General features: G+C 55.8%; 55 protein-coding genes (2 of these 55 only partly in view). 29 read left to right on the top strand and 26 right to left on the bottom strand.

From position 1 onward, the window contains the following. The 4 genes from LG198_RS08735 to LG198_RS08720 all read right to left on the bottom strand — a co-directional run. A protein-coding gene (locus LG198_RS08735; RefSeq protein ID WP_230342788.1) for a class I SAM-dependent DNA methyltransferase crosses the window boundary here: on the bottom strand, positions 1-1564 show its 5' portion. It extends 164 nt beyond the left edge of the window; only the first 1564 of its 1728 coding nucleotides appear in the window; it begins with the start codon at positions 1562-1564; its stop codon lies beyond the left edge, outside the window. A gap of 26 nt (positions 1565-1590) precedes the next feature. After that, complete coding sequence (locus LG198_RS08730; RefSeq protein ID WP_230343029.1) at positions 1591-2571, bottom strand: restriction endonuclease; 981 nt, start codon at positions 2569-2571, stop codon at positions 1591-1593. Between the two features lie 188 nt (positions 2572-2759). After that, on the bottom strand, positions 2760-3494 hold the full coding sequence (locus LG198_RS08725) for a dienelactone hydrolase family protein (protein WP_230342787.1): 735 nt from the start codon (positions 3492-3494) through the stop codon (positions 2760-2762). A gap of 119 nt (positions 3495-3613) precedes the next feature. Beyond that, a complete protein-coding gene (locus tag LG198_RS08720) occupies positions 3614-4021 on the bottom strand; it encodes a PsiF family protein (protein ID WP_230342786.1) in 408 nt (135 codons plus the stop codon). 333 nt (positions 4022-4354) lie between these two features. On the opposite strand from LG198_RS08720, the gene LG198_RS08715 reads away from it, so the two are divergent. Further along, entirely contained in the window at positions 4355-4594 is a 240-nt protein-coding gene (locus tag LG198_RS08715; RefSeq protein ID WP_230342785.1) for a hypothetical protein, read from the top strand. A gap of 30 nt (positions 4595-4624) precedes the next feature. Here LG198_RS08715 and gndA read toward each other — a convergent pair whose 3' ends face one another. After that, positions 4625-6136 (bottom strand): NADP-dependent phosphogluconate dehydrogenase, encoded by a 1512-nt coding sequence (gene gndA, locus LG198_RS08710; protein ID WP_230342784.1) that lies wholly within the window; start codon positions 6134-6136, stop codon positions 4625-4627. 161 nt (positions 6137-6297) lie between these two features. Beyond that, entirely contained in the window at positions 6298-6678 is a 381-nt protein-coding gene (locus LG198_RS08705; RefSeq protein WP_230342783.1) for a MerC domain-containing protein, read from the bottom strand. 262 nt (positions 6679-6940) lie between these two features. Here LG198_RS08705 and LG198_RS08700 point away from each other — a divergent pair, with 262 nt between their 5' ends. The 3 genes from LG198_RS08700 to LG198_RS08690 are packed head-to-tail and all read left to right on the top strand — an operon-like array spanning position 6941 to position 8484. Then, positions 6941-7354 (top strand): hypothetical protein, encoded by a 414-nt coding sequence (locus LG198_RS08700; RefSeq protein ID WP_230342782.1) that lies wholly within the window; start codon positions 6941-6943, stop codon positions 7352-7354. A gap of 16 nt (positions 7355-7370) precedes the next feature. Continuing rightward, complete coding sequence (locus tag LG198_RS08695; RefSeq protein ID WP_230342781.1) at positions 7371-7916, top strand: YMGG-like glycine zipper-containing protein; 546 nt, start codon at positions 7371-7373, stop codon at positions 7914-7916. 49 nt (positions 7917-7965) lie between these two features. Beyond that, complete coding sequence (locus LG198_RS08690) at positions 7966-8484, top strand: hypothetical protein (protein WP_230342780.1); 519 nt, start codon at positions 7966-7968, stop codon at positions 8482-8484. A gap of 60 nt (positions 8485-8544) precedes the next feature. On the opposite strand, the gene LG198_RS08685 is transcribed toward LG198_RS08690, so the two are convergent. After that, the gene (locus LG198_RS08685; RefSeq protein WP_230342779.1) at positions 8545-9228 is read right to left on the bottom strand and encodes a uracil-DNA glycosylase; all 684 of its coding nucleotides are present in this window, start codon (positions 9226-9228) and stop codon (positions 8545-8547) included. A gap of 426 nt (positions 9229-9654) precedes the next feature. Here LG198_RS08685 and LG198_RS08680 point away from each other — a divergent pair, with 426 nt between their 5' ends. After that, positions 9655-9951, top strand: coding sequence for a hypothetical protein (locus tag LG198_RS08680; RefSeq protein ID WP_230342778.1), 297 nt, complete (start codon positions 9655-9657; stop codon positions 9949-9951). Position 9952: 1 nt separating this feature from the next. Here LG198_RS08680 and LG198_RS08675 read toward each other — a convergent pair whose 3' ends face one another. After that, a complete protein-coding gene (locus LG198_RS08675) occupies positions 9953-10852 on the bottom strand; it encodes a LysR family transcriptional regulator (protein ID WP_328485200.1) in 900 nt (299 codons plus the stop codon). A gap of 136 nt (positions 10853-10988) precedes the next feature. Between LG198_RS08675 and LG198_RS08670 the strand changes: the two genes are divergently transcribed. Beyond that, the gene (locus LG198_RS08670; protein ID WP_230342776.1) at positions 10989-11741 is read left to right on the top strand and encodes an SDR family NAD(P)-dependent oxidoreductase; all 753 of its coding nucleotides are present in this window, start codon (positions 10989-10991) and stop codon (positions 11739-11741) included. Positions 11742-11878: 137 nt separating this feature from the next. Here the strand turns inward: LG198_RS08670 and LG198_RS08665 are convergent, their stop codons facing one another. Further along, positions 11879-12754 carry a LysR substrate-binding domain-containing protein gene (locus LG198_RS08665; protein ID WP_230342775.1) on the bottom strand — a complete coding sequence of 292 codons (876 nt, stop codon included), beginning with the start codon at positions 12752-12754 and terminating at the stop codon, positions 11879-11881. A gap of 311 nt (positions 12755-13065) precedes the next feature. Between LG198_RS08665 and LG198_RS08660 the strand changes: the two genes are divergently transcribed. Next, positions 13066-13341, top strand: a complete 276-nt coding sequence (locus LG198_RS08660) for a hypothetical protein (protein ID WP_230342774.1) — start codon at positions 13066-13068, stop codon at positions 13339-13341. A 64-nt stretch (positions 13342-13405) separates the two neighbouring features. Further along, on the top strand, positions 13406-15664 hold the full coding sequence (gene katG / locus LG198_RS08655; RefSeq protein WP_230342773.1) for a catalase/peroxidase HPI: 2259 nt from the start codon (positions 13406-13408) through the stop codon (positions 15662-15664). A 64-nt stretch (positions 15665-15728) separates the two neighbouring features. Here katG and LG198_RS08650 read toward each other — a convergent pair whose 3' ends face one another. From LG198_RS08650 to LG198_RS08600, 11 genes are all read right to left on the bottom strand, one after another. After that, positions 15729-16958, bottom strand: a complete 1230-nt coding sequence (locus LG198_RS08650; RefSeq protein WP_230342772.1) for a hybrid sensor histidine kinase/response regulator — start codon at positions 16956-16958, stop codon at positions 15729-15731. Then, complete coding sequence (locus LG198_RS08645) at positions 16948-17565, bottom strand: chemotaxis protein CheB (protein ID WP_230342771.1); 618 nt, start codon at positions 17563-17565, stop codon at positions 16948-16950. Before LG198_RS08645 ends, LG198_RS08650 begins: the two co-directional genes overlap by 11 nt. After that, positions 17562-18374, bottom strand: coding sequence for a CheR family methyltransferase (locus LG198_RS08640; protein ID WP_230342770.1), 813 nt, complete (start codon positions 18372-18374; stop codon positions 17562-17564). The genes LG198_RS08645 and LG198_RS08640 overlap by 4 nt, the downstream gene beginning before the upstream one ends. A gap of 47 nt (positions 18375-18421) precedes the next feature. Then, a complete protein-coding gene (locus tag LG198_RS08635) occupies positions 18422-21904 on the bottom strand; it encodes a response regulator (protein WP_230342769.1) in 3483 nt (1160 codons plus the stop codon). 164 nt (positions 21905-22068) lie between these two features. Continuing rightward, positions 22069-22260, bottom strand: a complete 192-nt coding sequence (locus LG198_RS08630) for a DUF3008 family protein (RefSeq protein ID WP_230342768.1) — start codon at positions 22258-22260, stop codon at positions 22069-22071. A gap of 145 nt (positions 22261-22405) precedes the next feature. Then, positions 22406-23290, bottom strand: coding sequence for an efflux RND transporter periplasmic adaptor subunit (locus tag LG198_RS08625; protein ID WP_230342767.1), 885 nt, complete (start codon positions 23288-23290; stop codon positions 22406-22408). A gap of 13 nt (positions 23291-23303) precedes the next feature. Further along, a complete protein-coding gene (locus LG198_RS08620; protein WP_230342766.1) occupies positions 23304-23501 on the bottom strand; it encodes a DUF1656 domain-containing protein in 198 nt (65 codons plus the stop codon). Next, the gene (locus LG198_RS08615) at positions 23494-25659 is read right to left on the bottom strand and encodes an FUSC family protein (RefSeq protein ID WP_230342765.1); all 2166 of its coding nucleotides are present in this window, start codon (positions 25657-25659) and stop codon (positions 23494-23496) included. The genes LG198_RS08620 and LG198_RS08615 overlap by 8 nt, the downstream gene beginning before the upstream one ends. 17 nt (positions 25660-25676) lie before the next feature. Beyond that, positions 25677-27137 carry an efflux transporter outer membrane subunit gene (locus tag LG198_RS08610; protein ID WP_230342764.1) on the bottom strand — a complete coding sequence of 487 codons (1461 nt, stop codon included), beginning with the start codon at positions 27135-27137 and terminating at the stop codon, positions 25677-25679. A 55-nt stretch (positions 27138-27192) separates the two neighbouring features. Beyond that, positions 27193-27696, bottom strand: coding sequence for a MarR family winged helix-turn-helix transcriptional regulator (locus tag LG198_RS08605; RefSeq protein WP_230342763.1), 504 nt, complete (start codon positions 27694-27696; stop codon positions 27193-27195). A gap of 92 nt (positions 27697-27788) precedes the next feature. Next, positions 27789-28391: a TetR/AcrR family transcriptional regulator gene (locus LG198_RS08600; protein ID WP_230342762.1), complete on the bottom strand. Its 603-nt coding sequence runs from the start codon at positions 28389-28391 to the stop codon at positions 27789-27791. A 124-nt stretch (positions 28392-28515) separates the two neighbouring features. Here LG198_RS08600 and LG198_RS08595 point away from each other — a divergent pair, with 124 nt between their 5' ends. Genes LG198_RS08595 through LG198_RS08585 form a run of 3 tightly spaced genes read left to right on the top strand, consistent with a single transcriptional unit; the run spans position 28516 to position 30948 of the window. After that, positions 28516-29310, top strand: a complete 795-nt coding sequence (locus LG198_RS08595) for a quinoprotein dehydrogenase-associated SoxYZ-like carrier (protein WP_230342761.1) — start codon at positions 28516-28518, stop codon at positions 29308-29310. Next, positions 29294-29692: a c-type cytochrome gene (locus LG198_RS08590; RefSeq protein WP_230343039.1), complete on the top strand. Its 399-nt coding sequence runs from the start codon at positions 29294-29296 to the stop codon at positions 29690-29692. Before LG198_RS08595 ends, LG198_RS08590 begins: the two co-directional genes overlap by 17 nt. Next, positions 29689-30948 (top strand): NAD(P)/FAD-dependent oxidoreductase, encoded by a 1260-nt coding sequence (locus LG198_RS08585; protein WP_230342760.1) that lies wholly within the window; start codon positions 29689-29691, stop codon positions 30946-30948. The genes LG198_RS08590 and LG198_RS08585 overlap by 4 nt, the downstream gene beginning before the upstream one ends. A gap of 152 nt (positions 30949-31100) precedes the next feature. On the opposite strand, the gene LG198_RS08580 is transcribed toward LG198_RS08585, so the two are convergent. Both LG198_RS08580 and LG198_RS08575 read right to left on the bottom strand, forming a co-directional pair. Further along, positions 31101-32000: a DMT family transporter gene (locus LG198_RS08580; protein ID WP_230342759.1), complete on the bottom strand. Its 900-nt coding sequence runs from the start codon at positions 31998-32000 to the stop codon at positions 31101-31103. Between the two features lie 103 nt (positions 32001-32103). Next, on the bottom strand, positions 32104-33000 hold the full coding sequence (locus tag LG198_RS08575) for a LysR family transcriptional regulator (protein ID WP_230342758.1): 897 nt from the start codon (positions 32998-33000) through the stop codon (positions 32104-32106). A 104-nt stretch (positions 33001-33104) separates the two neighbouring features. On the opposite strand from LG198_RS08575, the gene LG198_RS08570 reads away from it, so the two are divergent. From LG198_RS08570 to LG198_RS08545, 6 genes are all read left to right on the top strand, one after another. Further along, positions 33105-33974 carry a pirin family protein gene (locus LG198_RS08570; RefSeq protein WP_230342757.1) on the top strand — a complete coding sequence of 290 codons (870 nt, stop codon included), beginning with the start codon at positions 33105-33107 and terminating at the stop codon, positions 33972-33974. A gap of 168 nt (positions 33975-34142) precedes the next feature. Beyond that, complete coding sequence (gene ycaC, locus LG198_RS08565; RefSeq protein WP_230342756.1) at positions 34143-34766, top strand: isochorismate family cysteine hydrolase YcaC; 624 nt, start codon at positions 34143-34145, stop codon at positions 34764-34766. 83 nt (positions 34767-34849) lie between these two features. Beyond that, complete coding sequence (locus LG198_RS08560; protein WP_230342755.1) at positions 34850-35191, top strand: hypothetical protein; 342 nt, start codon at positions 34850-34852, stop codon at positions 35189-35191. Between the two features lie 100 nt (positions 35192-35291). Beyond that, positions 35292-36587 carry a TolC family protein gene (locus LG198_RS08555; RefSeq protein ID WP_230342754.1) on the top strand — a complete coding sequence of 432 codons (1296 nt, stop codon included), beginning with the start codon at positions 35292-35294 and terminating at the stop codon, positions 36585-36587. Between the two features lie 4 nt (positions 36588-36591). Then, entirely contained in the window at positions 36592-37770 is a 1179-nt protein-coding gene (locus LG198_RS08550; protein ID WP_268866822.1) for an efflux RND transporter periplasmic adaptor subunit, read from the top strand. 14 nt (positions 37771-37784) lie between these two features. Next, positions 37785-40922, top strand: coding sequence for an efflux RND transporter permease subunit (locus tag LG198_RS08545; RefSeq protein ID WP_230342753.1), 3138 nt, complete (start codon positions 37785-37787; stop codon positions 40920-40922). Here LG198_RS08545 and LG198_RS08540 read toward each other — a convergent pair. Beyond that, the gene (locus LG198_RS08540) at positions 40919-41245 is read right to left on the bottom strand and encodes a hypothetical protein (protein WP_230342752.1); all 327 of its coding nucleotides are present in this window, start codon (positions 41243-41245) and stop codon (positions 40919-40921) included. The two genes, LG198_RS08545 and LG198_RS08540, sit on opposite strands and share 4 nt — an antisense overlap. A gap of 245 nt (positions 41246-41490) precedes the next feature. On the opposite strand from LG198_RS08540, the gene LG198_RS08535 reads away from it, so the two are divergent. From LG198_RS08535 to LG198_RS08505, 7 genes are all read left to right on the top strand, one after another. Then, positions 41491-42222, top strand: coding sequence for a ZIP family metal transporter (locus LG198_RS08535; RefSeq protein WP_230342751.1), 732 nt, complete (start codon positions 41491-41493; stop codon positions 42220-42222). Positions 42223-42266: 44 nt separating this feature from the next. Continuing rightward, positions 42267-42800 (top strand): DUF2796 domain-containing protein, encoded by a 534-nt coding sequence (locus tag LG198_RS08530; protein WP_230342750.1) that lies wholly within the window; start codon positions 42267-42269, stop codon positions 42798-42800. A gap of 2 nt (positions 42801-42802) precedes the next feature. After that, positions 42803-43498: an ABC transporter ATP-binding protein gene (locus LG198_RS08525; RefSeq protein ID WP_230342749.1), complete on the top strand. Its 696-nt coding sequence runs from the start codon at positions 42803-42805 to the stop codon at positions 43496-43498. A gap of 2 nt (positions 43499-43500) precedes the next feature. Further along, complete coding sequence (locus LG198_RS08520) at positions 43501-44763, top strand: ABC transporter permease (protein WP_230342748.1); 1263 nt, start codon at positions 43501-43503, stop codon at positions 44761-44763. A gap of 17 nt (positions 44764-44780) precedes the next feature. Next, complete coding sequence (locus LG198_RS08515; protein ID WP_230342747.1) at positions 44781-45398, top strand: DUF3299 domain-containing protein; 618 nt, start codon at positions 44781-44783, stop codon at positions 45396-45398. 62 nt (positions 45399-45460) lie between these two features. Continuing rightward, positions 45461-46414 (top strand): formylglycine-generating enzyme family protein, encoded by a 954-nt coding sequence (locus LG198_RS08510; protein ID WP_328485186.1) that lies wholly within the window; start codon positions 45461-45463, stop codon positions 46412-46414. A 396-nt stretch (positions 46415-46810) separates the two neighbouring features. Further along, a complete protein-coding gene (locus LG198_RS08505; protein WP_230342745.1) occupies positions 46811-47380 on the top strand; it encodes a TetR/AcrR family transcriptional regulator in 570 nt (189 codons plus the stop codon). Between the two features lie 2 nt (positions 47381-47382). Here the strand turns inward: LG198_RS08505 and LG198_RS08500 are convergent, their stop codons facing one another. Continuing rightward, complete coding sequence (locus LG198_RS08500; RefSeq protein WP_230342744.1) at positions 47383-48138, bottom strand: hypothetical protein; 756 nt, start codon at positions 48136-48138, stop codon at positions 47383-47385. Positions 48139-48408: 270 nt separating this feature from the next. Here LG198_RS08500 and LG198_RS08495 point away from each other — a divergent pair, with 270 nt between their 5' ends. The 5 genes from LG198_RS08495 (at position 48409) to LG198_RS08480 (ending at position 55142) form a co-directional block, all read left to right on the top strand. After that, positions 48409-50286, top strand: a complete 1878-nt coding sequence (locus LG198_RS08495; protein WP_230342743.1) for a methanol/ethanol family PQQ-dependent dehydrogenase — start codon at positions 48409-48411, stop codon at positions 50284-50286. A gap of 160 nt (positions 50287-50446) precedes the next feature. After that, on the top strand, positions 50447-50686 hold the full coding sequence (locus tag LG198_RS14435) for a DUF3299 domain-containing protein (RefSeq protein WP_407659185.1): 240 nt from the start codon (positions 50447-50449) through the stop codon (positions 50684-50686). 245 nt (positions 50687-50931) lie between these two features. After that, positions 50932-51447: a sigma-70 family RNA polymerase sigma factor gene (locus LG198_RS08490; RefSeq protein WP_230342742.1), complete on the top strand. Its 516-nt coding sequence runs from the start codon at positions 50932-50934 to the stop codon at positions 51445-51447. Positions 51448-51452: 5 nt separating this feature from the next. After that, positions 51453-52469, top strand: a complete 1017-nt coding sequence (locus LG198_RS08485; protein WP_230342741.1) for a FecR domain-containing protein — start codon at positions 51453-51455, stop codon at positions 52467-52469. Positions 52470-52673: 204 nt separating this feature from the next. Then, positions 52674-55142, top strand: coding sequence for a TonB-dependent siderophore receptor (locus tag LG198_RS08480; protein WP_328485182.1), 2469 nt, complete (start codon positions 52674-52676; stop codon positions 55140-55142). Positions 55143-55206: 64 nt separating this feature from the next. Here the strand turns inward: LG198_RS08480 and LG198_RS08475 are convergent, their stop codons facing one another. Together LG198_RS08475 and LG198_RS08470 are read right to left on the bottom strand one after the other, a co-directional pair. After that, positions 55207-55920 (bottom strand): TSCPD domain-containing protein, encoded by a 714-nt coding sequence (locus LG198_RS08475; RefSeq protein ID WP_230342740.1) that lies wholly within the window; start codon positions 55918-55920, stop codon positions 55207-55209. Between the two features lie 72 nt (positions 55921-55992). Continuing rightward, a protein-coding gene (locus LG198_RS08470; protein ID WP_230342739.1) for an adenosylcobalamin-dependent ribonucleoside-diphosphate reductase crosses the window boundary here: on the bottom strand, positions 55993-56984 show its end. The gene runs 1165 nt beyond the window's last position; only the last 992 of its 2157 coding nucleotides appear in the window; the start codon falls outside the window, past its right edge; its stop codon occupies positions 55993-55995.

The raw sequence follows: 56984 nt of genomic DNA, 5'->3' as shown, positions 1-56984 counted from the left end.
TTAGCACATGCTCATGCTTGCGCACATCTTCCAACTTGGCGGAATAGCAGAAGCCGGGCATATCCGCATAGCCCTCGCCCTGCTGCCAGGCATGGAAGGTATCGGCGATTTTCTGGATGTCGTCCGGGGTGAAGTCACGCAGCACGCGGTCTTTCATGTAGCCCAACTGTCGGGCGTCGATGAACAGGAATTCGCCGAGCCGATCGCGCTTCTTCTTATCCAGCGCGAAGCCGTTGCACTTGTCGCGGGTCAGGAACCAGATGCAGGCCGGAATCTGGGTGTTGGTGAACAACTGGCCGGGCAGCGCGACCATGCACTCCACATAGTCGTCTTCGACCAGCCGCTTGCGGATCTCGCCTTCGTTGTTGGTGTTGGAACTCATGGAACCGTTGGCCAGCAGTAGCGCCATGCTGCCGCTGGGTGCCAGGTGGTAGAGCATGTGCTGCAACCAGGCGAAGTTGGCGTTGCCCTGCGGCGGCGTGCCGGCGATCCAGCGCGGATCATTCGCCAGCTTTTCGTTCCACCATTCCTTCATATTGAAAGGCGGGTTGGCCATGACGAAGTCGGCGCGCAGGTCCGGGTGCAGATCGTTGAGCAGGGTGTCAGCCGGGCCGGTGCCGAAGTTGAAGTCGATGCCGCGGATGGCCATGTTCATCGCGGCCAACCGCCAGGTGGTGGGGTTGCTCTCCTGCCCGTAGACGCTGATTTGCCCGGCCGCTTTTTTGCCTTGGCCATTGGCCGGTTTGCCACTGTGCTGTTCGATGAACTCCTCGCTTTGCACGAAGAAGCCACCGGAGCCCATGGCCGGGTCGTAGACGCGGCCCTTGAACGGCTGGAGCATTTCCACGATCAGGGTGACGATGCTCTTGGGCGTGTAGTACTGGCCGCCCTTCTTGCCTTCGGCGAGGGCGAACTGGCCGAGGAAGTATTCATAGACGTGGCCGAGGATGTCCTTGGATTTGAGGTCCAGCGGCTGGCCCTTGTATTCCTTGGCGCTGAAGTCGGTATCCGAGAAGTGGCCAATGAGTTCGGCAAGCTTGCTGGAGTCGAGCTGTACGCGGGCGAAGTCCTTGTTGAGCACGTTCTTCAGGCGGGCGTTCTCGCGTTCGACGGCCTCCATGGCGTTGTCGATCAGCCAGCCGACAGAGCGCATTTCCTCGGGTTCATTCTTGCCCGGTTTGTTCCACGGCAGCGCCGCCTTGGGCGGCAGTTGCGCGCAGTCGCGCAGGGTTTGCCAGCGCGCTTCCACCGGCACCCAGAACACATTCTTCTCGGTGTAGTAGTCGCGCACTTCCAGTTCGGCGGCGATGTTGTCTTTGTACTCCGGTGTGCCTGCACCACCGTATTCGTCCGGGTCCATGTAGTAGTCATGGGCCGGGTTGGTGAACTGTTCGCGCAGTTCGCGTTGCCGTTCTTCGAAGGCATCGGAAACATATTTGAGAAAGATCAGCCCGAGCACGACGTGCTTGTACACGGCAGCGTCGAGGTTGGAGCGCAGCTTGTCGGCGGCGGTCCAGAGTTTCTTTTCCAGGTCGTTAAAGAATTGTTGTTCGATGAGATGCATAGGAATCTATCTAATGATTGTTTAACTCAGGCTGGCCAATACAGGCGTTTTAAAGGAACGATGCGTTTAGTTTCGGTATCGGTGGCGTCATAATGCTCAATCAATGCTCGAACCACATGGTCCAGCGTCCACATTGCCAGCGGAATGGAGGCTCGGTCAGCTTCGTACTGGGCGTCCTTGGTAAAGCCGCCGGTGCTGACGTACAGGCCACGATCATCTTTATGGCGACCTCCCAGGAAGCTGCGAATGTCCTGGCTGCCTATTTGTCCTTTGTGGTGTTTGACCTCCACAACGATGCGCGGGTGCTCGAAACCAAAACCGTCTGGTGAGGCGACGATATCCTTACCCCGGTCTGACCCAGGTGGGGAAACCTGGGTCTTGTAGCCCATGGCGCGCAGGATGCCTGCAACGAGTTGTTGCATTTCATCCCACTCCAGCTTGTTGACCAGGTCTTTGATTCGCTCAAGGGCTTGGGAGTCAATATCTGCAAGCGGGTCATCAATGATGTCATCTGTTGCAGCTTCGGTGGGCTGGGATGTGCCTTGCAATATTCCGAGGATTTCGTTTGTTACTATTGCAGGAACTTCAAAAACAGTCATGGTTGAGCCGAGGCTGTTTTTACTGGGGGTGCTTAAATCATCACGTGCTAATTCTTGAGCTTGCCATTTTACCTGGCGCACCAGGGCCATGCCTTGATCTGTCAAGTCCTGACGATATTCAGACTGACTGAGAATTTTGCCGACTAGGTAAGTGCGATTGATAGGAGAGTAGGTAATAACCCAATCATCCACACTGATTTCATTCACAAATCGCCAAACTTGCGATGCGCCAGAGATAATAGTGCCTGATTTTGCGTGGGGCTCTTTTTGTTCGTAGAGGGCAATTAATTGTTTGCGGGAGATGCCTGGCTTTGCATGCTGTGCGAATTGGCTCCAGCCGATTGCGGCGATATTGTTTTCTCTAAATGCATCGTAAAGGCTTCCGCCATCTCCCCGTATCATCCACATTCTTGCCAATTTTTTCTCCCTTGGTTAAGCCTACCTTAATTTTTGTTTGATTTTATCAGTTATATATTTGCAAATGGCTGCAAGTGTGGGATTCGAATATGCCACTTTGCCTGGGTTAGAAGCAATGACCAATTGGAAATCCAGGCAATAAAAAACCGCAGGTATGAAGCTGCGGTTTTGAGTTTTGCTTACAGCGTATTGCTGAACAGCTGCAAGGCCAGCTGGTAGCCCGTGGCTGCGAGCTGTGGATCATAGCGCTCGCCTTCATCGCGCATGAAGGCGTGCTGGCCGTTGAACTCGTGCCAGGTGAAACTGAGGCCTGCATCCGTCAATTGTTGATAAACCTGTACGCGGCCTGCGGTCGGGATGTGGTTGTCCTGCTTGCCCCAGATCATGAGCAGTTCGCCCTTGATGTCGGCCAGGCGTTCCATGCTGTGCTGGCCTGGCTTGTTGGGGATGACTTGCGTATGCAGGTCGGTAGCGTAGAAGCAGGCGGTGGCCTTGACTTCCGGTTGCAGGGCGGCACGGAATGCCAGGTGGCCGCCGATACAGAAACCAGCGGCGCCGATGTTGCCGTTGAACCAGGGCTGTGTCTTCGCCCATTCGATCAAGGCGCGGTTGTCGCTGTCATAACCTTGTACATCCTTGGCCGACTTGTCGGCATTGCCCTTGTCGCGGCCTGCATCGTCATAGGCCAGCACGGTGCCGATCGGGTTGAGTTCGTGGAATACTTCCGGCACCAGCACGGCATAGCCGTGGCCTGCCAGGAAGCGTGCGGCGCGCTCGATGGGGCCGGTCTGCTGGAAAATCTCGGAGTAGAAAAGAATCGCAGGGAAACGGCCTTCGCCAGCCGGACGGTGCACATAGGTGCGCATGGTGCCGGTTGGTGTTTCCAGGTCAATGATATGGCTTTGAATCAGCATTACGTGGCTCCTCCCACTATAGATTATTGATCATTGCCTATATTCTATCGCGCGGAGGGTATTGGTGCAGGATAAATCATCAGGAGCCAGCCCGGCATGGGCTGGCATGGTGAGGAAAATCAGCGGCCAGACAGGCAATTCTTCATGAAGTCCTTGCGTGCATCACCGCTCAGGTCTTGCTTGGCGGCTTCGACATTACAGGATTTCATTTTCTGTTGCTGGGGATTGCCACTTGCTTCAGGAGCGCCGGAAAGACAGCTTTTCATGAAAGTCTTGCGATCGTCACCCTTGAGATTTTTCTCCCCTGCGGAGGCGTTGCATGACTTCATCCGTTCCTGCTGGCTATTGGCAGGCGTGTCGGCTACCGCGGAGAGACAGCTCTTCATAAAATCTTTACGTGCTTCGCCATCGAGGCTCTTGGCCGCAGCCGCGCTATTACAGGATTTCATTTTCTCCTGCTGCGGGTTGGCCTGGGCATAGCTGATACAGACGACGGAAAACAACAAGGCGCTGAGTAAGGGTTTCATTGCAATGATCTCCGGAGATTGTAGGGATTGTCGTTGGCATGATGCCATGCTATTTACAATTGAAATGTTATCTTATGTCAACTGCGAACAATGTCCGGGAATGCCAGCCGCTAGGTAGGTTTACGGGCGAATAATGTGACAAGATGCTGCAGGTAAACCAGCATCAGGGCGATACCATTGGCACCGCGCAATGCCCATTGTGTGATCAGGTCCATTTCGTGCATCCTTGAAGTGGCAGGAAATAACTTATGTTGCCCAATATGGATGACAGACGCATGAAGCCAGTATTGCTGCCATATGACATGTGCAGGGAATTGCCAGGAAAGGAGCATCATGGAAAAAAGCTTGTTGCAGGCGGTTGAGCTTGCGCTGAATGGTGATTGGGACGGTGCGCATAATATTGCGCAGGAATCCAATGTGGTGGAAGCGCACTGGATCCATGCGGTCTTGCACAAGATTGAAGGCGATGAATGGAATAGCCGCTACTGGTATCGGCGCACCAGCCATGAATATGAGGAGTTTGCTGATCCGCAGTCAGAGCTGCGGGCGATTGCAGCAGCATTGAACAATTAAAAAGGGCAGGCGTATTTGCCTGCCCTGCTTTTACACGTCCAGCTGTGGGCGTCCGGGTTCTGGCCAGTCTATATGGAAGAACTTGCCGCGCGGCTGGTCCACACGTTCATAGGTGTGCGCGCCGAAATAGTCACGCTGGGCCTGCAACAGGTTGGCCGGCAAAATGGCGCTGCGGTAGCCATCGTAATAGGACAACGCGGCGCAGAAAGCCTGCGCCGGGATACCGTTACGTATGGCTAATGACACCACGTCGCGCCAGCTGGATTGGCCTTCATCCAATGCCTCGGTGAAGTAAGGGTCCAGCATGAGGTTCTTGAGGCGGGAATCCAATGCATAGGCATCCGTGATCTTTTGCAGGAAGCGGGCGCGGATAATGCAGCCGCCGCGCCAGATTTGCGCAATTTCGCCGAAGTTGAGTTTCCAGTTATAGGCCACCTGGGCCTTATCGATCAGCTGGAAGCCCTGGGCATAGGCGCAGATTTTCGAGCAATACAGCGCATTGCGGATGGATTCGATCAGCTTCTCGCGGTCGGATTCCTGCTGGATTTTCGGACCTTTGAGAATAGTGCTTGCTTCTACACGCTCATCCTTCACTGTTGACAGTGCCCGTGCAAATACCGCTGCTGCGATCGCATTGGCAGGAGAGCCGAGCTCTAGCGCGTTGGCTGCGGTCCATTGGCCGGTGCCCTTCTGGCCTGCGGCATCCATGATCTTGTCGACCAGGAAGCCATCGCCTGCGGGGTCTTTCTGTTGCAGGATGTCGCCGGTGATCTCGATCAGGAAGCTGGAAAGCTCGCCCTTGTTCCATTCCTCGAACACTTTGCCGATCTCGTCGGCGCGCATGCCGAGCAGGTTCTTCATGAGCCAGTAGGCTTCGCAGATCAACTGCATGTCGATGTACTCGATGCCGTTGTGCACCATCTTCACATAATGGCCCGCGCCGTCAGGACCGATGTATTCGGCGCACGCGAAGCCGCCTTCAACAGGCTTGCCTGGCGTTGCGCCCTCGATAGGGTTGCCGGTGCGCGGGTCTACCTTGGCTGCGATGTCGCGCCAGATGGGTTCCAGTGAAGACCATGCCTTACGCGTGCCGCTGGGCATGAGCGAGGGGCCGAAGCGGGCGCCGGTCTCGCCGCCGGAAACGCCGGAACCGATGAATTCAATGCCCTTGGCGCGCAATTCCTTCTCACGGCGGATGGTGTCGGTCCAGAGCGCATTGCCGCCATCAATGATGATGTCGCCTTCTTCCAGGAACGGGATCAGCGCGTTGATGGTGACGTCAGTGGCGCTGCCTGCCTTCACCAGCAGTACGATCTTGCGCGGGCGCTTGATGCTCAATACAAAGGTGGCGAGGTCTTCAAAGCCTTCCAGGCGCTCGGCCGAAGGTTCGTTTTCATTGCAGTGTGCGATGAATTTGCGGGTTTTTTCAGGGTCGCGGTTGTAGACGGAGATCGTGTAACCGTGATCTGCGATGTTTAATGCCAGGTTCTGCCCCATGACTGCTAAACCAATAAGGCCAATATCTGCGGTATTTGTACTCATGATGATTGCTTCTTGTTAATTTAGGGTGGATAGAAACGAGAGCCAGACCAGCACGCGAGCATATACAGCTCGGTAAAACAACTCCCAGCCAAGACTATAGACCTTTATGGAAAAACCTACAAAGCCAAAGTTCCGGGAATTTTGGAAATTATTGTGAATTACTATGGGGTTGCCGTGCTGGCGCTTGCAATGTGGGAGATGAGCTTGAGGCGGCGATTGAGGGTGTGTCCGGCAATTAGGAGCAAACTGCCCGGTATGGTAAGTGCAACTTCCGTAGCGGTATTCATGGGGATAAACGCTGCAGCGCCCACCAGCGCCAGGCCTGCTGCAAGCAACAGGCTGGGCTTGCCATCGCCATGATGCCGCCAGCCTGACCACGCACCAAACACGGCAGCAGGCAGCAAGGCAATAAACAGCCAGACATGCACGCTTTCATCTAGCAGGAAGGACAAAGGCAGGACGACTGCCAGCCACGGCAATGCAATACAGTGGAGCAGGCATAGCAGGGAGACAAGGTTGCCGAGTTTGTCCCAGTTGACCAATTTTTGCTTGGAGGAATTGATGATGATGCACTTAAACGCAATTTCAGTAGTGCATATTCTAGACTAATTAGCTTGGATTAAGCAACATTGTTGCAAAAGTGTGACATTGCAGGGATAGACTGCTGGTTGCTCATATTGCTTGCATTCAAAGGCGAAGTGTTTACGAATTATTACGCATCTTTACTTAACCCCTCAAAACTCTGGTTCAACCGTGCCAGTCTTACATCATAACCACGGCTAGTGGGAAATGGAGGCAGGTGAAATGCGTACAGTAAACAAGATCATGGTGGTGGGGCTGGTTGCAGGCCTTATGTTGAGTGGAACGGCGCTGGCTGATCCCTGGCGTGGTCATCGCCACGGCGGCGGCCCTAACATCGGTTTTTATTTTGGCCCTGGTTTTGGTCCTGGTTTTTATGGTCCCGGTTGGGGGCCTTATTATCCCCGCCCGTACTATGGGGTGCCGACCTATCCCTATTACCCGCCCGTTATCGTTGCGCCGGCCCCGGCTCCTGTTCCGCCGCCAGTCTATATTGAGCAGGCGCCACAGCAAAGCGCTGCACCGCAGTCGGCGGATAGCGCTTATTGGTATCACTGCAACCAGCCTGAAGGTTATTACCCCTACATCAAGGAGTGTCCTTCAGGATGGCAGAAAGTGGCGCCGCAACCTCCCCAGTAAGATCCGAGGAAACATCATGAAAATTGCAGCTTTATTGGTTCCACTGACATTGCTGAGCGCCTGCGCCACGGTGCCGCCCGATGGCCCAAGCCGCATGGCCTTGCCGGGCACGGGAAAGCAATTTGACCAGTTCCGTTATGACGACAGCGTCTGCCGCCAGTTTGGGTTTGAGCAAAGCGGTTCCGTCAAAGAGTCCGCCAAGGAAAGTGCCGTGACCAGTGCAGCAGTGGGCACAGTGGTGGGTGGCTTGCTGGGTGCGGCCGTCGGTGGCCACCAGGGCGCCGCGGTGGGCGCGGGTTCCGGCCTGCTGGTTGGCACAGTGGCAGGCGCAGATGCCGCATCAAGCTCTTATTACACTGCGCAGCAGCGCTATGACAATGCCTATACCCAGTGCATGTATGCCAAGGGCCACAAGGTGGCGGTTGCCGCCAGTTTGGCTAACACATACCAGCAAGGCGGCAATGTGAACCGCAACACCAGCGCACCCTTGCCACCGCCGCCGCCCGGCTATCAGGGAGCGCCGCTTTCAGCAGCAGTCGTGCCGCCGGACTACCGCGAGTGAATGCCACACGGACAAAAAGCAGTTGGATTACCTCTCAAGGAGAAGACTCATGAATAAGCCACGCTATATCAAAACCTTGTCAGCACTTGCGCTGGCGTTGCTCACCACCGCGATGAGCCTGAATTCCGCCTATGCGGACCGCGACGACAGGCGCGACAGGGGCCAGCGCCAGGAGCAACGCTCGGAAGGCCATCGTCCGGATGCGAATAGAAGCCGCGGCGGCTGGGATCAGCAGCGTCAGCCTGACCGCCGTGTGGAACGCCGTTCGCAGCCTGTTGTCGTGCAGAATGTCCATTACAATTTCCGTGATAATGACCGCCAGCGCCTGCAGACCCAGTATCAGCGCAGCCTGCGGTCACTGAACCGTGACCACCGGCCTTATTTCCAGCCGGGTTATGCCGTGTTGCCAGCGTATCGCCCCTATATCACGCCGGTGCCTGTGCATGTCCTGCAGACGTTGCCACCGCCGCCGCCAGGGTATGTGATTGGCTATTACCAGGGGTATAACGTTGTCTATGATCCGACGACCTATATCATTTTGACTACGATCGACCTGTTGACCAGGTAATATCAATGTTGCCCGATGAGTTTCAGCCCCGGCTTAGGCATGGTAAATAATCCGGACTGCTCAACCCTCTCCCCAGATGATCTCGGGCAGGCCCAAATCCAGCAAGGCGGCGTTTACGCGCGAATAAGGCTTGCTGCCGAAAAAGCCGCGATGGGCAGATAATGGTGAAGGATGGACCGAACTGATGACGGCATGATGCGCGGCAATCAAGGGCCGGAATTGCTGGGCGTGACTTCCCCAGAGAATAAAGACCAGGGGCGCTTCGCGCTGGCCGAGATAGCGCATCAAGGCATGGGTAAACGCCTGCCAGTGCTTGCTGTGCGCGCCCGCTACCCCGCCGCGGGTGGTGAGCGATGCATTGAGCAGCAGCACCCCTTGCCTGGCCCATGGCGTCAAATTGCCGCTTGACAGGGTTTGCCCCAAATCCGACTGCATTTCTTTCAGCATATTGCGCAGCGATGGCGGCGGCCTCACCCCTTCCGGCACCGAGAACGACAAACCATGCGCCTGTTGTATGCCGCGATCCTCGCCGTGGTACGGATCCTGCCCCAACAGCACGACCCGGACGGCAGACGGCTCCACCTGGCGCAATGCCTCAAACCACAAGCCACGGCGCGGGCGTACATCTTCTTCCGTTTCAAGGGTGGCGCTGGTGCTGTTGTAAAGGGCTTGCAGCTCAGGGATGGCAAGCACCCAGGCAGCGGGCAGCGATTCCGGATGGGGATGGGTGACGGGTTCTAGCATGGCGGTAACAATGGGCGTCAATAATGCAGAAGTTATGTAGCCTACGGTACTAAATTCGCTAGTGCCGCGCAAGCGCGAAAGGCGTAATATCGTTCAGGCGGACATATCAAGGCCAGCGTCAGACTGGCTCAGTACACTCAAACTATGGAGAAAGCGCAAATGAAAACCTCAGAGCCTGTTTACAACCTTTTCATCGGGTATGTTGCCCGTCACGGCAGTCGGAGCAAGGCGCCCACCACAGCCGGGCTCGCTGCCCGGCGAGGATGGGCAACGCAGCAGCGGCTGCCGTGGCGGGACAACCCGCAGGGCATGGACTCAAAACGCGCCTGCTCCGCGTTGCAGTCCTTGGCGAGGCAACGAGCATCACCTGCGGCCTGCGCCTTGATCGGACGCGTTTTGAATCCATGCGTACCCCATGAAAAGGTTGTGAACAGGCTCTTGTATATCCTTCCTCTATCATTGTTGCTGGCCTGGCCGGCATTTGCCAAAGCAGCGGCGGAAGATGAATTCATGGTCATGAAGGCTTGCCATGTAAACGCCACGGCAATGAACTTGCAAGGGCTGGTGCGCGAGCACTACCTCAATACTTGCGTAATTTCGCAGGCTTACCTGGATAAACCCGCGGAGCAGGTGCGCAAGCAGTGCCAGATCAATGCCACGGCCATGAACCTGGATGGCAATACCCGTCGCCATTACCTGGCGTCATGCCTGGCCAGCAATTGAATCAGGATGTAACGTCAACAGACCCTAGATAGTCTTGCAGCATTGCTGTCAGCCAGTCCATGAATACCCGGACCCGGCGCGGTTGGTGGCGCCGGTTGGGATACAGCATGGAGATCGGCATCGGTGCTGCGCGGTACTCCGGCAATATTTCGACCAGCCGGCCGTGCTTGAGATGAGTCCTCGCTGCGGCCAGCGGCACCTGGATAATGCCCAGCCCGGCCAGGCAGGCCTGGCTGTAGGCATCGCTGTTGTTGACCGTGATGATGGACTGCATTTTCACGCGCCTATTGTCATTGCCATGGGCATATTCCCAATAAGCGTCTTCCGAACCCAGCATCTGTGCGTAATGTACCGTGAAATGCCGGCCTAGGTCATCCAGCGTTATAGGGATGCCGTGCCGCTGCAAATATTCCGGGCTTGCACAGTTGACGATAGGATGCAGGCCGACATGGCGCGCAATCAACCCCGAGTCGCCAAGGCTGCCGACCCGGACGACACAATCGAAGCCTTCTGCCACCAGGTCCACCCGGCGGTCCGTACTGCTCAGCTCTATCTTGATGCCGGGGTGCTGGGCCAGAAATGCAGGCAGGTGGGGCATGAGCACCTCGCGTGCGACCGCCAGCGGCACATCGACGCGGATGCGTCCATGGATGCCTTTTTCATCGAGCAGGAACATGGATTCCAACTCATCCATATCCGTCAGCAGGTCCTTGCAACGCTGGTAGAACAGCTGTCCATCATGGGTCAGCACGACCTTGCGCGTAGTGCGCTGCAACAACCTGGTGCCCAGGTGTGCCTCCAGGTTTTGTACCGCCATCGAGATGCTGCCTTTGGGCAAGCCCAGGCTGATGGCGGCCTGGGTAAAGCTGGAGAGTTCGGCAACGCGTGTAAATGCAGTCATGGCATGTAGTTTGTCCAATGCTTGCCTTTTATTTGTTCAAATAATATGAACAGTGTAATCATTTTGTTGATATTTATCAGGTTTTGTTGTTGCAATAGACTGTGTTCACGCTTAACTAACGAATGGAGGAAAGATCATGGGCAAGATAGCGATTATTACTGGCGGCAACCGTGGCCTGGGGCGCAGCACGGCGCTGAATCTCGCGCGTCGTCATGTGGATAGCATCATCACCTATCGCAGTGGTGCCGGGGATGCAGCCTCGGCGGTGGCAGAGATTGAGCAGTTGGGCGCAAAGGCTGTTGCTTTGCAGCTTGATGTCGGTGACAGCAGCAGCTTCGGGCGCTTTGCAGATGAGGTTCGCCAGGCATTGCAGCAATGGGGCAGGCAGGATTTTGATTTCCTGGTCAATAACGCCGGAATCGGCATCTATGCCCCGATTGCCGAGACCACGGAGCAGCAATTTGATCAGCTGGTGGATATCCATTTCAAGGGCGTATTCTTCCTGACGCAGAAATTGCTGCCGTTGATCCGGGATGGCGGACATATCCTCAATTTGTCCAGCGGCCTGGCGCGCTTCTCTCTGCCCGGTTATGCTGCCTATGCAGCCATGAAGGGCGGCATCGAGGTATTGACCAGATACCTTGCCAAGGAGCTTGGCCCCCGTGGGATCCGGGCCAATGTGTTGGCGCCTGGAGCGATCGAGACAGACTTCGGTGGTGGTGCTGTGCGTGACAATGCCGACATCAACCGGTTTGTCGCGGACCAGACAGCGCTTGGGCGCGTAGGCCTTCCTGACGACATCGGCGCGTTGGCGGCGGTCTTGCTGTCTGAAGACAGCCGCTGGGTGAATGGCCAGCGTATCGAAGCATCCGGCGGGATCTTCCTCTGATACGGTCTTGCCTTAAACCTGTAATCACATTGAGGAGTATCAAGCCACTGGCAGTGGCGCCAGGGATTTTCCATGCTGACTTCTGCCAAGCATGGGCTTGGCAGATTGCTGGGTTCCAGCGCGCTCTTGTCTTAGTCTCAGGCCAATGGCTTATAGGCAAGCAACACGGCTAATTGCTCGAACAGTTTCTTGCGCGGATGGTTCTTGCGCCAAACCATGGCGATGGTGCGGCTGGGCTGCTGCTTGATGTCGATATAGCGGATATCGCTATCGTCCGGTTGAACCGCCACGGAGGGCATCAGCGTAATGCCTACGCCGTTCTTGACCATGAAGCGCAGCGTTTCCAGGCTGGAGGCGCGGAAGTCATCCTCGATAAAGCGCGATGGGTTGCACAGCTTTAGCGCCTGGTCGCGCAGGCAGTGGCCTTCATCGAGCAACAGCAGGTTTTCCCGGTCTACCGAGTTGAGGTCAACCTCCTGCAGGCCCGCCAGCGGGTGGTCGGGGCAGACGGCGAGCGTGAATGGGTCCTCGAACAGTATTCTGGACTCAAGCTCGGGGTGTTCTACCGGCAGGGCCAGCAAGGCCGCATCCAGCTTCATGCCCAGCAGCAGGTCCATCAATGCGCTGGTTTTTTCTTCAATCAGCAGCATTTTCATGTCGGGAAAATGCTGTTTGATGCGAAATACATATTCCGGCAATACATAGCTGGCAACCGAGGGGAACGCGCCAAGCGATAGCTTGGTGCCCTGCGGGTTCTGCGCCTGCGCCGCAATCTGCCGGATATGTTCCACATTGTTCATCACCGTGCGCGCAACCTGCACGATCTGCTCGCCCAGCTCAGTGATGCTGACCTGGTTTTTCTCGCGCACAAAAATAGGCACGTTGAGGTAATCCTCCAGTTTCTTGATCTGAGTGCTCAGTGTCGATTGGCAAATAGCGCAGTGGTTTGCCGCCTGGCTGAAGTTTTTGCAGTCAGCGACCGCGATCAGATAATTCAAGTCTCTCAAGTTCATTTGCTTACCTCTGCCGATTATACAAATGCCATGCCGGCTTTGTATCCTTTCCATCCAATGCACTTCATGTTCCATCCGCCCCATAGTTGCCGCCGGGCTATTCCATTGATAGCCGCTTTTTGCTGCCCATTCTAGCGATATCACCATTTTCCGATTATTGATTTTGCCGATAGGGGTATTGAGGGAATGAATTTCACCTGCTGCCCAAAAAAAACTTTAATGGTTCCACTGCTCCGCTAGGCATTTGAATTCTAGATGCGGAGTGGAGGAAAGCAGATCAGTGAAATCATTAATTTATTTAGGAGATAGTCATGAAAAAGCAAATCATAGGGGCGGCCATCCTGATGGCATCCGCAGTTTCTTCTGCCCAGGCAGAGTCCATTTTCCCATTCGCAACCAGCCTGCTGGGCACATGGAAGCCTCTGCCGGAGGCAACCAGCAATGACAAGCCCGATGTTGACCGCTCCCTGGGCCTTTTCGCCAACAGCATACTTGGCAACAGCCCGAGGCAGGAGACAGCAGTCAGCAATGACAAACCCGATGTGGACAAGTCGCTGGGGCTTTTTGCCGACAGCATCCTGCATTAGCCAGGTGCCCATGCCAGCTGGGCTGGCGTGGGCCGGTCAATAATAATCAAGAGGAGAAAGTAAAATGAAAGAGAACGTGATTTTCTATACCAAGGTGGTTGTCCTGGCATTGGCTGCCGCAACGCTGGCCAGCCAAGTACAGGCAGCTGAAGGCAAGTCAGGAAAACAGTATCAAACCGTATCGGGCGAGGCGGCATTGCAGTCCCCCAAATTCTGGTGGCCCGAGCAGCTTGACCTCCAGCCCCTGCGCCAGCATGCTGCGGAATCCAATCCCCTGGACAAATCATTCAATTATGCCGAGCAGTTCAAGACCCTGGACATCAAGGCGGCGAAGCAGGATATCGAACAGGCGATGAAGACATCACAGCCTTGGTGGCCTGCGGATTACGGGCATTACGGCCCTTTCTTCATCCGCATGGCCTGGCATAGCGCGGGCACGTATCGCGTGGGTGATGGCCGTGGCGGCGCAGGCGGCGGGCAGCAGCGCTTCGAGCCGCTCAACAGCTGGCCGGACAATGTGAGCCTGGACAAGGCAAGGCGCCTGCTGTGGCCGGTAAAGCAGAAATACGGCAGCAAGCTTTCCTGGGGCGACCTGATGGTGCTGGCCGGCAATGTGGCGCTGGAATCCATGGGCTTCAAGACTTTCGGTTTTGCGGGTGGCCGCGCGGATGACTGGGAACCTGACCTGGTCTACTGGGGCCCGGAAAAGGAATGGCTGGGCGACAAGCGCTACAGCGGCAAGCGCCAGCTGGAAAACCCGCTGGCCGCCGTGCAGATGGGCCTGATCTACGTGAACCCGGAAGGCCCGAACGGCAACCCTGACCCATTGGCTGCTGCCAAGGATATCCGCGAGACCTTTGGCCGCATGGCGATGAACGATGAGGAAACCGTGGCCCTGATCGCCGGCGGGCATACCTTCGGCAAGGCGCACGGCGCAGCCAATCCTGAAAAGTGCGTGGGTGCGGAGCCTGCGGCTGCCGGTATCGAGGAGCAGGGATTCGGCTGGAAAAACAAGTGCGGCAAGGGCAATGCGGAAGACACCATTACCAGCGGGCTGGAAGGCGCATGGTCAACCAATCCCACACGCTGGACGCATGAATACCTGACCTGGCTTTATACCTTCGACTGGGAAAAGACCAAGAGCCCCGCAGGTGCGATTCAATGGGTACCCAAGGGCGGACAGGGCGCCAGCCTGGTGCCTGATGCGCATATTCCTGATAAGCGCCATGCTCCTATCATGTTCACTACTGACCTCTCCTTGAAGGTGGACCCTGAGTACCAGAAGATTTCAAAACGCTTCCTGGATAATCCCAAGGAGTTCGAGCTGGCGTTTGCCAAGGCATGGTTCAAGCTCACGCATCGCGACCTGGGGCCGCGCGCACGCTATCTCGGCAGCGAGGTTCCCGCAGAAGTGCTGCTCTGGCAAGACCCGGTTCCAGAGGCAGATCATCCCCTGGTCGATAGCAATGACATTGCAGACTTGAAAGGCAAGATATTGGCCTCCGGCCTGACTGTGCCTGAGTTGGTGAGGGCTGCCTGGGCCTCGGCCGCCTCCTTCCGCGGCACGGATATGCGCGGCGGCGCCAATGGCGGCCGACTGCGTCTCGCACCGCAGAAGGACTGGGCAGTGAACAATCCTGCTGAGCTGGGCAAGGTGCTCAAGCGCTTGGAAGGTATTCAGAAAGGCTTCAACAGTGTCCAGGGCGATGGCAAGAAAGTGTCATTGGCCGACCTGATCGTGCTGGGTGGCGCCGCTGCGGTGGAAAAGGCGGCGAAGGATGCAGGCTATGCCGTCACCGTGCCGTTCACGCCTGGCCGCACCGATGCATCGCAGGAGCAAACCGACGTGAAAGCGTTCGCGGCGCTTGAGCCCAAGGCAGACGGGTTCCGCAACTACTATAGCGCGGACAATCGCCGCTCCCCTGCGGAAACGCTGATCGACCGTGCAAACCTGCTAACCTTGACCGTGCCAGAAATGACGGTGCTGGTGGGCGGTCTGCGCGCACTGGATGCCAATGCCGGAGGCTCGAAGAATGGCGTGTTCACTGACCGTCCCGGTACCTTGAGCAATGATTTTTTCGTTAATTTGCTCAGCATGTCGACCAAGTGGTCTCAGGCATCTTCAAGCCAGGGCATCTATGAAGGACGCGATCGCGCCACTGACAAGGTCAAGTGGACGGCAACCCCGGTAGACCTGGTGTTTGGCTCCAATTCGGAGTTGCGTGCCGTCGCCGAGGTCTATGCATTCGATGATGCCAAGGAGAAGTTCGTGCATGACTTCGTGAATGCATGGGGCAAGGTGATGGAGCTGGACCGGTTCTAATCAGTCCCGTTGAGTAAATGATGCTCAAGGTAGTGCAATAATAGCTGCCTTGAGCATTACTTTTTTAGCTATCAGGCACACCTGCAGCATCTGCATATTGCGCCTGCAATGGCAGTTGCAGGGTAAAGGCCGAGCCTTGGCCCAACGTGCTTTCCACCAGTATTTTCCCGTGGTGTGCCGTTGCGAGTTGCTGGGCGATATACAGCCCCAGCCCCAGGCCTGCACTGACTTGGTTGCCCTGGCAACGTTCGAAAGCGAGGAAGATACGTTCCTGGTCTTCAGGTGAAATACCTTGTCCTTGGTCGCGTACAGTAATCACAGCCTGGTTTTCCTGCTGTTGCAACGAGATGCTGATGGGTTTGGTGTTGCCATAGCGCATGGCATTGGTCAGCAGGTTGACAATGATCTGTTCGAGACGGAAGGCATCCCAGTCCCCACGGATATTGTCTTGAATCTCAAGGCTGATGGTGTAACCCGATGCTTGCGCCTGCGGCGTGATGTCATGCACTAGGCGTTCCAGCAGTTCGCTAAGGTTGGTGCTCACAGGACGCACGGACAGCTTGCCGCTGGATATGCGGGTAAGGTCTAGCATATCGTCAATCAGGCGGATCATGTTCTTCATCTGCCGCCGGTCGCGTTCAGTCATTTTCTTGAGTTCTTCCTGGCCGAATGCGGCAAGGTTGCCGCGTTCCAGTTGCAGGGTGCGTACCTGTACGTCAAGGAACAGGGTATTGAGCGGGGTACGCAGTTCGTGGGCGACCATGGAGATGAAGTTGTCACGGATGGAGATCGATTTTTCCAGCTCGGCCTGTGTGCGTTGCAGTTCTGCCAGCAGGGTTTCCTGTTTCTTCCGGCTGAGCTCCAGCGCCGCGATCTGGCGCTGTGTCTCCAGGCGCTGCTGGTGCAGGGCGACAAAGACATTGACCTTGCTCTGGACGGCGCTGATATCCAGCGGTTTGCGGAGAAAATCCACTGCGCCGGTTTCGTAGCCGCGGAAATCGAAGTTGGATTCGCTGCCGGCAGCCGTGACAAATACAATCGGGATATCGCGTGTCTTGGCAGTGCCGCGCATGAGTTTTGCCAGTTCAAAGCCATCCATGCCCGGCATTTGCACATCGAGGATGGCGAGTGCGAACTCGTGTTCCAGCATGAGGGTGAGGGCTTCCTCTCCTGAACGTGCCTGATAAATGATGCGATCTTCACCACGGATGATGGCGGCAAGCGCTTGCAGGTTTTCTGCCAGGTCATCCACAATCAGCAACTTGCTGGGTAGCAGTTCTGCGCTAGTGGACATGCTGTTCTCCCAATGTGATCAATAGTTGATTAATTCTTCCAAGGCGCAGAATCATATCAGGTGTTTGAAGCTGGATGGCTGCCCGGGGCATATAGTCTACCTCAGCCTCATCCGGGTCCTGCACGATGGCAAGTCCGCCTGCCTGCTTGATGGCACGCATGCCCGCGGCGCCATCCGGGTTTGCACCGGTCAGCAGGATACCGACCAGCGCTTCTCCATAAGCATCAGCGGCTGATTCCATGAGAATGTCGATGGAAGGCCGTGAGAAATGCAATGGCGCCTCGCAACTGAGCGAAAACTGCAGGTTATGCTCGATCGATAAATGGTAACTGGCCGGGGCAAAGTACAGGGTACCAGGCGCAATCGATTCCTTGTCTGTGGCTTCTTTCACTTGCAGGTTAAGGTGGTGCTGGAACAGTTCTGCCAGCTTGCTTTCACGTGTTTCCTGCATATGCAGGAGCGCGATGATCGGTAGCGGGTAATGCTGCGGCAGGCCCTTGAAAATATGCAGCATGGCATCCACACCGCCCGCAGAGGCACCCACGACGATCGCTTCCATAGTGCGATTGGCAAGAATTTCGAGCGTGGCTGGCTGGAGCGTCGTCATAGTTTGCGGAAGATGCGTTCACGCTTGTCCACAGCCTCAAAGCGCCGGTTGTAATCAGAGAAGTCGATACTCTCCTTGCTGCCCAATCCAAGAAAACCGCGGTGGCATAAGGATTCGTGGAACAGTCCCAGTGCGCGATCCTGCAATTTGCGGTTGAAGTAGATCAGTACATTGCGGCAAGAGATCAGGTGCGTTTCCGAGAACACGCTGTCGGTAGACAGGCTGTGGTCGGCAAACGTGATGTTCTCGCACAATGAGCGGTCGAACAACGCGGCACTGTAAGCCGCGGTGTAGTAATCGGAGAACGCTTGCTTGCCGCCTGCTTCCTGATAGTTCTTGGTGTAAAGCTGCATGCGTGAGAGTGGGAAAACGCCCTTGCGCGCCTTGTCCAGGGATACGGGGTTTATGTCCGTGGCATAGATGATGGTACGTTCCAGCAGCCCTTCTTCGCGCAGCAGGATGGCGAGTGAATATACCTCTTCCCCGGTACTGCACCCCGCCACCCAGATCTTGAGCGAGGGATAAGTTTTGAGCACGGGCAGCACTTCCGTGCGCAGGCAGGCATAGTAACTGGGATCGCGGAACATCTCGCTCACCGGGATGGTGAGGAACTGCAATAACTGGGTGAACAGGTCTGTGTCATGCAGGACGCGCGATTGCAATTCCGAGACGGACTCGCAGTTGAGCGCGCGCACTGCCTGCACGACCCGCCGTTTTTGTGAGGCGCCGGTATAGTCACGGAAATCATAGTTGTAGCGCAGGTATATCGCCTCCATGAGCAGGCGCAGCTCAATGTCCAGTGTGCTCATGCGAGCCTGGGAATGTTCTGGATTGTGCCCGTTCTGTCGCATGGTGATTATTCTGTGCGGTTGATGTCGGCAGGCAGCCAAACCCTGAGCAATGAATGCAGGCGCGACAGGTCGATCGGTTTGGCAAGGTAGTCATTCATGCCCGCCTTGATGCATTGCTCCTGGTCATCCTTCATTGCCTTGGCGGTAATCGCAATAATAGGCAGGCGCTCGAAACGTCCATCGGCACGGATACGGCGCGTAGCTTCCAGCCCGTCCATTTCCGGCATCATGACATCCATCAGCACCAAATCGATGTCGGGCACCTGGTTGAGCTTGCTGATGGCTTCTATGCCATTGCGGGCTACTTCGACTGCCATGCCCCTCTGTTCCAGTGCGCTGGTCAGCGCGAACACATTGCGTACGTCATCATCCACCAGCAGGATGCGGCGTCCATCAAAAATGCGTTCGCGGCTGCGCAGGGTCTGCAGCATGTGCTGGCGTTCGCTGGACAACTCGGATTCCACCTTGTGCAGGAACAGGGTCACTTCATCAAGCAGGCGTTCCGGAGAGCGCGCGCCCTTGATGATGATGGAATGGGAGTACTTGAGCAGGTCGGCCTCTTCATCGAGTGTGAGGTTGCGCCCGGTATAGACGATAACAGGCGGGAAGGCACAAATATCCTCGGTGGACATGCGATGCAATAACTCGCTGCCCTGCATGTCCGGCAGTTTGAGGTCAATGATCATGCAGTCAAAGATATTGCTGCGTAACTGTTCTAGGGCGTCTGCGCCAAATTCCACCGCCACGATTTCAACATCGTCGTCGGCAATCAGCTGATGCACGCTTTCGCGCTGGCGTGCATCATCTTCAACCAGCAGCACGCGTTTTATCTTCTGTGTCAGTTTTTCTTCCAGCCGGGCGAAAACCAGTTTGAGTTCTTCCAGTGTCGTCGGCTTGAGCGCGTAACCCACTGCGCCAAGATGCAGGGCTGCTTCGCTGTGATCCTCGCTGGAAATGACATGCACCGGGATATGACGGGTGCGGGTGTTCTCCTTGAGTGTCTGCAACACACTTAAACCCGACTGGTCAGGCAGGCGTATGTCCAGCAGGATGGCTTGTGGTTGGTAGTGCGCTGCCAGATGCAGGCCTTCGTCTGCAGAATGGGCCACCAGGCACTGGTAGCCCATTTCGTGGGCGAGATCGAAGAGTATTCTGGCAAATGCTGTTTCATCTTCCACAACCAGCACCAGGCGTTTTGATTCCTGCGCCTGCTCGCGGTCATCCGGGAAGGCCGGGCCAGTAAAGGTCTTGGCCGGTTTTTCCGCGGCCGGTGTTGGTTCGGCCGCGGGTTGGACTGGTTCTGGTTTTGCCAGACTTTCCGCTGGGTGCAGCAATATCGGCGCCGGCTGCCACTGTTGGGGGAGCAGCAGGGTGAAGCTGCTTCCCTGTCCGCGCGTGCTTTCCACTGAAATTGAGCCGCCCAGCAAGGAGGCCAGGTTGCGTGAGATGGAAAGCCCCAGCCCTGTACCGCCATAGCGCCTGCTGGAGGTGCCGTCTACCTGACGGAACGGGGCAAAAATAGCTTCGTGCAGGTTGGCATCTATGCCAATACCGGAATCCTGCACCGTAAAGCGAAGCTGGCCATCCTCGGATGCGGCGATATTAAGCGAGACACTGCCATGGTCGGTGAACTTGATGGCATTTGAGAGCAGGTTCTTCAGTATTTGTTCCAAGCGCTGACGGTCGGTGTAAAGCGACTTCGGGGCGTCGGGGGCAATGTCGATCTTGAAGTCCAGCTTCTTTTGCCGCGCCATGGGCTCAAACACGGCCTGCAGGGAATTGGCCAAGTGGTTGAGTGCGAGCTCCTGTGGTTTCAGTTCGAGCTTGCCGGCCTCTACCTTGGAAATATCAAGAATATCGTTGATCAAATTGAGCAGATCGTTACCTGCGGAATAAATGGTCTGGGCGAACTTGATCTGTTCCTCGCTGAGATTGCCTTCGCGGTTGTCGGCCAGTAACTTGGCCAGGATCAGCGAGCTGTTGAGTGGCGTACGCAGCTCGTGGGACATATTGGCCAGAAACTCGGATTTGTACTGGCTGGCGCGTTCGAGGTCTTCTGCCCGCTCCTGCAATTGTGTCTGTGCTTCTTGCAGCGCGCTGTTTTTCTCATCCAGCCTCAGTGCCTGTTCAGCCAGTTTGTCGTTGGTCTGCTCCAGCTCGGCTTTCTGGTTTTCCAGGGTTACCTGGGATTCTTCCAGTACGCGGGATTGTTGCTCAAGCTCTTCATTGCTAGTGCGTAATTCTTCCTGTTGTACCTGCAGTTCCTCATTGAGTTGTTGCGTCTCGGAGAGCACGTCCTGCAAGCGTTGGCGTGAAAGTGCCACCTCAATTGCAATCCCCAGGTTGCTGGTAATCAAGGAGAGAAATTCTTGTACACGCGCTTCAGGCGGATGCAAAAAGGCAACTTCTATCACGCCATTGATACGACCATCATTGCGGATAGGTGCAATGACGAGCTGGCGCGGCAGGGCATCGCCAAGGGTAGAGTTGACCTTGATGTAGTCGTTGGGCAGGTTGTCCAGTGTAATCAGGCGACCTTCCGTCATTGCCTGGCCGACAAGGCTATCGTGGGCATGTAACACGGAGGGACGTTGTTGATGCTCCGGGCTGAAGCCATACGTGGCAACGCGTCGCAGGCTGCCGTCATCCTCGAGTATGTATAGTGCGCCTAAGTGAATGCCGATATAGCGTGCAAGGAAATCAAGTGCGGTGCGCCCCAGTTGCGGCAGGGCAAGCTGACCGATTCCCAGTTCGGCCAGCGATGACTGGCCGGTACGTAGCCAGGCTTGTTGCTGAAGCGTTTCGGCGTGTTGCTGCTGCTCCTGCAGTACATCTTCATAATTGTCAGAAAGCAGGAGCAGTTCGCGGCGGCCGAAATAGCCTAACAACCCTGTGAGCGCGAGCATAAATACAAGATAAGACACGAGCGAGAAATTGATGGTGTTGCGCGCGCTGTCGTTTCTTTCTTTCAGTAGCCGTTGCTCCTGCTCGATGAATTTTTCCAGTTCCCTGCGGATCTCGTCGAACTCCAGCTTACCGCGGCCAGACCGTACCACACTGGCAAAGTCTCCCCCGTTGCGGCGCATTTCAATCATATTATTGGCATATTGGCTCCATTGATCTTCCTGGGCCTGGATGCGTTTCAGGCGTTCAACCTGGGTGGGGTTGTCGTTCACCAGCACGATCAGACTGGAAATCTCGGCCTGTAGTCTGGGTTTGCCAAGTTGGTATGGCGCTAAAAAGCTTTCGTCATTGCTGATCAGGTAGCCGCGCATGCCGCTTTCGAGGTCAACGGCCAGTTTTGAAATTTCCTGGGCTTTGCCAATCACACGTTCGGTATGCTCTACCAAACTGAGTGTGGACAAGAGGTTGAGGATCAGCCCGACAAATAAAGTAGCGCTGACGATACCTACTGCTAGAGGTAGGAGGATATTGCGGCGCAGGATGCGCTTGAAGCTGGCCTGCTCGATACTAGCTTGCCCGGACATGAGGGATCCCTGCACATTTATGGATGGGCTAGTTTAGCGTAATCTTTATGAGGAAGTGCCGATAAGAGCGGGCAATATCGTTAAAAATAGGGAGAAATTTGCTCAATTACGCGGGAATTCGTACGTTTTGTAGGACTTGTCTTACAGAAAGCCAAGGTTCCCGTTCAAGGTTGTTTTTCCACTTTGTAAGGTTTGTCTTTGTGCTTGGTAGCAGCGAGTTTTTCCAGTTCTTTTTCGCTCATGCTGTCTACCATGCTGCGTGATGCGCCCTTTAGCTTGCTTTTCTTCGTTTCACCACGTTTGGCGGAGAGAGCCGCACCGGCAGCCATTTGCTGTGCTTTGGATTTTGCAGGCATTGTTTGCTCCTTATATTGATTCACGAGAAACTTGGGTTCCAGTGTGGCAAAGCTGCTTTAGGCTGAATGTCGGCGCAAGACGTTTTTTGATGTCAGAAAAACTTAAGCGCTTGTTCACCACCTTAGGAACGGTTGTGAACAGGCGCTAGGATTTGCTACTTGAGGCGGGGTGGATGATGACTGAACAGGTCATGCCGGCCACCAGCACGACACCCTCGGGAATCTCGTCGATATGGATGCGCACCGGCACGCGTTGAGCGAGGCGTACCCAGTTGAAGCTCGGGTTGACGTTGGCGAGCAGCCTGACATCGGTAGGATTGTCGCGGTCGGTAATGCCGCGCGCAATACTCTCGACATGGCCGCGCAGGACGAAGTCGGTGCCCAGCATGCGAATTTCCGCGGGGTCGTTGACATGGATGAGGGCGAGCTTGTGTTCCTCGAAGTAGCCATAGATCCAGTAGGATTTCTGGTCGATCAGTGCCAGCTTGGCTTCCCCTGCCTGGGCATAATCGCCTGGCCGCACCAGCAGGTTGGATATCCATCCATCCACAGGGGCACGCACTTCAGTGCGTTTCAGGTCGAGCCGGGCATGCTCATGTTCGGCGACGGCCTGGTCCAGGTCTGCCTTGGCCGCCAGTGTGATGAGGTCGGCATCTTCACGGTCCTCGCGCGAGATGACCTGGTCATCCAGCATGGCGCGTCGCGTGGATTGGCCGCGCTTGAGCGCCAGCGTGATCTTGCGTTGCTCCAGCCTGGCCCCTGTCTCCGTCAGCGTGTGATGGTAACGCTCGGTATCAATGCGGAACAAAAGGTCGCCTTTTTTCACATACTGGTTGTCGCGTACTGCCACCTCGGTGACCAGGCCGGGGATGTCACTGGCGACATTGACCACGTCAGCGCGTACCCGGCCATCGCGCGTCCACGGGGAGTCCATGTAACGCACCCAGAGCATATGCCCGAGCAGGACCGCCAGCCCGACAATCAGCAGGGTGATGGAGACGCGCAGGATTTGCTTGTGCATTTCTTTCATGGGAGTTGCCTTGTCAGTAGATCATGAGGCCCAGGCTGCAAACCAGGCAGATAAAGAGGCCGAGACGGAATAACGCGCGGTACCAGATATGGCGGTATAGCCCGGAAATGGTGAACACCTGGTCCAGAAGCCAGGACAATGCCAGGCCTCCTGCAAAGGCGAGAATCAGGGCTGGCACCAGCGCATCCAGCAGCGCAAGTTCCCTAGGCATGGCTCAGCTCCTGGGTAGTTAAAGGCGGCTGGCTGAGTGGCGCGCTCAAGGACAGCACCGAGTCACTATCCAGCAGTGCGCCACGGATGAAATGCAGCATGGTCAGCAGTTCGCGATAGCTGGACTGCGGCAGTTGCGCCTGGGCCTCGCTGGCCTGCAACTGGTCGATGCTGCGGGTGATGGACTGGATGGCGGCATGGCGCAGGCGCGAGCTTGGCTTGCCGAACAGCCTGGCGATATGTGACAGGCTTTGCTCTATGCGGCCACGCAAGGCGGTGTCGTCAACCGTGGCAAGCTGCGCGCGCAGTACCAGCACGGCATGGCCGATTTCCAGCGTGGACAACAACCAGTCCACGACTTCCTTATCCTTGGCATCCGCTGCCCGGCGCGCAGCGCCCATGCGCAGCAACAGTTCACGCGCCTGGGTTTCCAGGTGAGCGCGTTGCAAGGGGAGTGCCTGCAGACAGGCATCCTGGACCAGTTCGCGCATGGCGCGGGCCACGCGCGTGCGCGACCAGTGGCTATTCGTCAGGTCGATAAGGTTGTAGAACAAACCGGCAATCATGATTGCCATCAAATCGGCCATGGCGTCATTAAGAAAGGTCACTGGGTTGGCGCTGAAAACCTGGTTAAAGCCAATGTGCGAGAGAAAAATCAGGAAAATGCCGGTGCCGACTACCGCAACCGATGGATAGGTAGTGAGCCAGGCGGCCAGCGCAATGGCAGGCGTGACGGCAAGCGCCAGCATGAGGAAGCCTTGCGCCTGCGGCAGGAGCTGGAAATTGCAGATATAAAGCAGCGCGGTGCCGATCAAGGCGCCAATGATGAAATGGCGCACGGTCTTGCTCGGCGATGGCGTGCTTGCAAACAAGGTGCTGGTGATCATGCCTATCGTGATGGCTTCTATCCCCGAACGCCAGTCGAATAAAATCCAGATGCCGGCCATGACAGTCAATACCAAGGCGCCGCGAATGCCTGCAAGCAATGCCGCCAGCGGGTCGAAATGCATGCCCAGCCTAGGCGTCTGTATGCTGGTACTGGGCAGGCGTGCGCCCGGTTCATTTAATCCGGCATAGGTATTGGTGTAGGCATGCAGCTCTTCCAGCACGCGCTGGACCAGTTCGGCACCGGTAGCAAAGTCCAGCTGTTCGGTTGCCGTCAGGCTCTCTGGCAGGCTGGACTGCACTTCATTGACATGCAAGGGCCAGCGGTCACGCAACGCCTTGATAGTTAGTGCTGCATGGCGAGCTTCCTGTTCATTGCGGATTTCCCGCTGGTGGAGCACGACAGCGGACTGAATCGGGGAAAACAGGACCAGCAATGCGTCAACGACATGTGGGTGGCCGCCCATGTACAGGCGCCGCAGCAGTTGTTCAAGGGCGTGAAAGCTGGTGGTCGCCGCCATAAACTCCGCATTGAGCAGGTTGAGCCGCTGCCGGTAGGCGCGCGAGTAGTCGCTTTCCATGCCCGAGGAGGCATGGAAGCTCTCCAGCTCAAAAACGTCCCCGACCATGCGCAGCGTGGCGGCCTGGGTGGCTGGCCCGGCAAGTTTTTCGCGGTTGAGGCTGCGCAGCAAGCCGGAAAAGTCGCGGTAACGCTTGCGCACCGCATTGCGCAACAGGTCGCCGACCCCTTGCGGAAACACAATGGCACTGACCAAGCTGGCCGATGCAAGGCCGACCATGATCTCGGAAAACCGTGTCATGGCAATGTCGAAGGTCTGGCCCGGGTTGAGCGTGGCAGGCAAGCCGACGATGCAGATGGTGTAGCCTGCTAGCACAAAGGCGTAGGACTGGTGGTGGCGGAATACCATGGAGCCTGCGGTGCACAGCCCTATCCATACTGCGAGGTAGCCCAGGAACAATATGCGTTCCTGGGCAAACAGACCGACCAGCACCAGCGAGGCGAGGATGCCGACGATTGTGCCCCAGAACCGGTAGTAGCTCTTGGCAAGCACCATGCTGGTCCGCGCCTGCATTACGATCATGACGGTAAGCAGTGCTGTGCGCGGCTGCTCAAGCTCAAAGCGCAGGGATATCCACATGGCGAGCAGGCAAGCGAGCAAGACCTTGACCACATATATCAGGGTTTGGCCGTCATCCCGCAGCCAGTCGCGCCAGACACCAAGGAGCGTATAGCGCCAGCGCCGGTTACGCATGAAAAGCGCAGCCGCCATCAATGCACGCGGGCGGCCATAGTGTTGGCCGGGGATGTGTCCGTTGCAATCACGCCGCCACCCAGCGCCTGCATCAGGCCGGCATAAGTGCTGAGCCTGACGGCATCCAGTTCGATCAATGTTGCCTGCTGGTTCAATACCTGGTTTTCTGCTTCCAGCACTTGCAGGTAATTGGCAAGCCCGGCCTGGTTGCGCACGCTGGCAAGCTTGCGGCTTTTTTCCGCCAGTGCAAGCGCGGTATGTATTTCTTCATGCTGGCCTGCATTGGAGTGCAGCACGACCAGCTGGCCGCTGACGTCTTGCAATGCCTGGAGCAGAATGCTGTTGTACTGTTCGACGGCAATATCATAGGCAGCGCCTTGTGCGGCAAGATTGCCGCGTCGGCGTCCACCATCGAATAACGGGAGTGAGAGTGCAGGCCCGACCCCGGCAACCCCGGCGGCATTGCTGAGCAGGTGGCTGAAGCCCATGGCCTGCAAGCCGGCAAAACTCAACAGGTTGATGTCGGGATAAAAAGCGGCTTTGGCGCTTGCAACATCATGGCTGGCAGCTTCTATGCGCCAGCGTGCGGCTACCAGGTCGGGGCGGCGGCCGACCAGGCTGGCGGGTACATTGTCCGGCAGGCCAATATCAACGTGCAAGGCTAATGTGGGACGCTCAAGTGCTTCGGTGGCGCCCGGTCCTTGCCCGGAAAGTACGGCCAGCTGTTGTTTCAATAGCGTGATGCGTTCAGCGCTGGCTTCAAGTTGCGAGCGCAGGACGGGAATGGCGGTTTCCACTTCGGTCACGGCGATTTCAGTGCTGAGCCCGGCAGCAAGCGCGCGTTGCGTAATATCCCGTTTTTTTCCGGCAATCTCGATCCGGGTTTCGATAATGTGATGCAAGGCATATTCGCGCGACAAATCCACATAATGCCGGACCACGGCGGTTGCCAGGCTGAGCTTGACCTGCTGTGCTTCAACTGCGGCGGCGGAAGCGCTGTCGAGCGCACCTTTCCATTGCTGTTCGCGCCGTCCCCATAAATCCAGGTCATAGCTGAGGTTGGCGGTTGCCTTGTTGTTCCATTCCGTATGTCCGTTCCACGGCGGCGGGATGAATTGCAAGTCCGTGAAACGTTCGCGTATCAATGAACCATTCAGGCTTGCTTGGGGTGCGCGGGCTGCTGCCACGGTCTGTGCCTGCGCTTCTGCCATGGCTACCCTGGCGCGGGCAGCGTGGATATCGGGATGGTCGGCAAGGCTGCGTTCAACCAAGGCATTGAGTGCCGGATCCTGGTAGGCGCGCCACCAGTCTTCCTTCGGCCAGGGCAGGTCGTGCCGCGCATGGGCAATGTCCTGCCCGGCTTGCAGGCTATTGGCATCCCTTGGCTGGGCGGTGGTGGAAATACCAGACATGCTCACACATCCAGGCAGCACCGCGATGACAGCAGTGCTGAAAGCCTTGAGGATATTGCGATACATGATGGACTCCCGCCCAGGAAATAAAATGTGAGAAAAGGTACGGCTTGCTGGTGTATTACTTCATGACTTCAACATTCGCGCCCAGTGTCTGCATGTGGCGTACCACGTCCTGGCGGTGTTGCAGCGAAAGCGTGGACATCAGGGCGGCGACGTTGGTGTAGTACACCGGCATGACCTCATCGAGTTTCTTGCGGCCGGCGGCAGTGAGCTTGATCTTGAGCTTGCGCCTGTCCTTGCGGTCGGTGAGGCGGCTTACCAGCCCTTCGTTTTCCAGGCCGTCGATAAATCCGGTCATCGTGGCCTTGGTGACGCCAGCCTTTTCAGCGAGCTCGGAAGGCGATGAACTCAGGTTATCTTCCCGCAACAGCAGCACCAGTACCCACCAGCGGCCTTGCAGCAGGCCGTGCCGCGCCAGCATCTTGTCCAATGCATCCGACATGTCGGATGCGGCGCGCAGGATGTTGACGAACTCCCAGATGGCGACGATATCGGCTGCTGGATAATGGCCTGCAAATTTTTTTAGCGACTCTGAGGTCGGTAATTCTTTAATCAATAGCATAGTACGACTTATGATAGTTAGGGGCCGTATGGAGTGTCAATAGCCTGAATGGCTATTTCCATAAAAATTTTATGGGTTTTGTGCCGCTAGGTCTATTTCCTGGTTGCTACCAGTAGTAATTGTTGTTTGTATAGCGATAGTGTGCGGGCGATCACTTGCGTGTCGTCGGTTGATTTTGCCAGCAATAAAGCGCCTTCCAGTGTGGCAATGTAGAGTTCTGCCCAGGCCACGGCATCGAATGCGGCAAGTTTCTGTTCCGCCTTCACTTGATCGAACATGCCGATCAATTCGCTGCGCCATTGCTGGAAATAATCCTGCGAAACCTGGAAAAGCCTGGGATTGGTTTCCTCAAGTCCCATGGTGAAGATGGCAAGCATGCAGCCCTGGCTGAGCTGCGGATCCTGATAGGCGATGATGGCATGGTCCACATAGGCAGTGAGTCGTTCCAGCCGGCTAGTATGCGGTGTTTCATCTATATGCTGCTGGCGGTCATGCGCATCCTGCCAGAACTGCTGCAGCACCGCCTCGCCCAATACTTCCTTGTTTGGGAAATGGTGGAAGAATCCACCCTTGGTGATATTGGCTTGTATACAGACCATGTCGATGGTCATCGCGGAAAAGCCACGAGACAGGATCAGGTCTCTGGCAATCTGCAGGATGCGGTCTCGTGTTGATGGGATAGGCTGGCTGGACATAAGCTTCCTGTGATACTTTCCATTCTGCGTTAGTGATGGCTGGGAAGGATACTATTGACAAATCTGTATACTGTCATAACATACCAACTAGTCGGTATTCTATACAATAAAATGGATTGATCAAATGATGATGCGTTTGTTCGTGAATGGTCTGGTCATGTTAGGAGTGATGTTGTCACTGCCTGCCAGTGCAGAAGTCAATGACCAGAAATGGCAAAGCATGCAGCGTGATTTCTTTCCGGGGAAATCGCTCCTGCAAGGGGATTTTATCAAGATTGCTGCGCCTAGACGTGCAGAAAGCGGCGCGCAGGTGCCGTTTTCTTTCGTGGTGGATTACCCGATGACGGAAAGCCAGTATGTGAAGGCTGTCACCGTGATCGTGGATGCCAACCCGGTGCCGCTGGCAGCAGTATTTCATTTCAATCCGCACAGCGGCAAGGCAGAAATTGCAACGCGGATTCGCCTGGAAACCGACTCATTGGTCCATGTGGTGGCTGAAACCAGCGACGGGAAATTGCATGTCAACGCCGTGCCCGTGCGGGCCAGCGGCGGCTGTGGCGGCACGGTGGAGGGCGATGAGGACGAGGCCAAGCGCAATGCAGGCAAGATGCGCCTGGCATTGGACAGCGAAGCGGGTGAAGGCGATGTACGTAATGTCAAACTGCAGATCAAGCACCCGATGTTTACCGGCCTGCAGCGCGACCTGGTATCCCAGGGCTTCCGCCCGGCTTTCTATATCAGCAAGATTGATGTGCGGTACAACGGCGAGCCGGTATTACAGGCTGATACCTATATCGGCATCAGCGAGGATCCGAATATCCGTTTCCCCTTCATTGCCAAGCAGGATGGCACGCTCACCGTCACCATCCATGACAATGAAGACAACGAGTTCAGCCAGAGCCTTGCGGTCAAGCTTTAAAGTCAGTGCAGCCAATGATGGCGGCATCATGATGCATATGCTGCGGGCAGCCATCCTCAGTGTTGCATGCCTGCTCCCGGTATTGGCATGGGCAGGCAAGACGGATAGCCATGCCCGCACGCTGGCGGCTTCCTGCGCGGCATGTCATGGCCATGAGGGGCAAAGCCGAGGGGAGATTCCCAGCCTGGCGGGTTCCACCACAGCAAATTTCCTTGGCAAGATGAAGCACTATCGCGACATGCCTGATGATGGCAGCGTGATGAACCAGCATGCCAAAGGGCTGACCTGGGAAGAAATTGTGGCGCTTGCTGATTATTTTGCCGCTATTGCACCTGCCGCTGCAGGTGGCCGGGAATGCTGCCAGAAAACGGATGGCCAATGAAGCGGCGCCGTTTCAACCAACTGGCCCTGGCCAGCCTCATCCTCCCCGGCGCCTGGCGCAGCATCGCCCGCGCAGCAAGCGCACCGCGCGTGCTGGTGGTCGGGGCCGGGTTCGCCGGCGCTACGGTTGCCAAATACTTGCGGATATGGAGCAAGGGCAGCATTGAAGTTATCCTGGTAGAGCCAGGACGGGAGTTCGTCTCCTGCCCGGTGAGCAACCTGGTGCTGGGCGGCAACAGGTCAATCCAGGACATTACCCACTCTTATCACGCCCTGGTGCAACACCAGGGCATTCAAATGCGGCATGCCAGTGTGACAGGGATTGATGTGAACAAGCGCAAAGTCAGCCTGGACGATGGCAGTAATTTGCATTACGACAAACTGGTGCTGGCACCGGGGATAAGTTTCGACTACAGCCATCTGAACGCCTTGGCAGGAACGGAGTTGCAGCAACATTTCCTGCATGCCTGGAAGGCTGGAGCGCAAACCAGCGCCTTACAGCAGCAGTTGCAGGCCATGCCGGATGGCGGCGTGTTTGCCATCACGGTGCCTGCCCTGCCTTATCGGTGCCCGCCTGGCCCCTATGAGCGGGCCTGCCAGGTGGCCTATTACCTCCAGCGGCACAAGCCGCGTTCCAAGGTATTGGTGCTGGATGCCAATCCGGCGATCACCTCCAAGCGGGCTTTGTTTGAAAAAGCCTGGGCCGAGCTTTATCCGGGATTGATCGAATACCAGCCAGGCAGCGAGCTCGGGTATATCGACCCAGGCAAGCGCATGCTCGCAACCACGTTTGATCGGCACAAGTTCGATGTGTTGAACCTGATACCTCCCCAGACTGCTGGCAGGCTTGCGCTGGACAACGGCCTGGCCAATGCCGAAGGGAGATGGTGCGATGTGGATTACGTCACCTATGAATCCACGCAGGCGCAGCATGTGCATATCCTCGGCGATGCGCTTGATTCAGGGCTGCCCAAGTCAGCCCATATCGCCACTTCCGAAGCCAAGGTATGCGCGAGCGCGATCATCGCCATGCTGGCAGACGAGCCACCCGACCCGGCGCCGGTATTTGCCAATACCTGCTATAGCTATGTCAGTGCGGATGAGGCCATGCATGTGGCGAATGTATACCGCTATGACGAAAAAAGCCGTGAAATGAAGCCGGCGCAAGGAGGCGGCGTTTCACACGCAAGGTCTGCCGGCGAGGCGCGGGAGGCGCGTTCATGGGCAGTCAATATCTGGCACGACGTGCTGGGCTGAGAGCGGCCAACACAGCGCTTCTGGCGTTGTTGCGCTGCCTTGCCGTACTACCTTACTGCCTGCGGCAGCGCGCCTAGCCAGAAGCGCTGTGTTAGCCGCTCTAGATTACGGCTTTGCTTGCATATAACCGCGCTGGATCGCCTTACCGTGCGTTAGCCTTGGTTGCGGCTGGATAGCGCCAGCCCGCCCAGGATCGCGGCGATGCCGATGGCGTGAAAGATGTGTAGTTGCTCACCCAGGAACAACACGGAAAGCAGGCTGCCGAACACCGGCATCAGGTGGATGAACAGGCCGGCACGGGCAGCGCCTGCCCTGGCGACGCCGATGGTATACAGCGTGTAAGCAATCACCGATGGAAAAATGCCGACGTAGGCGAGCGCCAGCCAGGTTTCATGGCTCCAGACCGGTGGAGCGCCAACATGATATTCCCAGGCATATAGCGGCAACAGCAGGACAATGGCAATGAATATCTGCAGGCCCATCAGCCCGATCCGGTTGATGCTGGCCGGGATGTCTCGCAGCCACAGGGTATAGAGCGCCCAGCAGACCATCGCGGAGAAAATCACCAGGTCCCCGCCGGAAAAATCCAGTTTAGCCAGCCGTGACCATTCGCCGTGCAGGATGATGGTGAGCACGCCCGCAAATGACAAGGCCAGTCCTGCCAATTGCAACAGGTGCAGTCTCAGTCGGTAGAACAATCCGCCAAACAGCAGGATCAGGATAGGAATGCAGGAGTTGAGCAGGATGCCATTGGTGGCCGTGGTGTAGTGCAGTCCGCTATAGACCAGAGTATTGAATGCGGCAACACCGACTAGTGAAACCGCGAGCAGGCGCCAGCGGTATTGCCAGTAGAGCCGCCAGTCACGCCGCATGGCAGGCAAGGCAAAGGGCAGGATGCAGAAGAAGGCGATCACCCAGCGGCCCAGTGACAGCGTAAATGGCGGTATCTCGGCATGAATCGCGCGGCCGACGACAAAATTGCCAGCCCAGAACAGCGGCGGCAGGGAAAGAATCAGGTATAGGGCGAGCGAGGAGGCTGCAGGTTTTTTCATGAGAGGCACAGTATAAGCCAGCTTGGGGTGGGTTCTGCGGCGGGATGCTGGATCAAGGCTGGAATACGGCGATGCATAGTGTTGTCAATAATTGCTTACCTGCTCATGCGTTGTCACTGAACCATGGACGCAACTCAGCCTGTGCAATATCAAGAAACACGCGCAGCTTGGGCGGCATGAAGCGTTGGCGTGGATAGACCAGATGGACCGGGTCCGCCTGTGCCTGCCATTCCGGCAATACACGTTCCAGATCGCCCATTACGAGCCCGGGCTTGCATATATAGGTCGGCAATAATGCCACGCCTTGTCCGCTCAATGCCATGTTGCGCACAATCCCGATGCTGTTGGCCATGGTGTTGCCCTTAAGTGGCACGGTGATGCTGCTCGGGCCGCGCCGGAATGTCCAGGCATCGCGGCCCATGGGGCTGAATTGCAGGCAATGGTGATGATTGAGGTCTTGCGGCTCGCGCAATGCCGGGGCCTGTGCAAGGTAATCGTGGCTGGCGAATGCGGCCCAGCATGCAATGCCGAGCGGCCTGGCGATCAGGCTGGAGTCGCGCAACTGGCCTGTGCGGATGGCGGCATCCACGCCTTCTGCCACCAGGTCCACATAGCGTTCCGTCAGTACCAGTTCAACTTCCAGTGCCGGGTACTGTGTTTGTACTTGCTGCACCAATCCAGACAGCATGCTGTCGCCCAGGTCGGCTGGCGCGGTGATCTTGAGCTTGCCTTGCGGCTCTTGTCGTGCAGCATCGATGGCTGCTTCGGCTTCCAGCATATGACCCAGGCCCAGTGCAGCATGCTCAAAATAGGCATTGCCGGCTTCGGTCAGGTGTAGGCGGCGCGTGGTTCTCTGCAATAGTGTCACTCCCAGCCGCTGTTCCAGCCTGGCAACGCGGGTGCTGACCGTGGAGGTAGGTAATTGCAGTTGCCTGGCGGCGGCACTGAAGCTGCCTGCCTGCACTACCTTTACAAACACTGCAGCTTCGTTGAAATCCATGATTGTTCAATTAAATGAAAAGTAATTTCATATTTAACCATCTAGTCCCATAAAAGTCTTGTCTTTATAGTGGGAAACATCAACATTCGACGCAGGAGAGCAGCATGAAAAAACTTGCATTCATCAAGCGCAGCAATGGCCGTCACTGGGTTGGCGACGGTTTCCCGGTGCAGAGCATTTTTTCTTACCGTGATATTCACGAGGAAATGTCCCCATTCCTGCTCATGGACTACGCCGGGCCTGCCCGCTTCGAGCCTACGGAAAAGCGCCGTGGCGTGGGCCAGCACCCGCACCGCGGTTTCGAGACGGTGACCATCGTCTATGACGGCCAGGTATCGCACCATGATTCCACGGATGCGGGCGGCACCATAGGCCCCGGCGATGTGCAGTGGATGACGGCAGGTTCCGGCATCGTGCACGAGGAATATCACGGCGATGATTATGCCCGGACCGGGGGCGAGTTCGAGATGATCCAGCTTTGGATCAACCTGCCCGCGAAGGACAAGATGGCGAAGCCTGGCTACCAGGGCATTACGCAGGAGCAGATCCCTGAAGTGGCATTGCCTGGTGATGCGGGAAAGGTTCGCGTGATTGCTGGCGAGTATCAAGGCAACCACGGGCCTGCGCGTACGTTCAGCCCGATGAATGTCTGGGACGTGCGGCTCAATGCGGGCAGCACCACCAGGCTCACCTTGCCTGAAGGCCATACCACTGCCGTATTCGTGCTGCATGGTGCAGTGGGTGTCGGCGATACACACACGATTCGCCCGGCCGAACTGGCCGTGATGCAACGTGAAGGCAATGAACTGGTGTTGGAAGCGCAGCAGGACACGGTCTTGTTGCTGTTGAACGGGGCGCCACTGCATGAACCCGTGGTCGGCCATGGCCCCTTTGTCATGAATAGCTGGGAGGAAATTGAGCAGGCGATTGATGACTACAACAATGGCCGTTTTGCAGCTGCCGTAGTTGGATAACTTGCACCATGCATCAACTTAGAGCGGCAAACAAAACTCTCCTGGCGTTGTTGCTTTGCCTTGTCGTACTACTTGTACTGCCTGCGGCAAAGCGCCTAGCCAGGATCGCTTTGCTGAGTTTTGTTAGCCGCTCTTATAAATATCAACCGATTTGAAAAGGAGAAACCCATGACTAAGCCCTATGTACGCCTTGACCGCGATAACGCGGCTGTATTGCTGGTGGACCACCAGGCCGGATTATTGTCCCTGGTGCGTGATATCGACCCGGACAAGTTCAAGAACAATGTGCTGGCGCTGGCAGATGCCGCCAGGTATTTCAACCTGCCTACCATCCTCACCACCAGCTTCGAGACCGGTCCCAATGGCCCGTTGGTGCCGGAATTGAAGGAATTGTTCCCGGATGCGCCGTATATCGCGCGTCCCGGTCAGATCAACGCCTGGGATAACGAGGATTTCGTCAAGGCAATCAAGGCTACCGGCAAGAAGCAACTGATTATTGCTGGCGTAGTGACGGAAGTCTGCGTGGCATTCCCGGCCCTGTCTGCGCTGGAGGAAGGATATGAGGTGTTCGTGATCACCGATGCTTCCGGCACCTTTAATGCCATGACGCGCGACGCGGCCTGGGAACGCATGACGGCTGCGGGCGCGCAACTGCTGACCTGGTTTGGCGCGGCCTGCGAGCTGCACCGTGACTGGCGCCGGGATATCGAGGGCCTGGGTGCGTTGTTCTCCAACCATATCCCGGATTACCGCAATCTCATCACTGCATTCAACACCCTGACTGCCAAATAAAGAGGCTGGTTATTCCACGGCAAGGGGCAGGCTGGCGGTATTCAGGTTTTACACCTTGCTTTGGAACGCCTTATAATCACCTCATGTTTCGCCGCATCGTCTTTTTCTGCATGTTATTGGCACTGCCGCTCCAGATGTCCTGGGCGGTAGCTGGCGCGTATTGCGCGCATGAGCATGGGACGGCGGCACAGCACTTTGGGCATCATGACCACGAGCACCATGGCGACGAGGCCGACCTGTCTTCCGCTGGGGTTGACCGCGACTGTGGCTATCATCAGCAATCCACGCCGCAGTGGCTGCCCAGTGTCAGCCTGGTAACCACTTTGTTTACTGAAGTTCATCATCTGTTCTCGCCGACTTTATCGCTATTGCCAGACTCCCTTCTGGAGCGCCCAGAGCGCCCCAAATGGCATCCCGCTGCTTGATGCGGCGAGTGATAGCCTATCTGATTCCTGATTTACCACTGTTAATCCAATAGCCCCTTCGCTCGCCGAATTCATTTCCGTCATTGTTGGAGAGAATTCGATGAAAGCCATCATCTGGCCGTTGTGTCTGGCGGCCGTGTTGTATACCTGTATTTCCCAGGCGCAAACCATGCGTGGCGATGCTGTTCTGCCTCAAGCAACGCAAGAGGAAAGTGCTGCCAGCCTGACGCTTGAGCAGGCCTTGCAACTGGCGGTTTCGGCCAATCCCGAACTCGCCATTGCCAGGCGGGAGCTTGATGCGGTGGCCGCTGCCCGCGTGCAGGCGGCCGTGTTCCGCAACCCGGAAGTATCCGTGGAAATGGAGGATACGCGCGCGTCAAGCCGGCAGACCACTTATTGGCTGGGGCAACCGTTCGAGCTGGGTGGCAAGCGTGGCGCACGCATCGAGAGCGCCGAGCGCGCGCGTGATGTGGCCGATGCCGAGTTGCAAATACGTTTTGCCGTCATCAGGGCTGCCGTGATGCAGCGCTTCTATGAAGTACTGGCCGCGCAGGAGCGTTACCGGCTTGCACAAAGCTCGATGGAACTGGCGAACCGCGGCCTTGATGTTGCCTCGCGGCGTGTGACGGCAGGCAAGGTGTCACCGGTGGAAGAAACCCGTGCGCGCGTTGCAGCGTCGGCGGCGCGGATTGAACTGACCCAGGCCAATGCCGAGATGGTCAATGCCAGAAGGCGGCTGGCGGCATTATGGGGCAATCCTGATCCGTGTTTTACCGAGGCTGCCGGTGCGCTGGAAATTCTGCCTGATCTGCCTGAGCTTGGGCAGTTGACCGACCTTGTTGCCCAGGCGCCAGAAACCGTGCGTGCCGAGCAGGAAGTCAGCCGGCGCGAGGCCATGCTGAAGCTGGAGGAAAGCCGGCGCTACCCGGACCTGATACTGCGCGGCGGCGTACAGCGCCGGGAATCTGTCGGCGAGACCGTGAATGTCGTCGGCCTGGCACTCTCCATCCCGATCTTCGACCGCAATCAGGGCAATATTCTCGAAGCCAGGATGCGTGCCGACAAGGCGCGTGACGAGCGGCTTTCCACCGATGTACGGTTGCGCAGTGACCTCTCGCAGGCGCATCAACGGCTGGCGGCGGCGATACAGGAAGTCTCGCTTATTCGCAGCGACATCCTGCCCGGGGCGCAAAGCGCACTGGATGCCACGACGCGCGGATTCGAGCTCGGCAAGTTTGATTTTCTTGATGTGCTGGATGCCCAGCGCACCCTGTTCCTGGCACGCGGGCAGTATATCCGCGCACTTGGCGAGGTGCAGCGCGCGGTGGCGGATGTGGAATCCATTCTTGGCCCGCAAGGGGCATCATTGTTTGCCGCGCATCACGGCAGGGAGTAAGAACATGAAAAAAAACCAGAAAATCGTAATTCTCGCCATCATCGTGGCAACTGCATTGCTGGCCTGGTGGCTGGTGACGCCCGTCGGGCAATCGAACCGTCAAGACGACCATGACCATCAAGCGGATAAACACAATCAGCGCCATGAGGATGAGCCTGACACGGTCAGCTTGACCGAGGCGCAGATCAAGTCCGCCGGCATTTTGATTGACCAGGTAAAGCCTGCAAGGATTCTCACAACGCTGACGCTGCCGGGGGAAATTCGCTTCAATGAGGACCGCACGGCGCATATCGTGCCGCGCGTGGATGGCATTGTGGAGTCAGTGGCTGTCGACCTGGGGCAGCAGGTGAAAAAAGGCCAGGTGCTGGCTACGCTCGCCAGTACCGGCATTTCAGAATTGCGCAGCGATGCCATGGCCGCGCAAAAGCGCCTGACGCTGGCCAGGACCGTTTACGAGCGGGAGAAAGAACTGTGGGAGGACAAAATTTCAGCGGAGCAGGATTATCTGCAGGCACTGCAGACCCTGCAGGAAGCCGAGATCACCGTGCAAAACACAACCCAGAAGCTACGCGCGATTGGCGCAGGCGATGGCGGCGGCAACCTGAACCGCTATGAATTGCGGGCGCCGTTTGACGGTATGATCGTCGAGCGCCACCTCTCGCTTGGCGAGTCCGTCCAGGCCAACGCCAATGTCATGACATTGGCCGACCTTTCCTCGGTGTGGGCCGAGATCGTGGTTTCCGCCAAGGACCTGAACACGGTCAAGGTTGGCACCTCGGTGACGGTGCAGGCGGCTTCGTTCGAGTCTCAGGCGGAAGGCGTTGTGGCTTATGTCGGTTCGTTGCTTGGCGAGCAAACCCGCACGGCAACGGCGCGGGTGACCTTGTCCAATCCCGATCGTGCATGGCGCCCCGGCCTGTTTGTCAATGTGGCCATTGTCGCTGGGGAGGCCGAAGTGCCGCTGGCAGTGAGTGCGGAAGCCGTACAGACGCTGGAGGGCCGCAAGGTGGTGTTTGTGCGACATGCAGATGGTTTCAAGGCGGTGTTGGTGGAAACCGGGCGGGCGGATGGCAAGGTGGTCGAAGTTGTGAGCGGGCTGGAGGCTGATGCGGATTATGTCACGCAGGGCAGCTTTGTGCTCAAGTCGGAGCTCGGCAAAGTCGCTGCCGAACATGACCACTGATCAAGGGGACCAGCATGATTGAACGCATATTGCGCGCCGCGATTGACTATCGTTGGCTGGTGTTGGCCGGGGTGTTTGCCATGGCAGCGCTTGGGATTTTCAGTTACCAGCAGCTATCGATTGACGCAGTGCCGGACATTACCAATGTGCAGGTGCAGATCAACACTGCTGCGCCGGGCTATTCGCCGCTGGAGACCGAGCAGCGTGCCACCTACCCTATCGAGACTGCCATGGCGGGATTGCCGCATCTCAGGCAGGTGCGTTCCATTTCGCGTTATGGCCTGTCCCAGGTGACGGTGGTGTTTGAGGATGGCACGGACATCTACTTTGCACGGCAGTTGGTCAACGAGCGCCTGCAAAGCGCCAGGGAAACTCTGCCTGCAGGCATTTCATCGCAGATGGGGCCGATTTCCACTGGCCTGGGAGAAATTTACCAGTGGACAGTGGAAAGCGAGGAAGGCGCCACAAAGCCCGATGGCAGCCCATATACGCCCACTGACCTGCGCGAGATCCAGGACTGGATCATCAAGCCGCAACTGCGCACAGTGCCCGGCGTGACCGAAATCAACGCCATCGGTGGATTTGCCAAGGAATACCAGGTGGCGCCCCACCCTGCCCGTTTGTCCTCCTATGGCCTGAGTCTGCAGGATGTGATCACGGCGCTAGAGCGCAACAATGCCAATGCTGGCGCAGGCTATATCGAGAAAAATGGCGAGCAATACCTGGTGCGCGTACCAGGGCAAGTTGCCACGATAGAGCAAATTCAGAACATCATCGTCAGCAATGTGGGCGGTGTGCCGATCCGCATCCGGGATATTGGCGAAGTGGGCATGGGCCGTGAGTTGCGCACAGGCGCTGCGACGGAAAACGGCCGGGAGGTAGTGCTGGGCACGGTGTTCATGCTGATGGGCGAGAATAGCCGTGCGGTGGCGCAAGCTGTGGCTGCGCGGCTTAAGGAAATCAACAAGACCTTGCCGCAAGGCGTGGTGGCGATTCCGGTCTATGACCGCACCGTGCTGGTGGACAAGGCCATCAACACTGTCAGGAACAACCTGTTGGAAGGCGCGGTGCTGGTAATTGCGGTGCTGTTCCTGTTCCTCGGCAATATCCGTGCGGCGGTGATTACGGCCATGGTGATTCCGCTGGCAATGCTGTTCACCTTCAGCGGCATGGTGGTCAACAAGGTGAGCGCCAACCTCATGAGCCTGGGCGCACTGGATTTCGGCATCATCATTGATGGCGCGGTGGTGATCGTCGAGAATTGCATGCGCCGCCTGGCGCATGCCCAACAACAGCATGGGCGCTTGCTCACGCGCGAAGAGCGTTTTGCCGAAGTCTTCTCTGCAGCGCAGGAGGCGCGCCGGCCGTTAGTTTTCGGCCAGCTCATCATCATGATGGTGTACCTGCCGATCTTCGCGCTCACGGGCGTGGAAGGCAAGATGTTCCACCCCATGGCCTATACCGTGGTGATCGCCCTCGCAGGCGCCATGATGCTGTCGCTCACCTTTGTCCCGGCTGCGGTGGCGATTTTTGTCAGCGGTCCGGTTGCCGAAAAAGAAAATGCGCTCATGCGCCATGCCAGGCAGCATTATGCGCAGTTGCTGGCCTGGGTGATGGAAAACAAGCCGGTAGTGGCTGTGTTCACCATTGCCGTGGTTTTCCTAAGCGGCGTGCTGGTAACGCGCATGGGCAGCGAGTTCATCCCCAGCCTGAATGAGGGTGATTTTGTCATCCAGGCATCGCGCATTCCCAGCACCAGCCTCACGCAATCTGTCGCCATGCAGCAGGAAATCGAGCGTACATTGAAAGCGCAATTCCCGGAAATCGAGCGTGTTTTCTCCCGTACCGGCACGGCTGAGATTGCTTCTGATCCCATGCCGCCGAACATTTCCGATGGCACCATCATGCTCAAGCCCAGGGATCAATGGCCAGACCCCGGCAAAAGCCGTGAAGCATTGCTGAGCGCTATCCAGCAGGCAGCAGCAACGCTGCCGGGCAACAACTACGAATTCTCGCAGCCGATACAGCTACGTTTCAATGAATTGATTTCCGGCGTGCGCAGCGATGTCGCCGTCAAGGTGTTTGGCGACGACATGGATGTTCTCAACGTTACCGGCAACCGGATTGCGGCAGTGCTGCAATCCATCCCCGGCGCTGCCGAGATCAAGGTGGAGCAAACCACGGGCCTGCCCGTCCTCAACGTGAATATCGACCGTGAAAAAACCGTACGTTATGGCCTCAATGTCGCCGATGTGCAGGATGCGGTGAGTATTGCCGTTGGCGGTCGCGATGCCGGCATCCTGTTCCAGGGAGATAGGCGTTTTGACATTGTGGTGCGACTGGCTGAACACGCCAGGAGCGATCTTGCAGCGCTGAGGCAATTGCCGGTTCCCCTGCCTAAAGGCATTAACCAGTTGCAGGCAAGCTACATTCCATTGGGCGAGGTGGCGACTCTGGACATTGTGGAAGGCCCGAACCAGATCAGCCGGGAAAACGGCAAGCGGCGCGTTGTTGTGAGCGCCAATGTGCGCGGGCGGGATTTGGGCTCCTTCATTGAGGCGGCAGAGGCATCCATCAACCGCCAGGTGCGGGTGCCGAGCGGTTACTGGATAACCTGGGGCGGCCAGTTCGAGAATCTGCAATCGGCCAGCAAGCGCTTGCAGATTGTGGTGCCAGTCGCATTACTCCTGGTGTTCGCCTTGCTGTTCATGATGTTCAACAACGTCAAGGACGGCCTGCTGGTTTTCACCGGCATCCCCTTTGCACTGACTGGCGGCATTGCCGCGCTCTGGCTGCGCGACATTCCGTTCTCCATTTCTGCCGGGGTCGGATTTATTGCCCTGTCAGGGGTGGCAGTCTTGAACGGGCTGGTGATGCTTTCCTTCATCCGCCATTTGCGCGAGCAAGGCAGGCCGTTGCCTGAGGCGGTGCACGAAGGTGCGTTGACACGCCTGCGCCCGGTGCTGATGACCGCGCTTGTCGCCTCGCTCGGGTTTATCCCGATGGCGATTGCCACAGGCACCGGGGCCGAGGTGCAGCGGCCGCTGGCAACGGTGGTGATTGGCGGCATCCTCTCCTCAACCGCACTGACCTTGCTGGTGTTGCCGATGCTGTATCAATGGGCTTATCGCAAGCAGCGGGTCGAGAGTTAATGCAAAGTCTGGCTTTCCTTGCCCATCATGATCTTGCCATTGGTATATGACTGATAAAGCGCAATCGCCGCGGCGCGCAAATGATCGGCCTCGGCTGCCAGCACCGGGTGTTCAAACGACTCCTCGCGGACTTTATAAATAGGGCGCATTTCAAGGTTGTTCAATGAAGAAAGCGATTCGAACTGCAGGTAGCCGACAATCGATTCATTCATATAAAAATTGACCTTGAATATCTGCTCAACCGAGATGCTCAACACTTCCCCGGTATCCAGGATGATGAGCTGGTCGCGCTTGTTGACGGATTGGATATTCGATATGGGCATGCCTGAGATTCCGCGGGTTCAAGGGGTTGCCAATTCCTTTATCAACAGGAGGTGGCGACAGGTATTATCTGTAGAAACCTTGAACTGAAACAGATTCAGGATGGTGAAATAAATACGGATCAGATGATATGGTTGCTCAGTAAAATTTGCAACATTGTTGCATTAATTGGAAGCGCATGATTACAATGATGACTCACAAGTGATTGTCCTCAACTCTTCGAAGTAAATATCCAAAGCAAATTGTCATGATCCTGTTGTCCATTCTCGTTGCTACGCTAGTGGGTGGTGTTGTCTCTGTGTTGTTGGCATCCATGGTGTCACTGACGATATTGACCAAATTCGCCGACAAAATGGTGGCTTTTGCCGTTGGCGTCTTGCTGACATTTGCGTTGACAGACATGTTGCCGGAAGCTGTTGAGCAGGGGTTGCCGCTACATGATGCAGGTTGGATATTACTGGCCGGCATCATTGCCTTCTTTTTGTTGGAGAAGATGGCATTGTGGCGGCATGGGCATCATGAAATATTGCCACATCACAAAGTGTCCATGATCGTGATTGGCGACGGACTGCACAATTTTGTCGATGGCATTCTGATTGCCGCCGCATTTTTAACCGATCCGGCATTGGGTTGGGCTGCCGCCGTTACGGTGATGGCGCATGAGATTCCACAGGAAATCTCTGACTTCATGGTGTTGCTGGATTCAGGTTTGTCCAAGCGCCGGGCCTTGTTCCTCAATGCCTTGTCCGGAGCCGCCATGGTGCTGGGCGGAGTGTTGGGATGGCTTGCATTGGAGTCGGCACAGGCTGCCATTCCCGTGATTCTGGTGATTGCGGGGTCGAGCTTTATCTACATTGCTGTCGCCGACCTGGTACCGGAGTTGCACCGCAAGAGATCACTGAAAGATGGGGCAATCCAGCTTGGATTGATACTTTCCGGCATTGCGACGTCGTTGCTGGCCCAGCATCTTCATCATTAATCCACTGATGGAGACGTTGGATAGGTAAGATAAAAGGAGTGGGTATGAATGTATTGTTTAAGTTAACAGTGTATGCAGTGGGCGCCGGCATGATATTGGCTCAAGCCCAGGCATTTGCACATCAGCCCCATGCCCATGTGCATGGGGTTGCCAAATTGAATATTGCCGTGGATGGCAAGACATTGACCCTGGCCCTGGAAAGCCCCTTGCAGAGCTTCTTGGGGTTTGAACATGCGCCTCGCAATGAACAGGAAAAGACCGCTGTAGTGTTGCTGAAAAAGCAGTTGTCAGCGCCTGCTCAATTGTTTGCATTGCCGTCAAAGGCAGAATGCAGGAGTACCGGCACCACGCTGGATTCTCCAGTTTTCAATGATCAACCCGCCAGCGATGACAGTGAGCATGCTGATGTTGATGCCGAGTTTTTATACGAATGCCGGCAGCCGGGTCAATTGACGGAAGTAACCATACAGCTATTCAAGCTGTTTCCGAATCTGCACGAAATTAACGTACAAATCGTGACAGATCGGGGGCAAAAAGCGGCAAAGTTGACCGTAAAACAAAACAGGGTCGCCTGGTAAGCATGGTGTCTCCTGTCATCCAGCTTGAGAATTTCCAGTTTCGCTGGCCCCTGGCGCAGCAGGATTGCCTGGATATCGACTCGCTTGTTGTCATGCCGGGAGAGCATGTTTTTCTGCATGGGCCGAGTGGAAGCGGTAAAAGCACTTTGCTGGGGATTCTCGGCGGGGTGCATATCCCGCAAACTGGCGCCGTCACGATACTTGGGCAACAGCTCAATTTATTGAAAGGGACGGCAAGGGACCGCTTCCGTGCTGACCATATCGGCTTTTTGTTTCAGCAATTCAACCTGATTCCCTATCTTTCCGTATTGGAAAATGTATTGCTGCCTTGCCGTTTTTCCCAATACCGGCGCAACAATATCAAGGGCGATATGGCGCAAGAGGCCCATCGCCTGCTTAAGGCGCTGGATATTCATGCTGATCTCTGGTTGCGGCCAGTCACTGCCTTGAGTGTGGGGCAGCAACAGCGGGTCGCCGCTGCAAGGGCATTGATTGGCAAGCCTGAAATCATTATTGCCGATGAACCGACATCCTCGCTGGACGCGCAGCGTCAGCGGGCATTTCTTGATCTGCTGATGCAGGAATGCGCGACGGCAAGTGCCACCTTGATGTTTGTGAGCCACGACCAAAGGCTGGCTGCCAGCTTTGACCGCAAGGTTGCGCTTGACGAAATCAACCGTGTTTCCCGGCAGACATGAGCATGAAGTATTTATTGGTCCTGGCAGCCCGTAGCGCGTGGAATCGTAAATTGACCCTCGGTTTGACCGTGATGGCAGTCGCCTTAAGTGTCACTCTGCTGCTGGGCGTTGAACGTCTGCGTGAGCAGGCACATAAGGGTTTTAGCCTATCGGTGTCTGGCACAGACCTGATTGTGGGCGCGCGTACCAGTCCGGTACAGCTCATGCTATATGCCGTGTTCCGCGTAGGAGAGGCAACCAACAACATCAGCTGGTCCAGCTACGAGAAGCTGGCGCAACAGCCACTGGTTGCATGGAGCGTGCCTATTTCACTGGGCGATTCGCATCATGGGTTTCCGGTGCTTGGCACCAACCAGGATTATTTCAAGCACTATCACTATGGAGACAACCTGGCATTGCGATTTGCCGCAGGGCGGCCGTTTTCATCGACATTCGATACCGTGTTGGGCGCTGAGGTTGCTGAGCGGCTGGGCTACAAGCTAGGCAGCCGTATTACCTTGAGCCATGGAATGGGACTTGGCGGCCTGCCAGAGCATAAGGACAAGCCATTTGTCGTAACGGGGATTCTTAAGCCAACTGGGACGCCGGTTGATCGTACCGTCCATGTCAGCCTTGAAGCCATCAGTGCAATCCACCTTGATTGGGCGGGCGGGATACAGCCGCCAGGCTTTCATATCCCGCAGGAATATGTGCGCAAATTTGACCTGCAGCCCAAGGAAATTACCGCCGCGCTGATTGGTCTTAAAAGCCGTGCTGCGGTATTCCGCGTTCAACGGGCGGTGAATGAAAACAAAGATGAGGCATTGCTTGCCGTGATGCCGGGCGTTGCATTGGAGCAATTGTGGCAGGTGGTTGGCGTCGCCGAGAAAAGCCTACTGGCAGTGTCAGTGATAGTCGTGGTGGTAAGCCTGAGTGGCCTGGTGGCCGTCATCATGGCAGGGTTGAATGAGCGCAGGCGGGAGCTTGCCATCTTGCGCTCGGTGGGGGCGCAGCCACGGGAAATATTAATGCTGCTTACCTATGAGGGCGTATTTGTCACATTGGCTGGTATCGTCATCGGCCTGGCCCTGCTGAGCGGGGTTACCATCGGTGCTGCGCCAATCATGCAAGAGAAATTTGGCGTCGCAATGACAATGAGCTTGCCCAGTATTGGAGAATTCAAGCTCATGGGGGCAGTCATGCTGATCGGGCTCCTGGCCAGCTTGTTGCCTGCTTACAGGGCCTACCGGCTTTCCCTGGCTGATGGACTGACACCCAGGGTGTAATCGTGATTGGAATGTAAATGAAGACTGTTCAATGCATGCTGGGCCTGATCCTGCTTGCAATAGCCAACTGCCCGCACAGCATTGCAGCCGATTATCAAGTTGGCGAGCGTGTCGGCAATACCAAAGCGGCGCCAAAGGCAAATGCTAGCTACCGCGTGCTGGACTGGGATGACATGATCCCGGCCGACTGGGACCCCATGCAGGCGATCAAGGGCTTGGACTTGGATAAGCTGGACGATGCCGACCCTCGTGCGATCGAGGCGCTGGAACAGATGCGCAGCGCCTGGAACGATGCCCCTGTCGTGCCGGGACTGAACAGTCAACGCGTCCAGATTCCCGGCTTCGTGGTGCCTCTGGATATGAATGGCACGAAGATTCGCGAGTTCTTGCTGGTTCCGTACTTTGGCGCATGCATCCATGTTCCACCGCCGCCAAGCAACCAGGTGATTCACGTCATCCTGCCTAAAATATTGCCCAAGGACCAGCAAAAGACAATCGATGCGGCTGCGCAGGAATATGGCCCGGTTTCTGTCAGCGGCACACTGGAAACTGTCGCCAGCAATACTTCCATGGGGTTTGCCGGATACCGTATCAAGGCGGACCGTTTTGCGCCCTATCAAATCAAAGGCAGATAATAAAAAGGCCATGGTCCGATAAAATACTTGTTCCTATACAGAATGTGCGATATCTAAACAGCATGACAGACGAGAACATAAACAGTGTGCCCAGCGCCCCAGCGGGAATGATTTATATACCAGGGGGAGCCTTTGCCATGGGTTCCGAGCGCTATTACCCCGAAGAAGCGCCGGTGCGTAACGTTCGCGTCGACCCTTTCTGGATCGACATCACCCCGGTCACCAATGCCGAATTCGCCAGCTTCGTCGCGGCGACTGGTCATGTGACATTCGCTGAAACCGCGCCGGACCCAAAAGACTATCCCGGCATGCAGCCTGAACTGGCGTATGCAGGCTCATTGGTATTTATGCCACCACCCGCAAAGGTCGATTTGCGGGTGGTGCAGTGGTGGGAATTTGGTATCGGCGCGAATTGGCGCGAGCCCCTGGGGCCGGGAAGCTCGACCGAGGGCCTGGAACATCACCCGGTTGTGCATATTGCCTGGAGTGATGCCGAGGCCTACGCAGCATGGGCCGGAAAATCATTGCCGACTGAGGCGGAGTGGGAATTTGCCGCAAGAGGCGGCCTGGAAGGCAAAGAGTTTGCCTGGGGTGACGAACTGGCGCCCGAAGGCAAAATGCTCGCCAATTACTGGCAAGGCGAGTTTCCGCATGCCAACACCTTGCTCGATGGCTGGGAGAGGACATCGCCGGTAGGCAGCTTTCCGCCCAATGGATACGGCCTGTATGACATGATCGGCAACGTATGGGAACTGACCGCCGACTGGTATTCCCAGCCCCGGGGGAATGTGAAAAGCTGCTGCATTCCATCCAATCCGCGCGGCGGCACGCGCGAGGAAAGCATCAACCAGGCTGACAGCCATTTCCCCCGCAAGGTATTGAAAGGCGGCTCGCATTTGTGCGCAGACAACTATTGCCGCCGGTACAGGCCTGCCGCGCGCCATCCCCATTCGATCGATACGACGACCAGCCATGTCGGTTTCAGGTGCGTGAAGCGAATTGCGGCTGAAACCTGATGTGTGCAATGGTGCACACTGCACTAGGTTCAGCCGCTAAATTGTTTTCCGATCTTAATGAAGACATACCGAACAGCCATTGAGTAAACCGAAGGCATGGGCAAGGATTTAGGCTTCATCCACTACAGCCGCCAACGGTTTGTTCTTGTGAACATGCAGGTAAAGCGTATGGGCAGGTCTTCTAAGTTACTGATCAATGTGTGGGCTGCTCTGCAGTATGAAAACCGAGATCAACGAATACGGCATTGATATCAAAGGAATAGGATACAATTGGCTTAAAGTTGACAATGAAGCAGTCACTCACTTGTCATTTAGACTCCGAACTAGGCGGTTGTTTTGTGAATCTATTAAAGTCATTTTATATAGCAGTACAACATATTCATTTCAGGAGGGGCTATGACTCTTGAAGACATAAGGACAAAAATCCTAAATGTTGCAAGCAACCTGTTTGAGTCCAGGGGGATTCATGCTTCAGGGGTGGATACGATCATTGCAGAGGCTGGAGTGGCTAAAGCGACGTTGTACAAACATTTCCCTAGCAAGGACCTTCTGGTCATCGCGTTTTTGAAAAGAAACGCAGATAGTTTTATTGACCGGCTCAGCCAAGGACTCAAGGAGAAACCGGCTGAACCGGCTGATAAGCTGGTCCAATTGTGCAGTTTGCTGGAGCAGCACATCCTGACCCAGCGTTCGAAGGGCTTACCCTTCCATTTGGCATCGGTCGAGTTTCCGGATCCAAAACACCCAGTGCATCAGTACTCTGTGAGGCTATCGAACGAGCTGCAGGCCTATATTGTTGACTTGGCAAAAGAGGCGGGGATGGTAGAACCCGAATCCATCAGTCAGCAAATCATCATGCTATTTGAGGGTGCCTCGTTGGTTGAACGCCTAAGTCCCGGCCGGGGAGCCACTGCAAGGGCAAAACAAGCCGCCATTCTCCTGATTCGGTCCTCTCTTGGCCGTTGAGGTTATCTCAAATGTTCTTGCCGACCTGTTAAGGAAGGATAGGTGCAGTGCACCTTGGATAAAGCCAATTGCAGGCTGGTAAGTTCTGTGAGCGCTATTTCCCCCGTATTGATGAAGTTAAGGAAGGCTGAACGCTGTTCTTCAGGAAGCATGGCGGCCTGGGGAAACTGGCATTTCATTTTTTCCATGTTCTGCCGCATGGTGTAGAAATGGCTGGGTACATAAGGATTGGGTACTTTGGGGTCTTCCGGGACGATAGCCAGCAGCTCTACCGGGATAGGTTTGCTGGTCACCTTGGGCAGGAAGAAAAACTGATAGCTGATCAATCCTGTTGTAGCAAAGAATAATGCTCCCACTATAGGTGCCGCATATCGGAGTACGAGCGACCGCTTGGAATTCTGTAACAATGCTTCAATTGCGCTGACTGCGATAGGCCAGGAGACAGAAGCGTCTTTTCTCGCCTCCATTTGCAGAGTGCCGACAAGCACCATCAATATCTGTTCTGCAATCGAGTCTGACTGCGGCACGCCAGCTTTGTTTACCTCGGGCGTGATTAGTTGCCGCAATAACTCCAGGTCGTCTGTTTGGATTTTTTCAATCCCTTGTCGGAAGAGCTCTTTGTCAGAGGCCTGGCTACCCAATAAAGACAAGGCCATTGCCAAACCGCCCAACCTTTTTACCGGCTTTTTTCCTTGGGCACGCATCGCTTCTGCCAACTGGTTGGCAGCAAAAATGCTTTTTGCATTTTGAGTGATCATAAATTTCTACATTCTCGAATTCATGTAGCCCGCGAAGGCATTATAACTGTCCGATTCTTACGACTGAAATAGATAACAGTTGCAAAGTCAGACAGGTCTGTCTATAGTACCTCCACTGGCATAAGCCAGGCAAATCTCCAATCACGGGAGGAGTTCCGTCTTGATGGGATTTGATAAATACAGGGCTGGGTTGGGACCAAGCCGCTGCATTCAAGTGTTTGGTTCTGAATCAGGCTCTGGAATTGCAATCATTACTATGGAGAAGGCAACATGAAAATCAAAAAGGTTAATCTGGTTGTGAGCCTTGCCTTGGGCATGGCGGCATCGGCACCGTTGTCATTATATGCTGCAGCCGATATGGAAGCTGCCATGAAAGATGCCAATAATTGGGTACACCCCCGAGGACAATATGATAATCAGGGGTACAGCACTCTTAACCAAATCAATAAGAGCAATGTCAAGAATGTCAAGGCAGCGTGGCAGTTCGCTACCGGGGTGAACCGTGGTCACGAAGGCTCCCCTGTTGTAGTTGGGAACATGCTATATGTACATACAGCATTCCCCAACAACGTATACGCCCTCGACCTGAACAATAACCAGAAGATCGTGTGGGCTTACTTTCCGAAGCAGGACCCCTCTGTTCAGGCCGTGATGTGCTGCGACGTCGTTAACCGCGGTTTGGGCTATGGTGATGGCAAGATATTCCTGGGGCAGAACGATGGCACGCTGGTAGCCCTTGACGCCAAGACCGGTCAAAAAGTCTGGGATGCTAAAGTAGCCGATCCCAAGGTAGGGGAAACCACTACCAATGCGCCGCATGTGATTAAGGACAAGGTGCTCACCGGTTGCTCTGGTGCCGAGTATGGTGTCCGTTGTCATTTCTCCGCCTACAACATCAAGGATGGGTCTCTCGCTTGGCGGGCCTACCATACCGGCCCTGATTCCGATGTCCTGATCGGCAAGGACTTCAATAAAGAGAATCCGCATTACAGCGCCTTGTCCGTTTATGAGGATATCAACGGCGGCAACAAGGAAGGCGGCTCCTTCAAGGCGCTGCCTAAGGAAAAACTGAAGTTTCCCGAAACAGATTTGGGCTTGAAGACCTGGCTCAAGCCGCAGGCTGTGAAGGATGGCTGGCAGCATGGCGGTGCCTCGGTTTGGGGTTGGTTCCCATATGATCCCAAGACGAACCTGGTTTACTACGGAACTGCAAACCCATCCGTTTGGAACCCGGACGTGCGCCCTGGCGACAACAAGTGGTCCATGACCATCTTTGCCCGGGATGTCGATACCGGCTTGGCCCGTTGGGGATATCAGATGACGCCTCATGACGAGTGGGATTACGATGGTATTAATGAAGTCATCTTGTTTGAGAACAAGGGCAAGACCTATGCTTGGCACCATGACCGCAATGGTTTTGCGTACACATGGGAAGCTGGTACCGGTACTCTGGTTTCCGCTGAAAAGGTTCACCCATTTGTCAACTGGGCGACTCACATCGACTTGAAGACTGGCATTCCGCACAAGGATGCCAAATATTCCACCCATCAGGACTACAACACCAAGGGTATCTGCCCTGCCGCGCTGGGTACCAAGGACCAACAGCCTGCTGCTTATTCTCCGCGTACCGGTCTTATGTATTCCCCACTCAACCACGTTTGTATGACCTATGAGCCGGTTGAGTCCAAATACGTTGCTGGCCAGCCATGGGTGGGCGCGACCTTGACCATGTTCGCCGGTCCGGATGGGGTCATGGGCGGCTTTGCCGCTTATGACCCAATGACCAACAAGAGCAAGTGGTACAACAAGGAGAAGTTCTCTGCCTGGGGTGGTGTTCTGACTACGGCTTCTGACCTGGTGTTCTACGGTACTCTGGACCGTTGGTTCAAGGCTGTTGATGCGCAAAGTGGTAAGGAGCTCTGGAAATTCCAGGTGGGTTCCGGTGTGATTGGTAATGCTTTCACATACACTCACAAAGGCAAGCAATACGTTGGCGTGCTCTCCGGTATTGGTGGTTGGGCTGGCGTAGCGATGAATATGGGTCTTGAAAATGACAATGATGCGCTCGGTGCCGCGGGTGGTTACAAGGAGCTGAAGCAGTGGAATGCGGCTCCTGGTGGTGGCGCCCTCAATGTATTTAGCCTGTAAATGGCAATTCTTATTTCTTAGCCTCCATTGATAAATCTCCTCTATTGAGGGTTTTATCACTTCCCCCTTCTTTTGCTCAAGAAGGGGTTTTTTTATGAGCTTTAAAGATTAAGCTGGAGTCTTGGTGTAAGCGGGAAAACTTCGGCATTGGTTTTAGCGCCTGGTTTGGCGTGTTTTTCCATGTATTGTCCCACTACCGCCAAGCAACCAGGTACTTCAAGTCATCCTGCCTAAAGCTCTACCCAAGGATCAGCAGAAGACGCTCAATGTGGCTGCGCAGGGATATGGCCCGATTTCTATCGGCGGCACACTGGAAACTGTTGCCACCAATATCTCTATGGGGTTTGCCGGATACCCTATCAAATCTAAGGTAAATAACGATGCGTCACGCATCAAGTGAGTGCTTGAAATAAATAAAATCAATGCCTTGGAAAATAAGAGTTAAGGTATTAAATATTTGAGTATTCTCAGCTAGTGGCGCAGGCATTGAAGCTTATAAGCAAGCTACTTGCCCATTAAGACCGACCTTCAGGCGCCTATCCGTGCCCAAAGCTAGAAATGGCAAAAGTCCCCAATTGAGTTTCCTCAAGACAATCGATACAATGATAATCGTTATTATTTATAAACAGTCTTGAGGGATACGAATTGCAAGCGACAGGAAAGCATCCCTCGCAGAATCAACTGGCCGATCTGTATGGGGCCCACCACGGTTGGCTGCATGCTTGGCTGAGAAAAAAGCTTGGTTGTACGCACTTGGCGGCTGATCTTTCCCATGACACCTTCCTGCGCTTGTTAGTCAAGCAGGAGCTGGTGGTGATGCAGGAACCCAGGGCATTTTTGCTGACTGTCGCGCAAAGGGTTTTAAGTAATTACTGGCGCCGGGAAAAGATTGAACGCGCATATGAACTGACGTTGTTGCAAATTCCCGAAGCCACCGCGCCTTCTCCTGAAGAGCGCGCCATCCTGATTGAGACTTTGCTGACCATAGATCAATTGCTGGATGGCCTTCCCTTGGCCGTCAAGCGGGCTTTTCTTTATTCGCAGCTGGATGGCCTGGGTCATGCACAGATAGGCGAACTGCTCGGGGTGTCGATCACCACGGTCAAGCGCTACTTGGTGCGTGCGGGCACCCAGTGCTATTTCGCCAGTAGTCCAGATTGACTCCCGTGGGTCACGATACTTTGACCGGCCTCAAGCAGGATTCCAATGCAGGCGCCAGGATAGACCCGAAATCCATCCCCGCGCGCGTGGCGCAAAAAGCCGTGGAATGGTTGGTTGAAATCAAGGGTTCTGACGATGCCAAGCTGCATCAGCAGTTAGCCGACTGGTTGAGCCAGGATCCCGATCACCTGCGTGCCTGGCAGCGTATCGCTGAAGTGAATGCCAACCTCAGTGGAGCTTCAACTGCCTTGGGCAGTGCCATGGCACAGGCGGCCATGGCTGCGCCCCAGTCTGCTGGCCGCCGCCGTTCCATCAAGATGTTATCCATGCTGATATTTGCCACTGGCAGTGGGTGGGTGCTGACGCAAAGTGATAGCTGGACTGACTGGCAAGCGGATGAGTACACCGGCACAGGCGAATACAAGACATTGCGCCTGGCTGATGGCACGCAGCTGATGCTGAATTCCAATAGTGCGGTGAACGTCCGCTACACGGCCCAGCACAGAAAAATCGACTTGCTCAGGGGTGAAATCATGGTGGCAACTGCCAAGGATGCGCAACAGCGTCCAATGCAGGTTGCCACACACCATGGGCTGATGCAGCCACTGGGTACGCGCTTCAATGTCAGGCTGGATCAGGATTTCAGTCAGCTGGCAGTGCTGGAAGGCAAAGTAGCTTTGAGTGCGGCAGGGCTGCCGCAGCAGGAGATCATTGTCATGCCTGGCGAGCTGGTCATGTTCAGTGTGCATGGCCTGGGTGAGCGCCTGCCCTGGAGCGAGCGCAGCGTGGCCTGGGTAGATGGGATGCTGGTGGTCAGCCAGATGCGGCTGGAGGATTTCCTGCGGGAGCTGGGACGCCATCGCCGTGGCATTGTGCGCTGCGACCCGGCACTGGCTGATCTGAGGATTTCAGGTTCATTCCCTCTGGCCGATACCGAACTGATACTAAAGAATCTTGCCAGTATCCTGCCATTGAAGATTCAGTACATCACGCGCTACTGGGTCAATCTGATGCCTGTTTGAGGGCCAGCTTAGCCTGTTTCGCGGCAAGTCCAATCCAGAATATGTTCCAATCAGCAAGGTTTGCTGCCTGCTAACAGATTGTTTCAGCCCGGTATTAAAGAAAATCAGCCCAACAGGCAAAAATATTGTAATTAAAGTGGGCTGATTTCTATTCTCAAGAGACATGGATGATGAAAACTATCATTCATTGCTCAGGAAATCTGCATGTTTACACACTTGTCTCAAAACTCAGCCAGGTCAAAGGTTGTTTCAGTCGCTGTCGCCAGCCTGTTTACGATGACTGCTTTCAGCAGCATGACCTATGGCCAGGTCATGGCCGCCGAAACCCTGCAGGCGGTATCTTCCCGTAAGGCTTTTGATATTCCTGCAGGTTCGCTGGAATCTGCCCTTACCGAATTCGGCAAGGAGGCAGGCATCCTGCTTTCATATCCAAGCTCCACTACCGCCAAGCTCAGCAGCGCGGGATTAAAGGGGGATTACACGGTGGAGGAAGGTCTGGCGCATCTTTTGCAAGGGACTAGCCTGCAAGCCATGAGGCAGTTGGATGGTAGCTACAGCTTGAAGCCTCTGGCAAAAATCGGCCAGTCGCCGGATAAGGATTTGGCAGTATTGCCTGAAGTCAAAGTGGTCAGCAATCAGCTGGGCTCCATCACCGAAGATACCGGTTCTTACACGCCAGGTACCATTGCCACTGCCACCCGCCTAGTGCTGAAGCCCAGTGAAACCCCGCAATCGATTACCGTTGTAACCAGGCAGCACATCGACGATTTTAATCTAAACTCCATTGATGATGTGATGCGGCATACCCCAGGCATCACAGTCTCGCACTACGACAGCGAACGTACCAATTACTGGGCGCGTGGTTTTGCTGTCGAGAACTTCCAGTACGATGGTATTCCCTCACTACGCAACGCGGCGTATTCGGCAGGTCAAACCCTCAGTGATATGGCGATCTATGATCGCGTCGAGGTATTGAAAGGCGCGACAGGTTTGCTGACTGGGGCTGGCTCCATAGGTGCGACCATCAACCTGGTGCGCAAGAAACCTACCAGCGAGCTTCGTGGTGAGTTCACGCTGGGGGCAGGTTCATGGGATAACTACCGCACGCAACTGGATGTAAGCGGCCCTTTGACCGAGAGTGGCAATGTGCGTGGCAGAACCGTGATTGCCTACCAGGACAGGCAATCCTTCATGGATCATTACGAGCGCAAGACTGGCGTGTTTTACGGTATTCTGGAATTCGACCTCGGCCCACAGACGCTGCTGACGGTGGGTGCCGACTATCAGAATAACGACCCCAAGGGCTCGGGATGGTCGGGTAGCTTCCCATTATTCAATAGCAGTGGCGGCCGTAACTCCATCTCACGCTCATTCAATAATGGCGCCAAATGGAGCCGCTGGGAGCAGGATACGCGCACAGTGTTTTCTACTCTGGAACACAAATTCGATGGTGGTTGGGTAGGCAAGCTGCAATTCAACCACCAGACCAATGGCTATGACGCGCCTCTGGGTTCGATTCAGGGCAATTACCCCAGGGCCGACGGCACAGCATCAATCTACGCCAACAAGTACACCGGCGAAACTAAGAGTAATGCTCTAGATGCGTACGCTAGTGGCCCATTTGAATGGTTTGGCCGCACCCACGAGCTGGTGGTGGGTGCTTCAGCCTCCCGCTCGCACTGGACTGGCAAGGATTACTGGGACCTGACCTATATCAATAATACGGTTCCAGATTTTTCCCAGTGGAATGGCAATATTACGGAACCTGATTGGGGGCCGGTCAGCTCCCGACAAGATGAAGTAGTCAAACAAACTGGCGGCTATGTCACTGCCAGGTTCAATCTGGCAGACGATTGGTCGCTGTTGCTAGGCACTCGCGTGGCTAACTATCACCTGGCTAATCCGGATGAAGAGTCACGGGAATCTGGCAGGCTCGTGCCCTATATAGGCACTGTGTATAAGCTCAACCAGAATTATTCGCTCTACGCGAGCTATACCGATATTTTCATGCCGCAAACCTATTACCGCAGCAGCAGCAACAAACTGCTTGAGCCGAACGAGGGCCAGAATTATGAAGCGGGCCTTAAGGGAGAGTTCTTCAATGGTGCCCTGAATGCCAGCCTCGCCTACTTCGAGGTGCATCAGGACAACCGGCCAGAATCGGACCGACTCTACAACAGCAACCCTACTAACCCTGCCATCAGTGATGCCTACAAGGCGATTAATGCCAAGACCAGGGGCTTTGAGGCTGAAATCTCCGGTCAGTTGGCACCAGGTTGGCAAGTGCAAGCTGGTTTCACCCACAAGATTATCAGGGACGAACATGGTGACAAGGTTTCAACCTGGGAACCGGAAGACCAGTTCACGATTTTCAGTAGCTACAAGTTCAAGGGCAGGCTGGATCAGTTGACCATAGGCGGCGGTGGACGTTGGCAAAGCAAGGGCTGGCAGATGATTAACAACCGAGTGCTCGGCCGTACCGAGGAGTTTTCACAGTCAGCTTATGGGGTAGTTGATCTGATGGCCAGGTACCAAATCAGCAAGCAATTATCGGCAAACTTGAATGTGAATAACGTCTTCGACAAAAAGTATTACACCAATATAGGTTTCTATAATTCAGGCTATTACGGTGAGCCAAGAAATGCCATGCTGACCTTTAAGTACGCTTTTTGAGGATGGATAGTTAAATAATTAACTAAGTTGTAGAAAAAAGCCGCTCTCTTGAGCGGCTTTTTTCTCAACTACATTTACTATCGCCGCAATTGAGGCAAGTGAGGCACCCGTCCATCACAATGGCGGCCTTGGTTTGGCACTTGTTGCAAAGCTGCGCGCCGGGCGGGAAGCCTTCGGCATTGGTTTCAGCGCTTGGCTTGGCGTGTTTTTCCATGTATTCGGTGCGCTTTTCGTTGATGAGTTTTTGCTGGTGCTCGTCGGGGCCAGATTTTTTCAACATGCCGATCTGGTAGAGGTGCTGTTCCAGCACTTCGCCGATCTCGGCAACCAGGCTGGGGATGTACTTCCCGCCCTTCTTGAAGTAGCCGCCGCTGGGCTCGAACACGCTCTTGAGCTCTTCCACCAGGAAGGTGATGTCGCCGCCCTTGCGGAAGGTGGCGGACATCACGCGGGTGAGCGCCACTATCCACTGGAAGTGTTCCATGTTCTTGGAGTTGATGAATATCTCGAACGGGCGGCGGTGTTCCTGCGGTGTGCCTTCATTCATGACGACATCGTTGATGGTGATGTAGAGCGCATGTTCGGTGACAGGGGTCTTGATCTTGTAGGTGTTGCCTACCAGCATGTCCGGGCGGCTCAGTGGTTCGCCCAGCTGCACGATTTCGGCGAGTTTCTGTTCATGCGCCTGTTTCTCGGCCACGGCTTGTTCGGCCTTGACCCGGTCTTCTTCGGTAACCACGTTGTAACCGGTGATTTTTTTGTCTATCTTGATTGCCATGTTCGTCTCCTGTGCGCTTGCGCCACTGGGACAAGCAAGCGGATGTAAGAGTCCGCTTGCTTGCGATGTGTTTTAGAACTTGCCGTAATACCCTTCCTTGAGGGCGTCGTAGAGATTGGCGGCGCTGTGGATTTCGCCGTCGTACTCGATTTCCTCGTTGCCCTTGGCCTCGATCACGGTGCCGTCGTCCAGGGTGAACTTGTAGGTGGTGTTCTCGAGGTCCTTCTCTGTCACCAGCACGCCCTGGAAAGCTTCGGGGTTGAAGCGGAAGGTGGTGCAGCCTTTCAGGCCCCTCTCGTAGGCGTAGAGGTAGATGTCCTTGAAGTCGTTGAAATCGTAATCGGTCGGCACGTTGATGGTCTTGGAAATGGAACTGTCGATCCATTTCTGCGCAGCGGCCTGGATGTCTACATGGGCCTTCGCTGCTATGGTGGAGGAATCCAGGAAGTATTCCGGCAATTGCTCTTCTGCCTTGTCGGAGAATGGCATCGCGTTCGGGTTGACCAGTTCGCGGTAGGCGAGCAGTTCGTAGGAGAACACGTCGACCTTTTCCTTGGATTTCTTGCCTTCGCGGATGACGTTGCGGCTGTAGTGGTGCGCGAACGACGGCTCGATGCCATTGCTGGCGTTGTTGGCCAGGCTGAGCGAGATGGTGCCGGTCGGCGCGATCGAGCTGTGGTGGCTGAAGCGCGAGCCGGTCTTGGCGATCTGCTTGCGCAGCTTTTCCGGGAATTGCTGCATGTAGCGGCTGTAAAGGCTCATGAGCACCTTGCCCTTGACCTTGTCGCCGAGCTTGATGCCGTCTTTCGCCATTTCCGGGCGCTTGGACAACAGGTCGGCGGTGATCTCGAATTCTTCCTCCATGATCGGTGCAGGGCCTTTTTCCTCCGAGAGTTCCACGCCAACTTCCCAGCCGACCTCGGCCATGACCTTGGTGACTTCTTCGGTAAAAGTGAGAGAGTCGGGATCGCCATATTTCATCTTGAGCATGGTGAGCGTGGAGCCCAGGCCCAGGTAGCCCATGCCATGACGGCGCTTACGGGCGATTTCGTCACGCTGCTGTT

The organism is Methylobacillus arboreus (assembly GCF_020532725.1).
Classification (GTDB): Bacteria; Pseudomonadota; Gammaproteobacteria; order Burkholderiales; family Methylophilaceae; genus Methylobacillus; species Methylobacillus arboreus.
The sequence above is the reverse complement of the archived record's forward strand: the minus strand, read 5'-3'. Positions and strand labels throughout refer to the sequence as shown.

Bases quoted from the DNA above. Each gene is read 5' to 3' on its own strand.
- LG198_RS08730 (WP_230343029.1), bottom strand. From the start codon at position 2,571: ATGTGGATGATACGGGGAGATGGCGGAAGCCTTTACGATGCATTTAGA.
- LG198_RS08725 (WP_230342787.1), bottom strand. From the start codon at position 3,494: ATGCTGATTCAAAGCCATATCATTGACCTGGAAACACCAACCGGCACC.
- LG198_RS08720 (WP_230342786.1), bottom strand. From the start codon at position 4,021: ATGAAACCCTTACTCAGCGCCTTGTTGTTTTCCGTCGTCTGTATCAGC.
- LG198_RS08715 (WP_230342785.1), top strand. From the start codon at position 4,355: ATGGAAAAAAGCTTGTTGCAGGCGGTTGAGCTTGCGCTGAATGGTGAT.
- gndA (WP_230342784.1), bottom strand. From the start codon at position 6,136: ATGAGTACAAATACCGCAGATATTGGCCTTATTGGTTTAGCAGTCATG.
- LG198_RS08700 (WP_230342782.1), top strand. From the start codon at position 6,941: ATGCGTACAGTAAACAAGATCATGGTGGTGGGGCTGGTTGCAGGCCTT.
- LG198_RS08695 (WP_230342781.1), top strand. From the start codon at position 7,371: ATGAAAATTGCAGCTTTATTGGTTCCACTGACATTGCTGAGCGCCTGC.
- LG198_RS08690 (WP_230342780.1), top strand. From the start codon at position 7,966: ATGAATAAGCCACGCTATATCAAAACCTTGTCAGCACTTGCGCTGGCG.
- LG198_RS08685 (WP_230342779.1), bottom strand. From the start codon at position 9,228: ATGCTAGAACCCGTCACCCATCCCCATCCGGAATCGCTGCCCGCTGCC.
- LG198_RS08675 (WP_328485200.1), bottom strand. From the start codon at position 10,852: ATGACTGCATTTACACGCGTTGCCGAACTCTCCAGCTTTACCCAGGCC.
- LG198_RS08670 (WP_230342776.1), top strand. From the start codon at position 10,989: ATGGGCAAGATAGCGATTATTACTGGCGGCAACCGTGGCCTGGGGCGC.
- LG198_RS08665 (WP_230342775.1), bottom strand. From the start codon at position 12,754: ATGAACTTGAGAGACTTGAATTATCTGATCGCGGTCGCTGACTGCAAA.
- LG198_RS08660 (WP_230342774.1), top strand. From the start codon at position 13,066: ATGAAAAAGCAAATCATAGGGGCGGCCATCCTGATGGCATCCGCAGTT.
- katG (WP_230342773.1), top strand. From the start codon at position 13,406: ATGAAAGAGAACGTGATTTTCTATACCAAGGTGGTTGTCCTGGCATTG.
- LG198_RS08650 (WP_230342772.1), bottom strand. From the start codon at position 16,958: ATGTCCACTAGCGCAGAACTGCTACCCAGCAAGTTGCTGATTGTGGAT.
- LG198_RS08645 (WP_230342771.1), bottom strand. From the start codon at position 17,565: ATGACGACGCTCCAGCCAGCCACGCTCGAAATTCTTGCCAATCGCACT.
- LG198_RS08640 (WP_230342770.1), bottom strand. From the start codon at position 18,374: ATGAGCACACTGGACATTGAGCTGCGCCTGCTCATGGAGGCGATATAC.
- LG198_RS08635 (WP_230342769.1), bottom strand. From the start codon at position 21,904: ATGTCCGGGCAAGCTAGTATCGAGCAGGCCAGCTTCAAGCGCATCCTG.
- LG198_RS08630 (WP_230342768.1), bottom strand. From the start codon at position 22,260: ATGCCTGCAAAATCCAAAGCACAGCAAATGGCTGCCGGTGCGGCTCTC.
- LG198_RS08625 (WP_230342767.1), bottom strand. From the start codon at position 23,290: ATGAAAGAAATGCACAAGCAAATCCTGCGCGTCTCCATCACCCTGCTG.
- LG198_RS08620 (WP_230342766.1), bottom strand. From the start codon at position 23,501: ATGCCTAGGGAACTTGCGCTGCTGGATGCGCTGGTGCCAGCCCTGATT.
- LG198_RS08615 (WP_230342765.1), bottom strand. From the start codon at position 25,659: ATGCGTAACCGGCGCTGGCGCTATACGCTCCTTGGTGTCTGGCGCGAC.
- LG198_RS08610 (WP_230342764.1), bottom strand. From the start codon at position 27,137: ATGTATCGCAATATCCTCAAGGCTTTCAGCACTGCTGTCATCGCGGTG.
- LG198_RS08605 (WP_230342763.1), bottom strand. From the start codon at position 27,696: ATGCTATTGATTAAAGAATTACCGACCTCAGAGTCGCTAAAAAAATTT.
- LG198_RS08600 (WP_230342762.1), bottom strand. From the start codon at position 28,391: ATGTCCAGCCAGCCTATCCCATCAACACGAGACCGCATCCTGCAGATT.
- LG198_RS08595 (WP_230342761.1), top strand. From the start codon at position 28,516: ATGATGATGCGTTTGTTCGTGAATGGTCTGGTCATGTTAGGAGTGATG.
- LG198_RS08585 (WP_230342760.1), top strand. From the start codon at position 29,689: ATGAAGCGGCGCCGTTTCAACCAACTGGCCCTGGCCAGCCTCATCCTC.
- LG198_RS08580 (WP_230342759.1), bottom strand. From the start codon at position 32,000: ATGAAAAAACCTGCAGCCTCCTCGCTCGCCCTATACCTGATTCTTTCC.
- LG198_RS08575 (WP_230342758.1), bottom strand. From the start codon at position 33,000: ATGGATTTCAACGAAGCTGCAGTGTTTGTAAAGGTAGTGCAGGCAGGC.
- LG198_RS08570 (WP_230342757.1), top strand. From the start codon at position 33,105: ATGAAAAAACTTGCATTCATCAAGCGCAGCAATGGCCGTCACTGGGTT.
- ycaC (WP_230342756.1), top strand. From the start codon at position 34,143: ATGACTAAGCCCTATGTACGCCTTGACCGCGATAACGCGGCTGTATTG.
- LG198_RS08560 (WP_230342755.1), top strand. From the start codon at position 34,850: ATGTTTCGCCGCATCGTCTTTTTCTGCATGTTATTGGCACTGCCGCTC.
- LG198_RS08555 (WP_230342754.1), top strand. From the start codon at position 35,292: ATGAAAGCCATCATCTGGCCGTTGTGTCTGGCGGCCGTGTTGTATACC.
- LG198_RS08550 (WP_268866822.1), top strand. From the start codon at position 36,592: ATGAAAAAAAACCAGAAAATCGTAATTCTCGCCATCATCGTGGCAACT.
- LG198_RS08545 (WP_230342753.1), top strand. From the start codon at position 37,785: ATGATTGAACGCATATTGCGCGCCGCGATTGACTATCGTTGGCTGGTG.
- LG198_RS08540 (WP_230342752.1), bottom strand. From the start codon at position 41,245: ATGCCCATATCGAATATCCAATCCGTCAACAAGCGCGACCAGCTCATC.
- LG198_RS08535 (WP_230342751.1), top strand. From the start codon at position 41,491: ATGATCCTGTTGTCCATTCTCGTTGCTACGCTAGTGGGTGGTGTTGTC.
- LG198_RS08530 (WP_230342750.1), top strand. From the start codon at position 42,267: ATGAATGTATTGTTTAAGTTAACAGTGTATGCAGTGGGCGCCGGCATG.
- LG198_RS08525 (WP_230342749.1), top strand. From the start codon at position 42,803: ATGGTGTCTCCTGTCATCCAGCTTGAGAATTTCCAGTTTCGCTGGCCC.
- LG198_RS08520 (WP_230342748.1), top strand. From the start codon at position 43,501: ATGAAGTATTTATTGGTCCTGGCAGCCCGTAGCGCGTGGAATCGTAAA.
- LG198_RS08515 (WP_230342747.1), top strand. From the start codon at position 44,781: ATGAAGACTGTTCAATGCATGCTGGGCCTGATCCTGCTTGCAATAGCC.
- LG198_RS08510 (WP_328485186.1), top strand. From the start codon at position 45,461: ATGACAGACGAGAACATAAACAGTGTGCCCAGCGCCCCAGCGGGAATG.
- LG198_RS08505 (WP_230342745.1), top strand. From the start codon at position 46,811: ATGACTCTTGAAGACATAAGGACAAAAATCCTAAATGTTGCAAGCAAC.
- LG198_RS08500 (WP_230342744.1), bottom strand. From the start codon at position 48,138: ATGATCACTCAAAATGCAAAAAGCATTTTTGCTGCCAACCAGTTGGCA.
- LG198_RS08495 (WP_230342743.1), top strand. From the start codon at position 48,409: ATGAAAATCAAAAAGGTTAATCTGGTTGTGAGCCTTGCCTTGGGCATG.
- LG198_RS08480 (WP_328485182.1), top strand. From the start codon at position 52,674: ATGTTTACACACTTGTCTCAAAACTCAGCCAGGTCAAAGGTTGTTTCA.
- LG198_RS08475 (WP_230342740.1), bottom strand. From the start codon at position 55,920: ATGGCAATCAAGATAGACAAAAAAATCACCGGTTACAACGTGGTTACC.